A 57,671-nucleotide genomic window follows, 5' to 3' on the forward strand; every position below is an offset into this window, starting at 1 on the left:
TGCGAGAAAATGCGGCTCAAGATCGCACGGTTGCATGAGCGAATAAGCAACATCCGAACAGATTGCCTCCAAAAATGGTCTACCCAGCTGATTCGTGAAAACCAAACGATTATGCTGGAGGACCTAAGCGTAAAAAAACTTATGCATAATAACCCACTTTCCAAATCAATTGGTGAAGTGAGCTGGTCACGATTTTGCACGATGCTAACCTATAAGGCAGCGTGGTACGGACGGAGCATTGTAAGGGTGGGGAAAACATTCCCGTCGAGTCAGCTTTGCTCGGCATGTGGCGAACGCAACTCAGAGGTCAAGGATTTGACGATTCGAGAGTGGGTGTGTCCGGTTTGCGGCACGCGCCATGACCGCGACCACAACGCGGCCCAAAACATTTTGCATGAAGGATTACGCATTCAAGCCTTGGCGTAAGTGCCAAAGCTACAACCGCGGGAACCGCGGGTCTAGCCTGGTCAAACTACCTGCTGTTAGGCAGGCTTACCCAGGAATCCCCCACCTCAAAATGCATGGGCGTTTAGGTGGGGGTAGTTCAAAAGGACTGGATCAGCAGTGGTGAAGACATTGTACATTGGGTAGTTGAGAGAGACCCGAGTGATTTCGAAAAATTTTTGGAATTCCTCTATTCGGAAAACAGCGAGGAGAAACTAACCAATCCTAATTGGGTGCCTCACTCTACCTACTGGCTGTTGAATGAGGAGAATGTTCTTGCAGGCGCTGTAAACATTCGTCACCGCTTGAATCAGAAGCTGCTGAACTGCGGCGGCCATATTGGTTATGGTGTACGTCCCTCCCATAGACGCAAAGGGTATGCGAGCGCTATGTTATTCCAGGCGTTAAATATAACGAAAAAGATGGGCTTGGATATAGTGCTTTTGGTTTGCGATAAAGGCAACATAGGCTCGGAGAAAACTATTTTGAAGAATGGCGGAGTATTTGAATCAGAATTTACTGAGGATGATTGCAATATCGTCAAAAGATTTTGGATTGGATTGGGAGGAAACGTATAAGGTTTTTGATTTGGAGCCAGATATCGTACATATGAAAAAGTTGATTAAGGGAAGGGGATAAGGGACATGTGTATCAAAATCGTGACCGACAGACTGATCATCAGGGACTTCATTCAAGAAGACTGGCAAACCGTCCATACCTATGCTTCAAACCCTTTAGTGGCTCGGTACATGATTTGGGGGCCGAATACGGAAGATGACACAAAGAAATTTATTCAACGTACCATAGAAATGCAAGGACATAACCCTAGGAAAGATTTGGAACTAGCTGTTACTCTGAAGGATAGCGGACAGCTTATCGGGGGTTGTGGCATTCATGTAGAAGGCACCAATGGTGAAATAGGCTATTGTTTTCATCCTAATTATTGGAGGCAGGGGTATGCTTCAGAATCAGCGGCAGCATTACTCAAATTCGGATTTAATGAACTGGGACTGCATCGGATTTTTGCCACTTGCCGACCTGACAATATAGGCTCTTCAATGGTAATGGAGAAAATCGGAATGAAGCGGGAAGGGCATTTACGGGAGCACATGAAGGTTAAGGGTCAATGGAAAGACTCATTCTTATACTCGATTCTTGATCAGGAATTCAGGTCTTCACTGATTTAATGAAGATAGCTCAATATAGGAGTGTCTAACTTTCCTGCCTGAGTGTTGTGAAAATATTGCCGTGGACAAACAAAGACAGTTACAATTTCGATCCGCACCAAATCAGTTTCGCCAATGAAAGCGGCATGAGCGTTCTGGACTTTCAATTTGCCAATACCGTTCGTAAAATTTTCCGTGATCGAACGGCCGCCATGCGAGATCTCGATGTGATGTTGGCAGAAAGCAAAAAAGTTTCTCATAACCTCAACAATCTTGCGACGTTTATCGATAATTGTTTGGTATGTGACGAAAGTGGATTGACAAAAGACGAGATCGTCCATATAATTTAAATTAAGCGCTTACATTAAAAGTTGTTATAATACGATCGCGAAAAGGCCAACCGATCGGTCAAGTAATGGTTATAAAAAAATTAAAGGGCTATGCTTTTTTAATTGCCGGATATGGCTATTAAAAACAACCCCGTTATCCTGTAGTGGATAATTGGGTTGTTTTTGTTTGTAAAAAAAGGGGGCGAATAAATTTTACAGTTCGCAAGATGATCACAGAAATTGAGAGTGGAAATTTATAGAATTGATGAATTTATTGGGAGGTTGTACGAATGAGAAAAATAATGAGAATGTCTACTGCATGGATGTTGTCGCTCGTCATATCGTTGAATATCATCACTCCAGCACGAGCTGTTCCCGATACGGATTATTCGAATAAACAAAACTTTTCAACGGATGTTATCTATCAGGTTGTTACCGACCGCTTTGTTGACGGCAATAGCGCGAACAACCCGACGGGAGCCGCCTATGACAGCTCCTGCACCCAGCTTAAACTGTACTGCGGTGGAGACTGGCAAGGCATTATCAACAAAATTAACGATGGTTACCTGACGGGTATGGGAATCACGGCGCTTTGGATCTCCCAGCCGGTTGAGAATATTACAGCGATATTGAATTATTCCGGCGTTAACAACACTGCTTACCATGGTTACTGGGCGCGAGATTTCAAGAGAACGAACGCGGCTTTCGGAAGCTTTACCGATTTCCAGAACCTGATTGCTGCAGCGCACAGACATAACATTAAAGTCATTATCGACTTTGCGCCGAACCATACATCGCCTGCATCGCAAACGGACTCGACTTTCGGCGAAAACGGCAAGTTGCTCGATAACGGGACTCAACTGGCCGCATACAGCAATGATCCGAATGGCATTTTCCATCATAATGGCGGAACCGATTTTTCCACCATTGAGAATGGCATCTACAAAAACTTGTTCGACTTGGCTGACTTGAATCATAACAACAGCACGATCGACACGTACTTCAAGGATGCGATCAAGCTGTGGCTGGATCTTGGTATTGACGGTATTCGTTGGGACGCGGTAAAACATATGCCTTTCGGCTGGCAGAAAAATATCATGTCTACCGTTAATAACTACAAGTCTGTATTTTCGTTCGGAGAATGGTTCCTCAGCGAGAATGAAGTGGATCCTGCCAACCATTATTTTGCTAACGAAAGCGGCATGAGCCTTCTCGATTTCGAATTTGGGCAAAAGGTTCGCCAAGTATTCCGCAACGGTTCGGATAATATGCAGGGCCTTGACGCCATGATTTCCAGAACAGCTGCTGATTACAATGAAGTTAACGATCAAGTGACATTCATCGACAACCATGATATGGATCGCTTCCATCAAACAGGCGTAAGCGGCCGTAATCTGGAGCAAGCGGTGGCGTTCACATTAACGTCCCGCGGTGTGCCTGCCATCTATTATGGAACAGAGCAGTACATGACAGGTAACGGAGATCCGAACAACCGTGCGAAAATGTCTTCTTTCTCAACAACGACGACAGCATATAATCTGATTAAAACGCTTGCTCCGCTGCGCAAATCGAATCCTGCAATCGCTTACGGAACGACACAGCAAAGATGGATCAATAACAACGTGTATATCTATGAACGCAAATTTGGCAACAATGTCGCTTTAATCGCAATTAACAGAGATCAAACGAATTCCGCAAACATCAGCAACCTGTTTACGGCAATGCCATCCGGCACTTATACGGATGTTCTTGGCGGTTTGCTGAACGGCAACGGCATAACGGTTGGAACAGGCGGAGCCGTCAATACATTTACCCTTGGCGCAGGCGCAGTTGCCGTATGGCAATATACGACTGCAAGCAATACTCCGGCCATCGGTCATGTAGGACCAATGTCGGGTAAAGCAGGCAACACGGTAACGATAGATGGACGCGGTTTTGGCGCGACTAAAGGTACGGTTTACTTCGGAACTACTGCGGTCACTGGCGCTAACATCACATCTTGGGAAGATACACAAATTAAGGTAGTCATTCCGTCTATCTCTGCAGGTAAATACGGCGTTAAGGTCAGAACTGCCGGATCGGTTGACAGTAATGTATACAATAACTATGAGATATTGACCGGCGATCAAGTAACCGTTCGTTTTGTCGTAAACAATGCGTATACCACTATGGGTGAAAGCGTGAATCTGGTGGGCAGCGTCAGCGAAATTGGAAACTGGAATCCTGCTAAAGCCATCGGATCAATGTATAACCAAGTCGTATACCAATACCCATCCTGGTATTATGATGTCAGCGTACCTGCTGGCGCTGCGATTGAATTTAAGTTTATTAAGAAAAGCGGTTCTAACGTAACGTGGGAAGGAGGCTTAAACCACAAATTCACCGCGCCGACTACCGGTACGGCAACAGTGAATGTGAACTGGCAGCCATAATAAAAGCGCAATTCTTTACCGGCTATGCTGTCATGCGATTAATGCGATGCAGTGACAGACTGCGTTATCGTGAACGGAACAATGAATAAGTTAGGCAAAGATAGGGGCTTTTTCAAAGGGTTATAAACCTTAAGGAATAGCCCCTGACGGCATTTATTTATACACGATGCTCTCGAGAGCTGGGGTCTTTTTCATTTATCCAGTCACTCCCTAGCAGAGTGCCTTTTTATTATAGGATGAGTAACGGTTTCTCCTACTTAACTCAGGAAGAAACCGTTTTTTTATGCGTTGTTGACAGCTGCTTTAACGGGGGAGCGGGATGACAGCCGTTCAATAAATTGCGTATCCACGGTAATTTTTGTTTTTACAAGTTTGCCAGACTCGAGAGATTGAATCATTAAATCTACGGCTAAGTGTGCCATACGCTCTTTCTCGACATGAACGGTCGTCAGTTCTGGAGAAACGATTACCGCCTCGGATATATTATCAAACCCGACAACGGATACGTCCTCTGGAACCCGGTAACCAAGCTCGCTTAATGTTTTAACGGCGCTGATGGCGATATAGTCACACTCGCAGAACAAAGCCGTCGGCAGGGGGTTTCCTGCATCCAGATAGGCGGCTAGCTGATTTTTTAATGCTTCTTGAGATGAAAGAATGGTCGGCGCAACCGAAAACACACATGCTTCGTTAACTTCAAGGTTACTTTCGCGCAATGCTGTAGTAAATCCGCGTTTTCTTTCATCGAAATTGTGAATTCTTACTTGCGAGGCAATATAACCGATATTTCGGTGACCGAGTGCACATAAATGTGAACCCGCCTGATAGGCTCCCATCACATTATTTATTTCAACAAAATCGACCGGAAGTGTTTCAAAACAAGTGTCGAGTACGACAAGCGGTGTTGTAAGCTGGACTGCGACAGCTGCGATTTGTAATTGATTCAGGTTTGTTCCGAGCAGAATGACGCCGTCGCTTCGCTTTTCCTCCGCTAAGGCTTTGATGCTTTCCATGAAATTGTCCATCTCGATCGAAGTGAATATGAGCGAGTAACCGTTGGCGCGGCATCTTTCCTCGATGTAATGAATCAGTTCTCGAAAAAAAGGTTGTTGATAATATTGTTCCAAAACGATTCCGGAGTTGGCGAATGCAAGAAAGGTAAGAGATTTCATCGCCTGCTCTGTAACCGTTGCCCTGGACTTTGGCGTGTAGCCGTTTTCTTTAGCAATCTGTAATATTCGTTCGCGAGTTTCGGGACTGATTCCTTGCTTCCCGCTGAAAGCAAACGAAACGGCAGATTTTGAAACCCCCGCAATTTTAGCGATATCCTCCATTTTCACGTGTAAAAGTCCCTCCTCCTGTACAATGTTAGTTTAGTAAGTTTAGTTTACATTGTTAAGAGTGTAGAAGCAAGCGCGAACTGCAATATTACTAAAAATTTAGTTACAAAAACTGAATTTAAGTACTAATTTATATAAATTCATTGACTGCATGCCGTTATAATGTTAAATTTATGTTCAAAGGAACTTTCTAATACGTTAAAAGTTTAGTTTGTTTAGTTCGTTGAAATTTGTTTAGTTAAGTTTTTTAAGTGACCGATAGAGGAGAGGGATTCTGATGAAAAAATTTAAATTAGGATATGCGCCAACGCGCCGTTTTGTATTTAGCGCCGAGGATGCCTTCAAGTACAAAGTGTTGATTAAAGAGAAGGTAGAAAGCTTTGGCATGGATATCGATATCGTTGATCTTGAAGGTATCAACAGTGAAGGTCTGCTTTACGACGACAATATAAATGCTGATTTGATTGCAGATCGTTTTAGACAGGAAAACGTGGATGCGGTCTTCTTTCCTCACTGCAACTTCGGGACGGAGGATACCGTTGCCCGCGTAGGCAAGGCGCTTGGGAAACCAGTCCTCTTATGGGGACCGCGTGATGAATCTCCGCTCGAAGACGGTATGCGGCTGCGCGATACCCAATGCGGATTGTTCGCAACGGGCAAAGTGCTTCGCCGATTTAACGTACCGTTCACATATGTTACGAACAGCCGGGTGGACGATCCCGTATTCGAACGGGGATTTACCAACTTCATTGCGGCGGCGAATGTGGTTAAACAGTTCCGCAGTCTGCGAATTCTGCAGATCGGTCCCCGTCCGTCATCCTTCTGGACCATGATGTGCAACGAAGGCGAGCTGCTGGAACGATTCGGGATCGAAATTCACCCGATTACGCTAGTTGATATCCAGAGAGCTTCGAAACGAATCGAGAATGGGAACAGCTCCGAGCTCGCACTGGCAATCGATTATATTAAAGCAAAGCTGGACTGGTCGGAGGTAACGGAGGCAGATGTTAAACGCATCGCCGCTCTGAAAGTAGCGATGAAGCAGTACGCAATTCAAACAGGCAGCTCTGCAATCGCGATTCAATGCTGGTCATCCCTGCAGGATGCAATGGGAATTATGCCATGCCTGGCGAACGCGATCTTAACCGATGAACAAATCCCGGTCACCTGTGAAACGGATATTCATGGAGCCATCACCTCTGTCATGGTGCAAGCGGCGACGATGAATCAGCATCCTACCTTTTTTGCCGATCTCACTGTCCGGCATCCTGAAAATCCGAACGGCGAGCTGCTGTTCCACTGCGGCAACTTCCCTGTATCGCTTTCGGTGGAAAACAACCCAAAGCTGCGCAAGCACTTCCTGTTTGACGATCACGCTCCAGGTACTCATGAAGGCGAAATCAAAGGCGGCGATATGACGCTGGCACGCTTTGACGGCGATCATGGTGAATATCAGTTGTTCCTCGGCAAAGCCCGCGGCATTGAAGGGCCTTATACCCGCGGTTCTTATGTGTGGGTTGAGGTGAACGATTGGCCGCTGTGGGAAGAAAAATTGGTAAAAGGGCCTTACGTTCATCACTCCGTAGGTATCCATGCCAATGCTATACCCGCTTTGTATGAAGCATGCCATTATATTCCGGGTCTTACACCGGATCCCGTTGATCCGACTGAACGAGAAATACAAGCTTGGCTGCGCGGCGCAGGCCTATAAACAAGGAGGAGTTTAGCAATGGAAACGGCGGCATTGAAAGCGAAAGCGGCACAAATCCGAATGGATCTTCTTCGCATGATCCACGGCGCGAAGACGGGTCATACCGGCGGTTCGCTAAGCAACGCAGACATTCTGACCGCATTGTATTACCGGGTCATGAACATCGATCCGCAAAACCCGAAATGGGAAAAGCGCGACCGGTTTATTGCCAGCAAAGGACATTCCGTAGAATCGTTATGGTGCATACTCGCTGATCTCGGGTTTTTCCCGAAAGAGGAGCTAACGACGTTCAGCCAGTTCGGAACAAGGCTTATCGGTCATCCCAACAACAAAGTAGCAGGCATTGAGATGAATACGGGGGCCCTTGGCCACGGTCTGGCGATTTCTGTAGGCATGGCCTTGGCGTCCAAGCGGGACGCAAGCGGCTACCGGGTTTTCTGCCTGATGGGCGACGGCGAACAAGCTGAAGGGTCGGTATGGGAAGCTGCGATGGCCGGCGCACATTATAAGCTGGACAATTTGGTCGGCATTATCGATCGCAACCGACTGCAAATAAGCGGTTCAACCGAAGACGTAATGGGTCTTGATCCGCTGGAGGATAAGTGGGCTTCGTTCGGCTGGAACGTTGTCTCTATAGACGGAAACGATATGGAATCATTAGTTGAAGCGTTAGATGCCGTACCGTCCATTGCGAATAAACCGACGCTAATTATGGCGAATACGGTCAAAGGCAAAGGCGTCTCTTTTGCAGAAAACGTTCCGCACTGGCATCATCATGTTCCGAGTGACGAACAGCTGGAGATGGCTTTAAGCGAGCTTACGGCTTTGATGGAAAGCCATATTCAGGAAGGGCAGGTGCGATAATTCATGGCTAACAAAATACCAAACCGGCAAGTGATTTGCGATACGCTTCTGGATCTGGCAAAGGGCGACCGCGATATCATGGTGCTCGCCAGCGATTCGCGCGGTTCGGCTGCTATGGCTCCTTTCGCCGATACGTATCCGGAGCAATTCGTTGAGGTGGGCATTGCCGAGCAGAACATTGTCGGCATTTCTGCCGGTCTGGCGCACAGCGGCAAGAAGCCGTTCGTTACTTCGCCTGCCTGCTTCCTAAGCATGCGCAGTATTGAACAGATCAAGGTAGATGTTGCCTATTCCGCAACGAACGTCAAATTGATCGGAATCAGCGGAGGAGTAAGCTATGGCGCACTCGGCATGTCGCATCATTCCGTTCAGGATTTGGCGGTTATGCGGGCTATCCCGGGTCTAGCCGTCGTTCTGCCCGCCGACCGGCATGAAACGAAAAAAATGACCGAAGCGCTTGTGAAGCATGAGGGAGGCGCATATATTCGAATCGGGCGAAACCCCGTAGAGGATGTATATGACTCCGATGATTACGAATTCATTATCGGCAAAGCGGTCACGATGCGCGAAGGATCGGATATCTCGATCATCGCCGCAGGTGAAACGGTGAGGGTCGCGCTTGACGCTGAAGCTGAATTGAAAGAGGCGGGCGTGTCCTGCAGGGTGATCAACATGCATACGATCAAACCTCTTGACAAAGAAGCGATCGTTAAAGCCGCACGCGAAACCGGACGAATCATTACGGTTGAAGAGCACAGCATTCACGGCGGGCTCGGTGCGGCGGTGGCGGAAGTGGTCGTACAGGAGCATCCGGTACCTGTAAAAATTGTCGGCATTCCCGATGAACCGGCTATTGCAGGCAAGACGTCGGAAGTTTTTAATCATTACGGAATCAGCGCTGATAACATCAAGAAGATTGCCCTGGAGATGCTGGGCAGATAAGGACGGCAGACGATGGACAACTATATTTTGGCAATCGATCAAAGCACCTCGGCTACAAAGGCGCTTATTGTTGACCGGAAAGGAATCGTGATCGCTAGAAGCTCGGCGGAGCATAAGCAATGGTATCCAGCTCCCGGCTGGGTCGAGCATGATCCGCTCGAAATTTATAGAAATGTGAAGAAGACCGCGCTTGCCGTTTTGAAGCAAACCGGCATCACCTCCGATCAAATTGCTATCCTTACGATAACGAACCAACGTGAAACGGCCGTCCTGTGGGATCGGCTAAACGGAGAGCCTGTTTATAACGCGATTGTCTGGCAATGCCAACGAACGGCTGAACGTTGCGCGGAGTATATATTTGAAGGGCAAGAAGCGTCTGTCATCGCGAAGACAGGACTCATGCTCGACCCGTATTTTTCCGCTGCCAAATGGGGGTGGATGCTGCACAATGTCGAGGGCGTGCGCGCCAAGCTTGCTGAAGGCAGGCTTCTAGCCGGAACGATCGACAGCTGGCTCATCTGGAAGCTGACGGGCGGCAAGGTACACGCCACCGATTACACGAATGCCAGCAGGACTTCTTTGTTTAATATCCACACTTTAGAGTGGGATGAGGAGATGTGCGCTTTATTCGGCGTCCCGTCCATGCTTCTTCCGGAAGTAAAATATTCCGACGAGGTGTTCGGCTATACAGAAGCCGCAGACTGGCTGAGGGTATCTGTTCCGATCTCAGGCGTTATCGGCGATTCCCAGGCAGCCTTGTTTGGCAACCTGTGCTTGGAAGAGGGGATGGCGAAGGCGACCTACGGCACCGGCACATCCGTTCTGATGAACGTCGGACAAAAGCCGGCCCCTTTAGGTAACGGACTCGTCCAGACCATTGCTTGGGGAAAAGGAAAAGCTGTCACCTATGCGCTCGAAGCGGTCATCCGCACGTCCGGCGACAGCTTAAAATGGATTCGGGACAATTTGGGCTTATTTGAAACCTTTGAGGATATGGATCGTCTGCTGGAGAGCGCACCGGACAATCAGGGCGTCTATCTCGTTCCGGCCTTCGTTGGCCTTGGGGCGCCGTATTGGCAGCCTGACGCAAGGGCGGCAATTACGGGGATGAACCGCGGAACGGGCAAAGCGCATATTATCCGTGCTGCTGTGGAAAGCATCGCCTACCAGGTTCATGACGCGGTAGAGCTGCTGCAGTCCGTCTCGGGCGTTACCCTTGAAGAGCTGCGTGCGGACGGAGGGGCTGCGGATAATGCTTTACTCATGCAGTTCCAATCGGATATATTGAGAAAAAAAGTAGTGAGGGCCGGCGTCGTGGAGCTTTCCGCCATGGGCTCGGTTTATTTGGGCGGTCTGGCGGTTGGCATCTGGGGCTCGACCCGGGAGCTCGAAGCAATCGTTCGGTGCTCCCGCACATATGTCCCGCAAATGGACGAGGCTGAAAGAGACAATTCGTTGGCCGGATGGCACAAAGCGGTGTCCGCTTTGCTGTGCGAGGCCGGCGAGATTCCATCTTCAACGAAATGAATAGATCGAATGAGGATTCTGTGGCAGCTGCCGTAGAATCCTTTTTTTCGTTTTGTTATAGGATTGAAAAATCGATGTGATTGTATTTAGTATTTAAACGTTATGGCCGGTCCGGTCCGCACGTGGAAATTTTATAACGATCCCGCTCACGAGTGGCTGCTAAAGAAAACGAAAGTTTAAATGCGACGGCATTAATGCGATAATGTTTGCCAATCTGACCTCTCTCTGAGCATAATAGAGTATAGAACGAATCGTGTGAGCGAGGAATGTGAATGAAAGCGACGATTTATGATGTAGCTAGAGAAGCGGGGATACAGGATAGTCAATCCATGCGGGATTAAGGAGATATACATGATGAATTTATCGCTTAGCAATGATTGGTCGCGCCAGCTTGAAGCTGAGCTCTCAACGACGTACATGAGGGAGCTAGCGAGCTTTTTACAGCGAAAATATGCGGAGAAGACCGTTTATCCAAGACGGGACGAGATATTTAATGCGCTTCATTATACACCATATGAACAAACGAAGGTTGTCATTTTGGGCCAAGATCCTTATCATGGACCCGGGCAAGCGCATGGTCTTAGCTTCTCCGTGAAGAAGGGAATTAAAGTGCCGCCATCTCTGAAAAACATTTATAAGGAGCTGGAAGAGGATATAGGTTGCCGGATTCCCGATCATGGCTGCTTGGAGTCATGGGCGAAACAGGGCGTTTTGCTGCTCAACACGGTTCTTACCGTCGAGGAGGGAAATGCGAATTCGCATCAAGGCTTGGGGTGGGAACGGTTTACCGATTCAATCATCGAGGCATTGAATAACCGGGGGCAGCCGGTCGTATTTATTCTCTGGGGGAAGCATGCGCAAACAAAAGCTACTAACATTAATGCGGACAAGCATCATGTCATCATTTCGCCGCATCCCAGCCCGTTTGCTGCCCGTAAGGGATTCTTTGGGAGCAAACCATTCTCGCGGACGAATGCCTTCCTGGAGAGCATAGGGAGCGATCCTATTGATTGGAGCATTCCGATGTCGGCCGAATGACCGGGAACGCAGAAAAAAAGGCTTCTCTGCAGCCTGATCGTAAAGATCAGGTCCGCGGAGGAGCCTTCTTGTATTATTCGGCAATGATGCCTGTGCCGACGGATGAATCGCTCGACGATGAAGAAGCGGGCAGCTGCGGCTCGAATGCGGCATCCACATAGGTGGACACTTGAACGTCCGTAATTACCTGCGGGTACATTTTATCGGGATCGGGCATAACGGTCTCTACATGAATAATCGCTTGATCGCCTTCAAATACGATCGACGCGATACGAAGCCCATAACCAGGATGAGGCATTTGGGCGCTAACGGTTACTTTGTTCACTTCAGCGTTAACAGGAGCGACGTTTAATTTAAGCTTATAGGTCGGTTGCTCGGGAAGCGGTGGAATCGGCGTCGTCTCCTTCACGAAGGTAATGGAATCGTATAACCAGCCCGCAGCGACGCTGCGCGTAATCGGCTGCTTCGGATAAAAGTTGTTCGAGCTGTCCAGCGTTGCGATTTTGCTTATGAGAAGCTTCTGGATACTGTCACTATATGCGCTATTTACGTCAGCTTGATCCTTAAATTCGATAAAAATCTTGATAAACGCAAAATCGCCCTTCGTTAGAATAGCCTTAAACAAATGATGGGCGAACTGTTCGCGTGTCATTATGTTATTAGCTTTGATCGTATGCGGAATTTCAAGGTCGTACACGCCAGCGATTACGAAGGCCTGGGAATACCAGGCATCATCCTTAAGATTAGGAAATGAATCGCTCGCTTTCGGTTCTTTAATAAAGCGCATATGGTCAATATTAAGGTCCAGACCTTTCACAATCATAGATACGCCTTCCGCGTAGGTCAGCTTGCCCTTTGGGTTAAACTTATCATGTTTAGGGTTTCCCTGTATTATTCCTTGCTTCTTTAGCTCGGCAATCTTTTGTTCGTTCGCATCGTTTTTAACGTCGTTAAATGCAAAGACGGATTGTCCTAGCGTGAAAAGCATCATCGCAACCAGTGTCATTATTAGTATGGATCTTTTCTTCATAAACTCACCTCTCTTTTAATTTGCTGCAGCACTTACTTGACGCATGCTGAAGACAAATTGTTGCAATTTGGATGAATTTATTATGGCCCAACTAACAGGTAAGGAAAACGAAGAACTAAAACTTCATCAAAAAAATAAAAAAATGAGAATCTAATGTTGACGACGACTTCAATTGCTGATATATTATTAATTGTCGCTAACATGATCTGGTAGCTCAGCTGGGAGAGCACTATCTTGACAGGGTAGGGGTCACAGGTTCGAACCCTGTTCAGATCATACAGAAAAACCCTTGCACAGCAAGGGTTTTTCGCTTGTCTGGGGAATTTTACAGGCTTGATAAATAGCCCAACTAGCCTTCGTGGTCAAGAATTGGTCAAGAATGTATTTTTGGTCAAGCTACAGTTAAAAAATAAGCATAAAAATAGACCGTATCAATGTTCAATGTTGATGCGGTCTTTTCCTATTCAACTTATTCGTTGTCACCAAAAAGCATATTGCCAAAATTCTTTGCGGTTTCCTTTTGCGTACTAGGTCGGCATTAACCATTCGCATGGCGATGAATCGACATTTTATTAAACGTGTTTATCTGAACAACCGCCATCCGTTAACAGATTTTTATTGCTTGATTTTCCACTCATCACCTGAATAAAACATCCATTCCTTTTCTATTTCACGATAATATAATGCTAATATCTTAAACAAAAGGAGTGGTTATCAATGCCATTACGTCAAATTTCAATCTTTAATAAAAGAACGAAGAAAAAGGTAAAGAAAGGTCTCCCCGCCATAAAACAATTGAATGACTTGGCATCAGCTATCAATAATTTATATGATCGTCTCGATACGGACAGCGATTTTGCAAGGGATTGGAGAAATGCCTGCTCTCGATGCAATCGGAGATTTTTGCGCACTTCATTCGGTGAATCGACATTTGACCAGTATCACGGCTTTATTCGTTGTGTTACCCGTTCATTCAGACATCCTGATACCGGACATATAAGAAGATACCGTTGCTGTATTCTGTATTTCTGGGTGGATGATTTCATCGTAAGCTTCAATTTCTGTTATCCGAGAAGACGCCATATTCAATAAAAGTTTTCCTGAAGTTAAACACTCTTCCCATTGCTTTCGTACGGACCTAAATCTTTATAGGACACGCTTTGTAACCTCTGTTCAATATCACTTTGAAGTAGGGCGTCATCCACAAACACAACGTATACACCACTATGTAAAATGTACTCATTCCAACTTCTAAGACCCGTCATCCAGCGATGACGGGTTTTGGTTTGGCGGAAAAACCGCTCCTCTAAACTATCTAAACTATTTAAAAATGAAATCGCTTTCAAAGGAAGGGGCGATTCATGAATCATCTACGTACTATCGGATTGGCCGGAGTTAATTTTGGCGATCATCAGCGGTTTACGCTCAAATGGGCGATCGGCTCAACGCTAGTTATGCTGGTAACGGCTTTGATTATAGGAGTTGTGAACATTTAGAGAACAATTAGAATGTCATTTATGAACAATATGAACAAAATAGAACATCATATAAATTATATATTGTGGATTAAATAGCAATATGTTATACATTAATAAAGGAAAAAATTATCTTTTATTTTGAAAGGAGAACACAATGACTGCAGGACTAGGAATTAGTGGTATGGGGAGAATTGGTAGATTGCTGGTTAGAAAGATTTTATCTGGCGGTACGGGTCAAATCGAATTGAAAGCGATTAATTCCGTCTATCCTGCTGAAACGGTAGCTCATTTGCTAAAGTATGATACGGTGCATGGAACATGGGATGCTGCTATCACTGTAAAGGATGGAATGCTCGTTATTAATGGTCATCCTGTGCAGGTAACTTATCAACGTGAACCTGAAAACATTGGATGGAGTCAGATGGACGTAGACGTTGTGATTGATGCTACGGGCCAGTTTAATCATCGGCAAGGTGCACAGAAACATTTGAAAACCGGGGCATCCACCGTAATCGTCACAGCGCCTGGAACGCAAATGGATCTTACTGTGGTCATGGGAGTCAATGACCATTTGCTTGATTTGTCGCAGCATTCTATCCTTTCAGCGGCTTCCTGTACAACAAACTGCGTTGCACCTTTGCTAAGTATTTTGGATGATTCTTTTCAAGTTAAGAATGGTTGGATGACAACCGTTCACTCCTTTACTTCAGACCAAAATCATTTGGATAATCCGCATAAAGATTTGCGGAGAGCCCGCGCTTGCACGCAATCCATTATTCCGACTACAACAGGCGTAGGGAAGGCGCTTGCGGATGTCCTTCCTCATCTTGCTTCCATTATTGAAGGCATTTCTATCCGTGTACCGGTCCAAGACGTTTCATTAGTTGATCTCACCGTTCAAGTTAAACGTGAAGTTTCTTTGGAAGAGGTTAAATCGGCATTTATAACGGCAGCAAACGGGTCATTATCCCATTATGTCGGATTTACAAAAGAACCTTTAGTATCTTCGGATTTTATAGGGTGCGATAAATCAGCTGTTGTTGATTCCCTTTCTATCATGGTCATGGGAAATCAAATCAAAGTACTTGCTTGGTATGATAACGAATGGGCATACGCTAGCAGAGTTATTGAGCTGGCTCAAACCGTAAGCGAAAGGATGGGGCAAAAATGGCAAACTTCGTTGGCTCTGTAGAATGGGTTCGATCATGTGTAAACAAGGTTCATTATAATCTAGCTGTCCCGAATTTGGTTGAAGCGGCTTTGATGCGCAAGGAAGGAACAATTACTTCAACAGGAGCGTTTCAAGTGACTACGGGGAAATTTACAGGACGTTCACCAAAAGATAAGTTTGTTGTTAAAGAATCCCTTGTTGATCATCATATCGCCTGGGGGAAGGTGAACCAGCCCATATCTCCAGCTCAATTTGAAAAAATTTATGATAAAGTGTTGAATTACATGCATGATCGTGAATTGTATGTATTTGACGGATATGCAGGAGCAGACGGAAATTACCGTCTTCCTATCCGAATAATTAACGAATATGCTTGGCATAATCTGTTCGTTCACCAATTATTTATTCGTCCGACGCAAGAAGAACTTGTTTCTCATCTTCCGGAGTTTACCGTTATTACGGTACCAGGTTTAAAGGCGGATCCGATCGAGGACGGGACGAATTCTGAAACGTTTGTTGTTGTCTCTTTCGAAAGAAAACTAATCTTGATCGGTGGCACAGAATACGCCGGAGAGATGAAAAAATCGATATTTACTGTACTTAATTTCCTCTTGCCGTTTAAAAACGTTTTTCCGATGCACTGCTCAGCGAATGTTGGGGATAAAGGTGATGTAGCGCTCTTTTTTGGTCTTTCGGGCACTGGAAAAACCACACTCTCAGCCGATAATAACCGGCAATTGATAGGGGACGATGAACATGGATGGTCGGATCAGGGAGTTTTTAATTTTGAAGGCGGCTGCTATGCAAAATGTATAGACCTTTCCGTAGACAAGGAACCACAAATTTGGAATGCTATTCAATTCGGAGCTGTCCTGGAGAATGTTGTTCTTGATCCTATAACCCATCTTGCTGATTATAATAATAAGTCTCTGACTGAAAATACGCGTGCAGCGTATCCGGTCAGTAATATACCGAATGCGGTCATTCCTGGTGTGGCTGGACATCCGCAAGTCGTGATTTTTTTAACAGCAGATGCTTTCGGCGTGCTGCCTCCCATATCTAAATTGACAAAAGAACAAGCCATGTATCACTTCTTGTCGGGGTATACGTCGAAATTGGCGGGAACGGAACGCGGGGTGATAGAACCCGAGGCGACATTCTCCGCATGTTTCGGAGCGCCGTTTCTTCCGCTTCAACCAACGTTTTACGCACGGATGTTAGGTGAAAAGATTGAGGAACATGAAGTGAAGGTCTATCTAGTGAATACGGGTTGGACCGGCGGTCCGTTCGGGGTAGGAAAGCGAATGAATTTATCCTATACTCGGGCTATGGTAACGGCTGCCTTGAACGGAACGATAGAGCAGGCAAATTTTTCGGCCGATCCGATTTTTGGGCTCCAAATCCCTGATTTTGTGAAGGATGTGCCAAGCGAAGTTCTATACCCTCGAAATACATGGCAGGATAAAGAGGTATATGAAGAAGCGGCACGGGAACTTTCGGGACGTTTCATACGGAACTTTGAACAATTTACAGATGTGAACGAAGACATCCTGAATGCTGGACCGCAAATTCCGTTTGTTTAGAATCATTTGTTACTTGGACATAATTGATCGCCTCAATGATATATGGTATGATTGTGAGTTTGGGTAGGTTTTTTATAGACAGGAGCTGGGAAAATGATGTATAACAATGAGATCCATAACCATTTTGCAGTAGAAGTTATGAAATTAATTGGAAAGCAGGGTCTGATCCACTTGCAGAATGATACGGACTATAAATTAGTCGTTCAACGTTTTACAGGATTTGAAGCTGCGGAGTTTTATGATGATGAAAAAGATCCGATGATATTCAAAATTTCATTTATCAATGAATCCGGCAGGGAAGACGCCATTGAAATTTGGGACAGCGCGATTGAGAAGCTTGACTTTACGCAGCCGGAAGTGGAAGAAGAGTGGGTAACGGATGGACTCCGGTTTATGTTTGCTGCTCTGAAGGATGATAGCAACGCTATCGAATTTTATGGATTCTAAATGCAAGGCATCGTCTAACAAATCCGATTAGTTTGAAACAATCATAGTCAACAAACGAACCCCAAGAGCTGTTGATCTTGGGGTTCGCGTGTTACATGCGGATATCGATGTTTTGGCCCACGTCCCTAGCTACATTATCGCAAGCTACGATTCGTGAGGAATGTCGCATTTATTTCGGATAAAATGAATTTGGTTTCGAACCCGATTTAACTGCTGCTGCTTCTGCTCGTCGGATTGGCCTGCTTGTGCGGTCTGCTCCAGTTGTTCTAATTCCTGCAATAGGCTTGGTAAATCGGTTGATGCATTGGCGCAGTTATAGTCGATTTCTAGACTTTCGAGCATGTTTGTTCCTCCAATTCCATTGGGTTAGGCCTCAGAATGGTAATTCAATGACCGTTTTATAGTATGATCTGTACGGTTATGGATATACATCTTGAAAACAGATACTAATCAAAAGGGCGGCTGCATACCTATATAGAAAGCGCTCAGGAGGCGGTTTCTGATGGCTGCACAATATGCCTTTTTGGCCATTTGGCTATTAGGAATGTTTGGGATCATTGGGGTTGTTATCGGTGCTGTTGCGAGATTAGTGAGGTATGATACGCTGTCGTATGATGAGCAATTCGTATGGGGGAGGCAGCTCCCCCGCTGATTTCAATTATAAAAAAAAGCTAGAAAGATCCGGCTTTCGCAACCCACCATTGCGAATATGCCGGATTTTTTTGTCGCATCGGTATAGAAATTGTAGTGCTTTGGGCAATATAAATGTTGGCTAAATAATCTTGTTGCTTGAGAGGAGCGAATGAAATGAACGATCTTACTGGCGGGCAAGACACGAGAGAGCAATTCGTGGCGGTGCAAAAAAACGGAGACGGCGATTTGACCGCATTCAAAACAAGTAACGGCCGCGTTCTTGATTACGCGACTGCACTGCAAGAGGTGCAGGCCGGCCATATTGCAGGCGTTAATACCTTTAAGGGCAGAGACGGGGAGGTTTATATCCGCGGCGATGCAGACGGCGATCCGTCGAATAACCTGGATAACCTTCCTATCTTTTAGAACAGATCTTTAGCCTGAGATTAGTTTAGTCCATTATTACGGAAAGGCGCCCTCGACCTAAGGAGCGCCTTTCTTTGCGTTCTTTAAACCTCGTAACGCTCATGCGGCCTAACGATGCGCATATGACCTGTCCGGCCTTCGTAATCCTCGATTGCATCTCCGTAATGCATAAGCCATGTTTTCCTCTGAACAGACTCAGGAAGCGTTAGAAGCTCATCTAAACTGGCATGAACGACTCCCGGCGCTTCGAGCTGGCAGTCGTGAAAGATCGTGCTAATGCCCTGCTCGACGAGCTCCTGCAGCAGTCCGCCGTCAAATCGCATATCGGCTGAGTAAAAGAAGCGCTGGTTAAATAAGAAGGAATAACTTGGTTTGTTCTGAATATGCTTCGTTTGCAGCAGCTTTACATGAAGTCCGGGAGCGAGCGCTATATCTTTATTCGCCTCAAGCGGACGTACGACAAAAAAGTCCTCGAGCTTATTCAGCGTTTCCTGCGTAAGACCGCCCTTAAGCGTATGCTCCCAAAGCGGTTCAATTAGAGTGTCGGCTATGTATAATACCGGCTTTCGGTTATATTTAAACATCATTTGAAACGCGAGCTCTTCCAATCCGCCAACATGGTCCCCATGTATATGGCTGATAAGGACCGCATCCAGTTCGGGAAATGAAAAGCCCATTTGATGCAAAGCTTTTGGCAAAGTTATACCGCAATCTACAAGTAAACGAAAGCCGCCCGTTTCAATTAAGGCATTGTTATTATCGTATTTTTTCGCAAAAGCGCTTCCGGTTCCGACCATTTGAATGTGCATGGCAATCCCTCCTCGTCTTTCCTATATAAATGTACCAAATAATAGGTGCAGATGACAATTGTTGAAGCACATTCGCCCTGATCTACATACAATGCTATAGCGGTACGCTTAGTGGAGGGGATTATGGGATGAGCAAAGGAAAAGGGAAAACGGTTAAGAAAAAAAAACCGGCAAGTGATCGTAAGCACTATTCATACAAACTCGTGCTTTCCGATACTTGCGCAGTTTGTAAAACCCCTTGCACGCGAGGCATGAGCTATTTGGCAAGAATGAAACAGCCGGGGGCGGTTGGTAAGGGCGTTCCATGCATATTGACGAAAACGCTCGGGTAATTTTTTTATTTCCCAGGCAAGCGCAGTATTCAACATGTTTTGACACTCGCAGTCGAATGAAGCGAGGGACAAAAAAATTGTTCAGCAGCGCAACTTTGCATGAAACGGTGAGTATAACCATACATCCACGCAATCGGATGGAGGGTTTACATCTATGAAGTTCAGAAAAGTAGTTATTTTGCTGACGTTGCTTTCGCTATGGGGCGGATCGTTGTTGTTCGCGGACTCTGCAACGCAGAAGGTACGTGTCATTATTAACGGGATTGAGCAGGATGACGGAGGTTTAATTGCGGATAGTAGAACGTATTTGCCTCTTCGCGAGATAGCCTCAACTCTGCAAGCCATAGTCGAATGGGACAATCAGAGTAAACGGGCAACCGTTTATAAGCCTAACGTTCATATGTTCCTCTTCCAAAACAATACGGTATTTGGAAATGTAGACAAAGGCTATCAAGGAAGCTTTAAGGTTTTTGCCCAAATTGATAATTTGAAGACTGATATCGCAGCGGTTAGAGTATCGATCTTCGATCCTGGCGGCAAAGAGAAGGTTATTCAAACGGAAAATGTTAGCCCTAAAAGCGACAATTTCTGGTATGCTACGGATCATATCGACTACAAATTCGAATCCAGCGGAAAATATCCGATTCGCTTCTCCATTAAGCCTAGAGGATCGGATGAGTGGACGGTCGTATCCGAGAAGCTAATTTCCTCTCGTTAGAGCGATTAGTTCCGCAAAGCGCCCCTTTCACAAGAAGGGGCGCTTTGTTTGACCGTAAAAGCGTGTCGTGGTACGATACAATAGTCTGTATATATCAACGAAATGAGGTAATATCATGAGTGAGCATCAGCATGGAGACGATTGCGGCTGTGGGCACGACCACGAGCATGAAGAGCATGTCTTTATCGTAACTGACGATGAGGGCCAGGAACGCGAGATGGTCATGGTTTATACGTTTGAATCCGAAAATAATGTGTACGCGGTTCTGCTGGATCGTAATGATCCGGAAGCGGACGGCGTTATTTTCCGTATTGAAGAAGAAAACGATGAATCGTTCCTGGTTGGCATCGAGGACGATGCCGAGTGGGATCGCGTTACTGCGATCTATGAGGAAATCGCTCGTACAGAGAGCGAAGGTCAATAATTAGCTCCTGTCCATAGAATTAGAAACGGGGAAAAGGATCTGCGAGCATATGCCGCAGATCCTTTTTTTCTGTCCATATCGTTATTTCCGCGGATTATAATATATCGTTCGGCCGTTAAACATCGTAAGCTCTGCCTGAAGCTGCTTAGCCATATATTTGCACAGCTCGTTCGCTTTTGCCTTATCGCCATGCGTAGCTTCGTCCGGAAGCACGACTTGGATGCACGGCACCGTGTTGCCCGCCACACTCATCGTTTCGCCAGGTCCGAAAATGATGTGTTTGTACAGGGGATTTGTACCCTTCAAATAAAACCAACGATCATCCTGCTTGGATTCGAATGTATAAGGAAAGGCTGCTTCTGCGTAATTCCAATCGAGCTGCGAGCCGGTTAGAGCGGTTTGCTCCCGATAATGCATGAGCTTACTCCGCACATCCTCTAACGTTAGCCTCTCGACGGTTGAACCTTGCACGAATTTTATGTAAGCGCTTTGACTCATTGCATCTCACCTCTGTCAACATCATAGCATGCCGGAAATAGGTTTACAATATGTGGCTAAACAGGGGGACGCCATATAAAAAAGCCGTCTACAGCAGACCCTCGGGCTGTGTAACGGCTTGCTTCTTGCTACGATATGGCTGTTTCCTCGACGATAACCTTGACGAATTCAATGCTGCGGTCTTCGGGGCCCTTGACCGGCAAGCCGATCTCGACGTGCTCGACGATATAATTGATATTTTTTTGCGTGATGACCTCACCCGGCAAGAGGATCGGGATGCCCGGCGGATAGACGTAAATAAATTCCGCAATGATACGGCCTGCGGATTCCTTGAACGGAATGGTTTCCGTTTCGCCGTAGAAAGCGTCACGCGGAGAAAGCGAGAGCTGCGGAATATCCGGAATTTTAACGATTAATTCACGCGCTTCGGCGCCTTCATGGAATCGCTCGGAGAGGCCTCGCAGCGCAATTATCAATTTTGACACGGAATCGGACGTATCTCCAGGCGTAACTAAGCACAGAATGTTATACATGTCGCTCATTTCAATTTCTACATTATAGTTATCGCGGAGCCAATTTTCCGTTTCATAGCCGGTTATGCCAAGGTGGCGCACATGGATCGACACTTTGGTAGGATCGTAATCGTAGGTTGCCTCGCCGCCGAGAATATCTTCGCCGAAGCATTGCAGTCCCGGAATTTCATTTATTTGCTGACGGGCTTGATGGGCAAGCTGAATGGCTTGTTCAGCGAGAGCATGTCCATTCAGTGCAAGATTGCGCCTTGACGTATCAAGCGATGCGAGCAGAATATAGGACGTTGAGGTTGTCGTCAGCATGCTGATAACCGTTTGGATGCGGTGCGGGTTCACGCGTCCCTTACGAACGTTTAGCACAGAGCTTTGCGTCATGGAGCCGCCTAGCTTATGTACGCTGGTAGCCGCCATATCGGCGCCTGCTTGCATGGCGGACATGGGCAGCTTCTCGTGGAAATGGATGAGCACGCCATGCGCTTCGTCTACGAGCACCGGGATGTCGTAGCTGTGGACAAGATCGACAATTTCCTTCAAGTTGGCACAAATGCCGAAGTAAGTCGGATTGATGACAAGCACGGCTTTTGCATCCGGATGACGTTCCAGCGCTTTACGTACGGATCGCGTTGTAATGCCGTGATCGATGCCCAGATTGTTGTCGCGCGCAGGCGAGATGAATACGGGTCTGGCTCCGGCAAATATGATTGCTGCCATAATCGATTTGTGAACATTACGCGGTACGATGATTTTGTCGCCTGGTGCGCAAACGGTTAATATCATCGTCATGATGGCGCCGCTCGTTCCTTGCACGGAGAAATACGTATAGTCTGATCCGAAGGCATCTGCTGCAAGCTTCTGCGCTTCTTCGATAACGCCGGTTGGCTGATGCAGGTCATCGAGCGGTGCTATATTGATTAAATCGATTGACAACGCATTATGTCCGATGAATTCGCGAAATTCGGAATCGCTGCCCAATCCTTTTTTATGTCCGGGAATGTGAAACTGAACGGGATCCTGCTCCGCATGTCGGCGAAGCGCGCTGAAGAGCGGGGTTTTGTTATGATCCATCGCTTTCATCCCTGCCTTTCATTAGAGGTTACAAACAAAGTTGAGTATAGCAAATACAGGGTGGATTGCAAGCTTCATTTTTGAGCGAAAGAGAACAAGCTTCATTTGTTCTTCAATTGTTCATACATGTCGCATAAATGATTATGGTAACATAGGTTGGTGGAGGGGTTGCAGCATGAAAGATAAACGCATGATTATTGTAATGGCAATTTTGATGACAACATTTATAGGGTTTGGCATTATCATCCCGGTTATGCCGGAAATTATTCTAGCGACTGATCCGTCTCATGCAGAATTACATACGGGTCGGATGCTTGCTATCTACTCTCTCGTTGCCTTTATCTTGTCTCCGCTCTGGGGAAGCATGTCCGACCGGATCGGAAGAAGACCGATAATATTAGTGGGAGTGTTAGGTTTTGCGGCTAGTTTTCTGTTATTCGGCTTGTCCTCCGGCAATTTGGCGCTCATGTATCTTTCGAGGGTGCTTGGAGGTCTGTTCTCAGGTGCGGTCGCATCGGTGATTGTGGCATATGTGGCGGATATTACGCCGCCCGAGCAGCGTACGAAAGGGATGGGACTCGTCGGGATGTCCATTGGGCTTGGCTTTACGATTGGTCCGGGCTTTGGCGGCATGCTGAGCGTTATATCCCTGGAGACGCCGTTTTTTGCCGCCTCCGCCTTGGCGCTATTAACGTTTGTGCTGGCTGTTGTGAAGCTGAAGGAATCACTTGCGCCCGAGAAGCGGAGATCGATCTCTGAGAAGCGGGTTTCGCGCTGGTCAGCGTTCAGCGGGCCGCTTAAATATTTATACGTGTTGGCTTTTTTCGTTACGTTTACATTGGCGGGTCTGGAGGCTACCTTACAGTTTTTCGGTATTCGCCGCTTTGATGTTACGCCGTTTCAAGTCGGCATTATGTTTTTTGTATGCGGACTAGTCGGAGCGCTTGTGCAAGGAGGATTCGTGCGGCGGCGAATCAAGAAGGGGGATGAGCCGAAATATATTGCGATTGGCCTTGTGATCTCCGCATTAGGATTTTTCCTCCTGCTTGCCGCTCATTCCTTATGGTGGGCAACGCTGTCACTCGCCGTGTTCGGTATAGGAAATTCTTTGATTCGTCCTTGCGTTACCTCACTCATTACGCAGAAGACGACTGTCGGGCAAGGCGTTGCTTCGGGCCTCAGCTCGTCGATGGACAGCCTTGGCCGCGTCGCAGGTCCGCTGCTCGGGTCCTTCTTCTTTACGATCGAGTTAGGGCTCCCATATTTGCTTGGCGGCATATTGTGCTTAGCAGCGCTGCTTTTACTCGTACGATTCAGGCAGCTGGACAAGATCAGCCAGAGGGAAGTTTCCGTCGATCCTGCGAAATAAATTAATATATAAATAAACAAGCCTGTTGTTCATAAGTTGATGAGCAACAGGCTTGTTTTCGTTTAGGGCTTATGGGACGTACCTTGCTGTTGAAACTTAACGATGATTACGCTAATTTTATATAACACCTTGGACAAGATCAGCTTTTGAAATTGTTCTTGAAGATCTGGATGGAAAGGTATGGTTTTCCCCGACTTAGGTCGTAGCCTGCATCAGACTTAGGGCGAGATTAAAATATAGACCTAAGACGTTTTTGCAAATCTTTCCAAACCTCTATGATTAGAAAAGACAAAAACAAGATATCCGTAAAGGGAAAAGGAGTCGGAAACAAATGAGTAAATTAACGGAATGGTCCTTCCGGAATAAGGCCGCTATCATTCTGATTGTCATCATGTCGCTAGTAATGGGGGTAATCAGCTACTTAAGGCTGCCGATGGAGTTTTTGCCGGCCGCTGATAACCCTCAGGTGATGATCACGGCCATTGGACCGGGAAATGACGCGAAATCGATGGAGCAGTTAGTCACAAATCCATTGGAGGAGGCCGTAACGTTCGTCAAGGGCAGAACAGATATGCTCTCGACCTCGGGCGATGGCTATGCGCAGATTAATCTAAATTTTGATTCGAAGACGGATATGAAGGAAGCGAAGGCGGAAATTGAGCGAATCGTAGACCAGGTTCAACTGCCTGCGAATGTGATGAAGCCGTTCGTCGTTCAGTTTAATACATCGATGATTCCTATCGCGTGGGTGACACTGACGTTTGAAGAAGGAATAAGCGAGCAGAAAAAAGAAGCTAAGCTTAAAGAGGTAACGGCAGAGCTTCAAAAGTCAGAGGGCGCCGGACAGGTGAGCGTAACCGGGAAGTCGTCGCCGACGATTACTGTGACACCGCTAACCGAAAAGCTGACAGAAGCAGCCATACCGGTTCAAGCTCTCATGGGCGTACTGCAAGGTCGGGGAGCGTCCGTTGCGCTTGGCGAGCGTACGATAGACGGGGCTGCCGGCAACATTAATATTTATGATCATGTAACGGATTTGGAGACGCTTCGCAAGCTGCCGATTGCAGCGGGCGTGAAGCTTGGCGATGTCGCGGCGGTAGAGCTATCCAAAGACCAGGAAAGCATTAGCCGAATGAACGGCAAAGATGCGATTATGTTCACGGTTTCGAAATCCGCGGAAGCGAACGCCGTGACGGTAGGAAAGGGAATTGAAAAAACGGTCGAGCGGTTAAATGAGGATGTAGAGGGAATCGATGTATCCATCATACTCAGCACTTCCGATTCGGTTGTCTCTTCCGTTAACAGTATGCTTCGCGAAGTGCTGCTGGGCGCTTTGTTCGCTACGATCGTCATTCTGTTGTTCATGCGTAATTTGAAAGCAACGATCATTACGATTGTCTCGATTCCTTTGTCGCTCGGCATTACGTTATATTTGCTGCAGTTATCGGGCGTATCGCTCAATATAATTACACTAGGCGGCGTTGCAGTAGCGGTTGGCCGTCTCGTTGACGATAGTATCGTCGTTATTGAGAACATTTATAGAAGGCTGCAGAAGGAGGATTTTTCAGTCAGGCTTATAATAGATGCGACGAAGGAAGTCGCTTCGGCTATTACATCATCTACGCTTGTTACGGTGGCGGTATTTTTGCCGATGGGGCTGCTTCGAGGATCGTTGCAAGCTTTTCTGCTCCCATTCGCATTAACAGTGGCCTATTCCTTACTTGCTTCCTTATTAGTTGCTCTGACAGTCGTGCCGCTGCTCAGCGCGGTGCTGCTACGCAACACGAAAGAAAAGGAACATCGCGGATCACCAAAGTTCGCAGCGTTCATTCGTTGGAACTTGCAGCATAAATATGTGCCGTTATTGATCGCGTTTTTGTTGTTTGCGGGTTCCATCAGTGCCTATATGTTTATGCCGAAGGGTGCCCTTGATTCCTCCAGCGCTGAAAATATTAACGTATCGCTGCAATATCCGAGCGAGACGCCTGCCGATCAGGTGCTTGAGGCAGGGAAAAAGCTCGAATCGTATTTGACGGCTGACGAAAACGTGGAATGGGTGCTGATGTCGCTTGGCAATAGTGCCGATGCGGCCCAATATGGAGCTGTTTCGTCGCCTACATTAGTTACGTATATAATCGATTTGAAAGAGGGCGTCGATGCCGAGCAGTTCATGGATGACGTGAAGGCGCAGGAGGACAGCTATAACGAGGCGACCATAACGGCTAACGCAACGGATTTGATTATGGGAGGCGGTTCATCGCAAATATATATAGACGTCACCGGCGATGACCCGGAGCAGCTCAGTGAAACCGCTGATCAGCTTATCACGGCTATTAAGCCTATTGAAGGCGTGCTTAGAGTAGAAAGCAACCAAGAGGAGAAGAAACCGGTTTATTCCTTCAACGTCGATCCTACGCTTGCTAAAGGGCAGGAAGTGGCCATACAGCTGCAAAGCGCGCTGAATCCTATGCCTATCGGATCCATTCTTATGGAAAACAGCGATACTCCTGTCGTGCTTCTGCCTATCGTAAATCCCGACTCCGAGGAGGAGTTAAAGCAATTGACGGTTGTTACGGATGCAGGGATCGTTCCGATATCTTCGGTAGCCGAGCTGGTCAAGACGGAAGAGCCGAGCTTGTATTACCACAAGGAAGGCAAAACCTACGTACGGGTGACGGCTAATGCAGAGCCTAGCGAGCTCTCAGTCGTTGGCGATGAAATAACGAAAGTGACCAAAGAGCTTAAGCTGCCGGAAGGCGTCAGCTTAGCTGTCGGGGGCGCATCGACCGATCAGTCCAGCGACTTTGCGGATTTAGGATTAACGGCTCTTATCTCTATCGGTATCGTTTATCTTATTATGGTTCTTACGTTCAAAACGCTGCGCGCGCCGCTCGCCATTATGATTTCCCTGCCGCTTGCCGCTATCGGCGCCGTAACAGGTTTGCTTGTATCCGGTGTGACGCCGGACTTCACGGCCATGTTCGGAGCATTGATGCTGATCGGAATCGTTGTTACGAATGCGATCGTATTAATCGACCGGGTGAAGCAAAATGAGCAAACCATGCCGATTCGCGAAGCATTGATCGAAGCGGCTGCGACACGGATGCGTCCTATTATCATGACCGCAGTGGCAACGGTATCCGCCATGCTGCCGCTTGTATTCGGATCGCATGAATCGGGAAGCATCGTATCGCAAAGCCTTGCGATCGTCGTAATAGGCGGCCTGACTGCCGCCACGCTCCTGACGCTCATTATTGTGCCTTGCGTGTATGAATTGTTGTTCTTCCGAAGGTCACGGAAGCAAAGGCGCGCCGGCGCGACTGCTGCAACCGCAGAAGCTGCTGGCAGCCTTGCTTGATTAATCCGAAATGAAGAGGCTGTACCTAAAAGTCGTTGTTGACCTTTAGGTACAGCCTCACGGCGTTTATTCGTTATACAATGCCATTCGATAAAGGGGCATAAGCGTTTCATAGGCAGAGGAAGCAAATTGCAGCAATGCGTCGCCGTCTAACAGAAGAGCGTCACCGGCTTGAACGTGACGGCCGATAAGCAGCTCGGCTTTCTGCACGTCACGGAAACGGACCAACGCATCCGACCAGTCCTTTCTGGACATATCGCGGACTACGGTGGAATCCTTCTTCATATGATCGAGCGAAAGCACATAATCGTTCGGCACGGCAGCAATCATATCATCAAGCTGATTTATGAAGGCTGTCGCAATCCCTGATTTGTTCGGTACTTCATAGATGAACGCCAGCCATATAAATAAATGGTCATCGAACAGCCCAAGCTGAAAATGCGGATGCGCTTTATAGCCGCGTTTGTTGCTGCAAATCGCGAGCCAGGTGTCCTTAGGCGGGTTGACTTTTCGCCTGGCATGCCTAGCCACGTGCAAATACATTTCATTTCCGGCGTGGACGGCTATGTCAGCGCTTAGCCGTTCGCCGATTGCGCGAAATTTTGGTTGTATTTGATTTTGGATGGCAGCCATCCTCTCCTCAAGTCCTTGCAGTTGAAATACGTCAAAATCAGCTTGCGTAAAGCCGATAATTGCACTTGCTTTCGTCATAGTTGTCATGATAATCATCTCTCCTTGTCGTCCGGTTCATCGGTGCAACATTTTCAAATAAAAAATAGCGATTTGAGTACGGTCCCGAAGCTCGAGCTTGTTTAAAATTTCGGATATATAATTTTTGATCGTGCCTTCGCTCAGGAACAGCGTCGCGGCGATTTCTTTATTGGATTGGCCGTCGGCGATCAAACGGACAATCTGGCTTTCGGTCTGCGTCAGGCCGGTAATGGTTAAGGCTTTGCCGGCATCGCCGCGCGGCGCTTCCAACATTCCTGCCAGCTTGCGGGCGATATCGGGATGAATGAGCATGGAGCCATCATATACCGTCTTGATGCCGCTGATGATGCGGCTCGGCGGAACGTTTTTGAGCAAGTATCCATTCGCCCCGCAGCGTATGGCCTGCGCGATGTAATCGTCATCGTCAAAGGTCGTTAAGATCAGCACGGCTGGCAGGGCATCAAGCGCCCGCAGCAGCTTCGTTCCTTCGACACCGTCGCAGACAGGCATTCGAATATCCATGAGGACGACATCAACCGGCTGCTTTCGCACAAGCTCGGCTGCCTCCATACCATTGCCGCATACGCCGGTTACTTGAATGTCCTTATCCAGGTCCAGGATGACCTGCATGCTTTCTCGAATAAAAGGATCATCGTCCACTATCAGCACTCGTATCATAACCTCGATGTCCTCCACCTCAAAGTGATGTAAATAGCAGCTCAGCTGCCAAGCAGCGGAAGGACCGTTATGACCGTAAACCGATCGTCTATCTTCCATTCCAGACTGCCGCCAATGAGTGCGATGCGCTCTTTCATGCCGCGCAAGCCGAGTCCGGCTTCAATGGGCGCTTCAGGCAAAGCTCCATTATTCGTTACCGATAAAACGACGCTTTCTTCATGGAATTCTAAAATTACTTCAACGACGCTGGCATTTCCATGCCGGACCGCATTCGTAATGGCTTCCTGAGCGTTCTTAAATAAAATAAGCTCCATGCTTGGATAGACTGATCGAGGAATACCGCGAACTTCAAAGCTAACCGCTATTCCAAGCGCGGCTGCGGATTCTTCCACCAGCCGATCGAGCGCATATCGTCTTGTATCGCTTGCATCCGCAGCTGCGAGCCTTCGCACCGTGCGGCGCATGTTTTCCATGCTGTCCTGAAGCTGGTCACGTATTTGCCCTACCATGTCCCGCGCTCGGTGAGTATCCGCATCGAACAAGTGAAGGGCGGCCTCAGACATCATTTTGACCCGAATGAGCCGGTGACCGAGGTCGTCATGGATATCCTTGGCAATTCGGTTGCGTTCCTCGGATTGGGCATGCTGCTCTACCTGTGCGGCATAATCCAGCATGCGGCGCCTGGCGGCGTTCAGCTCCTCATGGCTTGACGCCAAAGCCTCATATAAATCTTCTATTTTGTGATGCTTGTTCTCAAACTCGTTTGCAACATAGAGAATAGCCGCAATCGTGAACCAAAGCACGATTACCGGAATGATGATCTCCGTGTCCTTGCCGTTCAAGCTGGTAAACAGCGCAGCCAGACCCAGCAAGGTCCATGCCAAGCTGACGTTCGGTGCCGGCTTTCTTCGAAAGATAGTCATAAGCGTGGAGAACAAGAGAAGATACAACATTCCTCCATACGAATAGGAAAACCATGCAAAGCTGAGCAGCTCCGCAATCAAAAACAGGTTAGCGAATCGTTGAAATGATGCTCCTGCTTTTACAAGGAGAAGAGCCAGCAGAACATAAGTCGTATATAAGGCGTATGAACCGGCAGCGACGTTTCCGATGTTCATAACAGCTGGTACCGCCACCAGCAGTGCGCGAATCCAGTATAGCAGCTTATTCATAAAGGCGAGGCTCCAGCAATTGAATTTGCTTCATTATAGCATATTCAGCTAGATTTGGACGAGCTTATTTATAATTATTCTAAATTACTACAAGTATAAAAAATGACTTTCGTCACCTCCATAAGGTGACTTTATAGACCTGATAAGCTTCAGCCGTTTGGATACAATTGGTTTATCATTAAGGAACCGAAAGGATGGGCCCATCATGAATCTCGTTTCATTTCATGAGGTTGTCAAGAAATACGACACCTCCATTATCGTAAATCATCTAACCTTTTATATTGGCGAGGGGGAAATTTTCGGCTTGCTTGGCCCCAATGGAGCCGGTAAAAGCACGACGATCAGCATGCTCTCAGGCCTGCTTTCTCCAAGCGCAGGCGACATTACGGTAGACGGTTTTTCGATCAGAAAGCAGCCGCTGGAGGTGAAGAGGAGAATCGGCCTAGTACCGCAGGAGCTAGCGATTTATGAAACGCTGACGGCAAGAGAGAATGTTACTTTTTTCGCCAAGCTGTATGGTCTGCGGGGAAAGCTGCTTCGTGACCGGGTAGAGGAAGCCTTGCAATTCGTCGGCCTATTGGAGAGGGCGAAGGATATGCCGTCTACGTTCTCAGGGGGAATGAAGCGACGCCTTAACATAGCGTGCGCGATCATGCATCGACCTAGACTTATTATTATGGATGAGCCGACCGTCGGCATCGATCCTCAATCGCGGAATCATATTTTGGAATCCGTTAGAGAATTGAATAGACTAGGCTCTACCGTTATTTACACGAGCCATTACATGGAGGAGGTTGACGCCATTTGCTCCAGAATCGGCATTTTAGATCAAGGCAAACTGATCGCATGCGGAACGAAGGAAGAGCTGAAACGGCAAACCGGCCAGGAGGAGAAGCTCATATTCGATATCGATGGCAGGTACGATGCGGCGCTGTTGGAAATGAAGGAGCATCCGGGCGTAAAGCTGGTTGAAGAGCGAGATAATGGCCATTGCTTGGAAGTAACGGTCAAGGAATCCTCATCCATTTTACAGGATTTGTTATTTATTACTCAGAAGCACGGCATAACGCTTAGGAAGCTTTCGCGGATTGAGCCGAATCTCGAATCATTATTCCTGCAAATGACCGGCAGAAGCTTGCGGGATGAATAGGAGGTACTCGGAATGCGGGCTTGTTGGATAACGGTTTATTATGAGCTGTTAAAATATAGTCGTATGCGGTCGGTTCTCATTATTTTGATAGGACTGCCATTACTGCTTATTTTGCTGCTTGGCAGCGCGTTTGATAGAGAGATTAAGCCGGCAAAAGTGGCATTATTCGTTGATGACCAAGGCGAAATGAGGAGCGGCATCGATACGTTCTGGAGCGATGAATCGATTGCCCCCTATATAAAACAGCTTCCCGCAGCATCCGAGAAGGAGGTTCAGGACTTAGTGACGGAAGGTATCGCCGACTACGGCGTATACATTCCATCCGGCTTCTCAAAGCGGCTGCTTGCAGGGGAAGAAGCAACATGGAAAACCTTCTCTGGACGATACGGAGAAAAAAATATGGCGGCAGATGCCGTAATTAACAGCTATATGACGAATTTGAATTTACAGCTGGCGGCAATGGCCACGCTTGGCCCCGATCAAATGGCTGGACGCAGTCAGGCGTCAGGCAGTGTTGAAACTAAAACCTCAGGCATAGTAATCGGCAACCTTGGCACAGAAGAAAATCAGCTGTTTGGGCCAACTAATTCGATGCAATATTATTCGGCAGCCTATTTAATAATGTTCCTCTTGTTCGGAGGTATGTCTGCGGCGATTGCATTGCTTGACCAGAAGGAATCCGGTACGCTTCAGCGCTTATACGGGCTGCCTTCTTCATTCGGTGCCAATGTGTTTGGGATCATCGTCGGTGCAGCCATGCTGGCGGCGCTGCAAGCTCTAGTTATTATATCGTTTACAACGTTTGGATATGGGGTGGATTGGGGCGGTCATTTTTTCTGGATTGCATGGATTTGCCTGCTTACAACAGCGGCCGGATCTGCACTAGCGATTATTATCGCTTCCTTCGCCAAGACGAGAAAAACGATGCAAACCTTGTTTATGATCCTTGTATTCGTGATGACGTTTCTCAGCGGGGGAATGATGGCCGGTATCGAAAATATGATCGGGAATGCAAGCAAGTGGACGATCAATCATTGGGCAAACGTGAGTCTCAGAGCGATTATGAGCGGTTCTGATACAGGAAGCGTTTGGCACGAAATTGGCATTTTAGCAATGATCGCGCTTATTCTTTCTCTATTTGCTGTCCTAAGACTGTCCAAGGTGGTGAAGCAGTATGGCTAGCATTCCTATTGCTGTTCATTTAATAAAGAGGACGATGGGCACGCGCCGCGGTCTAATTATGAACGTCCTTCTGCCCGCACTCCTTTTGTCGGTGATGGCTGGCTTGTTCTCGGGGCTGCAAGGCAATAAAGCGGTTATTGTCATTAACAATACGGATACTGGACTGCTGGGTTCATCTTTAGTAACTTCGCTTGAGAAGGAGACCCAATATGAAGTTAGATTAACGAAGGATATGACGGAGCAAGCGCTCAAAGCGCAGGTTTTGGATGGGGACGCGGATGCTTCGATCCATATTCCGCATGACTATACGCAAAAAATGATAGATGGAGAGCAGTCTAACGCTGTTCTCTATCGAATGGATGAGCAATTGTGGAACGCTTCGTTAGCCGCCATGCTAAATACGGAAGCCGACAAGCTTGCAGCCTCCGTTCGTCTTGTCCAAAACAAGGGCGCTCAAACTGTCGATTCCGATAAGCTGGCTGCGCTGCTCGCAGCGCAAGCATTCCCAAAGGCTGCCGCTGAAAGTGTCGGCATGCGCCTGGGGAATATTGTGTCGAATCCAATGATGATTGGACTGATCCTGATGTTCGTCATGATGCTTCTTAGCCAATCGATCGGACTTGTCATGGAAGACCGAGAGCAAAGAACGATGGCTAGAATGTATACGGCACCGCTTCGCTCGCTTGATATTGCCTTCGGAAATTTCGCAGGCAGTATGATCGTTGCCACCATTCAGCTTGTAATTGTCCTCGGCTTAACTTATTTCGCGTTCGGCTATTCGCCTGGAATCCCTTTCGGTTCCATGCTGATTGTTCTGGAATTTTACCTATTAGCGGCGCTGGGGCTGGTATCTGCCATTGCGGGTCTCGTGAGAAACAGCACACAGCTTTCGCAGATCAATAATTTAATTATTACGCCGACATGCATGATTAGCGGCTGCTTCTTCCCCTTATCCATGCTGCCGGATTTTTTGCAGAGGCTTGCTAATTTTACTCCGCAGAAATGGGCGCTGCAGGCGATCGACCGTTTAGGCGGCGGCGGATCTTTCAGCGACATTGGTCTCCATCTTCTCATCCTATTCCTGTTCGCGGCAGTTATGCTTGCCTTCGGCTCAGCGGTGCTGAGACCAAACAAAACGAGCTGATGGGATGAAGGCCGGGCGTCTGCGGTTTTTCTTGACTTCGGCATCTTTGCATTGTAAATTTGTCAAAAAGTTGAAGACATGTTAAGGGTGGTATCACGAACGCATTCGTCCCTTACGAGTGCGTTCTTTTTGTTTATTATCGGATACCTGACAATGGGGGGACTTTAAAATGAGACAAAGCCAACTATTCGTGCCTACTCTTCGGGAGGCGCCGTCGGAAGCAGAAGCGGCCAGCCATCAATTGATGCTGCGTGCCGGACTTGCCAGACAGCTTGCAGCCGGCATTTATACGTATTTGCCGCTCGGACGGCGTGTTCTGAGGAAGCTCGAACAAATCGTACGCGAAGAAATGGATGATGCCGGTGCTCAGGAGGTGCTTTTGCCCGCCATGCAGCCTGCTGAGCTTTGGCAGCAGTCCAACCGATATGGCGTTTATGGGCCGGAGCTTGTTCGATTGCGCGACCGGCATGACCGGGAGTTTGCGCTTGGCCCGACCCACGAGGAAGTTGTTACTGCGCTAGTTCGCGGGGAGGTAAGCTCATACCGACAGCTGCCAATGACGCTGTATCAGATCCAAACGAAGTTTCGCGATGAGAAGAGGCCGCGTTACGGATTGCTGCGCGGTCGGGAATTTCTTATGAAGGATGCTTATTCGTTCGACCAGGACTGGGACGGCCTTCATCGCAGCTATTTGAGCATGTACGATGCGTATAACCGAATTTTCACGCGCTGCGGGCTTAACTATCGGGCTGTGGAAGCGGATGCCGGCTCCATTGGGGGCGAGGGCGGAACGCATGAGTTTATGGCCTTGGCGGATATTGGCGAGGATACGATCGCGGCGTGCGACAGCTGTCATTACGCGGCTAACCTCGAGAAGGCGGAGCATGGAAGTGAATGGACAGCTTCTGCCGGACAGCCGCCTGGATATGCGGAGTTAGAACGGATTTACACGCCGGGCATTAAGAAAATCGAAAATCTCGTTCAAGCGCTGAATCTTGGCGCGGACAGCTTCATGAAAACATTAATTTACGTTGCCGATGGTCAACCTATTGCGGTTATCGTTCGAGGTGACCATGAAGTCAATGAAATCAAGGTGAAGAATAGGTTATGGCGATGACTGCGGGCATAGCCGGTGCAAATGAAAAGGACTATCATCTTGGGGGAATGAGACCGTCGGTGCATATGACGAACGCACAGACAGGCGATTACCGAAATGCCGTAGCTGGAGACGGCTGTCCACGCTGCGAGCAAGGCCGTTTAACGTTCCACCGCGGTATTGAGGTAGGTCATGTCTTTAAGCTGGGTACAAAATACAGCGAAGCTATGAATGCAAAATTTCTTAATGCGTCAGGTACAGAGCAGCCATTCATTATGGGCTGTTACGGAATTGGCGTATCGCGCATGCTCTCGGCTATTCTAGAGCAGCATTCTGACGGTAACGGAATTATGTGGCCTGCATCGGTCGCGCCGTATCACGTTCATGTAGTCCCCGTATCCGTGAAGGACCAGACGCAGATGGATTTAGCGGAGCATATCGCGGCGCGGCTCCAAGAGGCGGGCGTAGAAGTGCTGCTGGATGACCGCACCGAACGGCCCGGCGTCAAATTCAAGGATTCCGATCTTATCGGTATACCGCTTCGGATTGTCGTCGGTAAGCATGCGTCGGAAGGCCGCGTGGAGTTGAAGTTTAGAAAAGAAGCAGAGGCACGGACGGTTGATTTGGAGGAAGCCATCTCGATCGCATGCGATATGTAAACGAAATAATAGCCGGACTATTATACGGACGAACCGGAAAAGGAAATGTAAATTCCGTTGCTGCCTATTGAAAAATAGGAGCGGAAGGGCGCTGGCTGTCTTCGAATGAAGGCGTTTGCGCCCTTTTTTAACTTTAGTCGCTTATAAGCGTAAAATTAGTCAATAATCCAAGTTGCCATAACATAAGATGGAGTATAAGATAAAGATAAGAACAAATTATCAGACTATTTCGTCAACTACACTGAAGTAAGGGAGGGATTGCCGTGAACAAAAGCCACGAAGTCGAATATTGCAATTTGGAGCTGCGATTTGACCGCCGGCAAATCCAAAATCTCATCCGTGATCTTATTCAGGAAGGGTACTCCTTGTATTGGAGTGAAACGGAGGGGCAGTTCCTCGTATCCATTCGAACTGGCCGCAAGCTCGTAAAGCTTCAATTCCAGCGAATGAAGAACCGTTACAAAATTGTCGGGGATTACATCATTAAAGACGAGAAGCTTTCGGAATTGATTGAAAAGCTGATTAATGACACACGTGGACATGCGGTAGTAAAGCGCATTAAAGATCGTCAAATCGTCATTGAGAGCATTATGTTCGGTGAGATTATACGACTCGTGGAGGTGTCCGGTATGGAACATCGCATTATTTATCAGAAGAAACCTTTCGTTACGATAGAGGAAATGATCAAGGCGTTTCAGTCGAAGCGTGCGGAAGAGCGTGCAATCGTCCTAAGATACGAGCTGGATTATGAGCTATTGATGCTGCATGATGCTTTGCAGGACAATAATGAGGAAGCGGCAGCGGCTTCGAAGGAAAAACTAATGGTACTCCGTACAGAAATGCTGCAGCTAGAGCTTTGATGATGCCGGATTGCCTCTATACGCGAACATGAAACGATCGAATGCTGTGCGAAAGCCTGCAGCCTTTGATCGTTTTTAAGTCGTTTGATAAGGGTGAAGTAACAATTTTTCCAAGCAAACAGTTTTCTTCTTGTCATAAAAAGAGTAAAATAAAACTATTGTGACCAAAAATTATAGATGAAGGATGGAAGAACCTGATGTCAAAACAGCAAATTGGTGTTATCGGATTGGCGGTAATGGGCAAAAATTTAGCCCTTAATATTGAAAGCAGAGGCTTTACGGTTTCGGTATTTAACCGTTCCCGCGAGAAAACGGATGACCTCATACAAGAAACATCCGGCAAAAATCTTGTACCTGCTTATACGATTGAAGAGTTTGTTCAATCGCTTGAAGTGCCGCGCAAAATTTTGATCATGGTTCAAGCGGGAGCGGGAACGGATGCAACGATTGACTCACTCATTCCACACTTGACTGAAGGCGACATTATTATCGATGGCGGCAACGCTTATTTCCCTGACACCGTTCGCCGCAGCAAGGACCTTGAAGCGAAAGGCTTCCGTTTCATCGGTACAGGCGTTTCCGGCGGCGAAGAGGGCGCTTTGAAAGGTCCTTCGATCATGCCTGGCGGCCAAAAATCCGCCTATGAGCTTGTTGAACCGATCCTTACAGCTATTTCCGCGAAAGTAGGCGAAGATGCTTGCTGTACGTATATTGGTCCAGACGGCGCCGGCCACTACGTGAAAATGGTACATAACGGAATTGAGTATGGCGATATGCAGCTGATTTGCGAAGCGTATGATCTGCTCAAAAACGTGCTAAACGTAAGTGCTGAAGAGCTTCATGAAATTTTTTCCGAGTGGAACAAAGGCGAGCTGGACAGCTACCTAATCGAAATCACTAGAGATATTTTCTCGAAATACGATCCGGAAACAGGCAAGCCGATGGTAGACGTTATCCTGGATTCCGCCGGTCAGAAGGGCACTGGCAAATGGACAAGTCAAAGCTCTCTGGATCTTGGCGTTCCGCTTTCCATCATTACGGAATCCGTGTTTACTCGTTTCTTGTCTGCTATGAAAGAAGAGCGCGTAGCTGCGAGCAAGGTGCTTAACGGACCTGCAAAAACACCTTTCCAAGGCGACAGAGCGGCATTTATTGAAGCCGTGCGCAAAGCGCTGTTCGCAAGCAAAATTTGCTCGTACGCGCAAGGCTTCGCGCAAATGCGTGCTGCATCCGAAGAATACAATTGGGATCTTAACTACGGTGAAATCGCGATGATCTTCCGCGGCGGCTGCATTATCCGTGCGCGCTTCCTGCAAAACATAAAGGATGCCTACGACCGTGATCCTAACCTGCGCAACCTGCTGCTGGATTCCTATTTCCAAAACATCGTAGAGTCCTATCAAGGAGCTTGGCGTGAAGTTATAGCCGCTGCAGTTACAAACGGCGTACCGGTTCCAGCTTTCTCAAGCGCGATCGCTTATTTCGACAGCTACCGCACGGAGCGTTTGCCTGCGAACCTGCTTCAAGCGCAGCGCGACTACTTCGGTGCGCATACATTCAAACGCTTGGACAAAGAGGGCAGCTTCCACTTCAACTGGATGCAATCCTAATTTGGACAGCCATTTATCAATCCGGTTCGCTTGAAGTATCTTTGTTCAATCCGAAAGCTGCTTGTCGCAGCCAGTCGCGTAACCGATCGGCCTCTTGATCGCAGTAATGCCTTCGATGGATAAGGGACATGGCCGCTTCGGCAAAAAAATGAAAGTTTTGCATTAAGCGTGGCTGCGACAGATCCATTAACGCTGGATCTTCGTCAGCCACCTTTTTTTTAATAAATTCGAGCATCCAGACCACATCCTCGCGGCAAATGGGATGTTCAGGATCGAGAATGCTTTTAATACGCCTCTGTGTCGGGTGGAGAGCGGACAAATGAAGATCGCTGGTCATCGTTAACGTCACTCCTATCCTTAAATATGCATCCTTATCATCCATACGGCATATGCAACATTTTTATACCCGAGTCTGATAAAAAAATGTTATGATGTTGATGAAAAATGGTTTGGGAACTACGAAAAGGGTGAAACGGTTACGATGGAAAGGCAACAATTAAACAAATTAGTGCTAATCGGTTTTATGGGAACCGGCAAATCAACGGTGAGCATGCTGCTATCGGATAAGCTGGGGTGGAAACGTGTCGACGGAGACGAGGAAATCGAGCGGATTGAGGGCAGACGAATTTCTGATATTTTTGCGTGCGATGGCGAAGCGGCCTTTCGGAAGATTGAGACGAAAGTGCTGGAAGCTCTTTTGTCAGATGAAGAACCTGCAGTCATAGCTACTGGGGGAGGCGCTGTTCTCAGCGAATATAACCGAGAGCTTATGCTGAAGGAATCTTATGTGGTCGCTCTAAAAGCCAGCCCGGACAAAATTATTGCCAGGGTGCTGTCAGATACGGCTCGTCCCTTGCTGCAAGGGGATGCGGCAGAGAGAGTATATGTTTTGCTGGAACAGCGTAAAAACGCTTACGATTTTGCTCATTTTACGGTAGATACGACTATGATGACCGCTGATGAGGTTGTTGCTGCGATAAACGAGAATTGGACGTGTCAGCAATAAACGATGTTTACTACGCGCGATTCGGCTATAGGCCATCGTGCCTGCGTATATTTTATTGTAAAAGGAGATCATACGAACTATGGACGTTTTAGTAACGCCTACGCCAAGACTTGAAGGTGAGCTTCAAGCGCTCTCTTCGAAAAACTATACGACTCGTTATCTATTGGTGGCAGCTCTTGCCGAGGGAACGAGCACGATTTATTATCCTGCACATAGTGAAGATAGTGATGCAATGCGTCGTTGTATCCGTGATTTAGGTGCTATCGTGGAAGAGGATGAAGAGAAAATCGTTATTACAGGCTTTGGCCGTCATCCGAAGCCGGTCGATCAGCTTGATGTTGGAAATGCCGGAGCCGTGCTGCGGTTTCTGATGGCAATCGCTGCTCTTTGCCCGGACATAACGTTCATTAATCGTTATCCGGATTCGCTTGGCAAACGTCCGCATAGTGATTTGATTGATTCCTTAACAGCTATGGGGGTGTCTATTGATCACAATGAAGGCAAACTGCCGATCACAATTCATGGAGGAGCCCCTAAGGGCGGGAAAATTCAAGTGTCAGGAAACATCAGCTCGCAATTTTTGAGCGCGCTGCTGTTTTTGACACCTCTTCTCGAAGAGGAAAGCGAGATTGAAGTTCTGCATGATTTGAAATCGAAGGTCGTTGTAGGTCAAACACTCGAGGTACTGGAGCAAGCTGGCATCGTCATTCATGCGGATGAGGACTACATGCGCTTCCGCGTGCCGGGTCGTCAGAGCTATGCGGCTAAGACCTATTCCGTTCAAGGCGATTACCCTGGCTCAGCAGCTATTCTTGCAGCCGCGGCCGTAACGAATTCGGATGTTTTCGTTCACCGTTTGGAAGAGAAAAGCAAACAAGGGGAACGGGCAGTCGTTGACGTATTGAAGATGATGGAGGTTCCGCTAACGCATGAGAACGGAATCATTCATGTGAAAGGAAACGGCCAGCTGAAAGCGGTAGAATTCGATGGCGATCACGCGACCGATGCGGTACTGGCTATGGTAGCAGCGGCTGTTTTCGCCGAAGGCACTTCCCGGTTCTATAATGTAGAAAATTTGCGCTACAAGGAATGCGACCGTATCACTGATTATTTGAACGAGCTGCGCAAAGCGGGAGCAAACGTAGAAGAGCGCCAGGCAGAAATAATCGTACATGGCCGTCCGGAAGGGGTCGAGGGCGGTGTTGAAATTAATGCGCATTACGATCATCGCGTTATTATGGCCTTAACGGTTGTAGGCTTGCGCGCTAAGAATCCGATCCGTATCCGCGATGCTCATCATGTAGCAAAATCGTACCCGATTTTCTTCGATCATTTGCAGGCGCTTGGTGCGAACGTCGAGTGGCTTGAAAGTTAACAAGAATATAATGATAGGACTGGGGTGTTATGATGGCATTTGAGAATCCTGCGCGCGAGCAAATAAGGGACATTTTACAAAACAGCACTACCGTTGCCGTTGTCGGTTTGTCTGACAATCCGGAACGTGTTTCGTACATGGTATCCGAAGCGATGCAAGCGAAGGGTTATACGATTATTCCCGTCAATCCCAACGCCGAAACGATATTAGGACAAAAAAGCTACGCATCGCTCAAAGACATTCCTGAACCTATTGATATTGTCAATGTGTTCCGCAGAAGCGAGCATACGCCTCCGGTAGCCGAGGAAGCTGTTGCTATTGGTGCAAAAACATTATGGCTGCAGCTTGGCATTGCCAATGAAGAAGCGGCTGCTGTCGCTGCTGAGGGCGGTCTGCATGTCATTATGGACCGGTGTATTAAGGTAGAGGACTCCATCTTGCTGCCTGGCGGAAAATCCAAAACATAACATTTATAAAAAAAGGGTCACTCCTGCACAATAAGAAAGGCTTCAAGAGCGAGTGCCGAACTTGCAATTCGTAGCGGCGGCTTCTTGAAGACTTTATGAATGCATTCCAAGGAGGATACGACGTGAATCAATATTCGCAGCAGTCGGGAAATTACCAAGGTCAACAGGGCTTCCAAAACCAAGTGCCAACAGGCTATGTACAATCGCACTATCAAGGACAGCTCAGTCAACCGACTTTTGGCAGACAAACTAATTCGATTGTTTCGAATCAACCAGGCGGCTATCAAGCGACAAATTCGTATAGCCAAGGAACTCAGCACTTTATTCCGACAAGCTACACTTCCATGTCGCAGCCGACTGGCAATAACTATGCTTACACGTCGCATCAGCCTGTTCAAAGCCATGCGCAATCGCCAGCTGCAGCATTCGGCAATGTTGGCCCGGTAATCGCACATACTGGCTACCAAGCAGGCCAAGACAGACAGCAATCGTTCTATCAGCCTGCAACAGCTCATTTTGGAAATCAGTATGCGCAGCATGCAACTTCCAATTTCGGCGGTTCTATGCAATCCAACATACAAGGCGCTTATGGCCCTACGCCAATGCATTCCTACACGAATTCGCCGCACCCTGTGTATGATGCTACAAATGCATACCAGCAATCGGGTCCAGTCATTTCGCATGTAGGTTGGCAATCAAGCACGACAACGTCTCCGTATTCCGGCAATTCCCGCTAATCCTGTTTTAAAATAAAGAAAAGAATCATCAACATCGGCGGGCCTATCTGGCTCGCCGTTTTACTTTGACAAAATTCGAGTAAACGCTTAACATCGTTATAGATATTAGTGGACAAGGCATTTGCCATGATGCATTATGCAGGAGGTGTGAGATGATCTTCATAGGAAGTCTGCAGCAGCTCGGAAGGGCTTTTATGCTGCCGATGATTATATTGCCGGGAGCGGCTATTTTTCTAAGCTTAAGCAAGCTGCCTTGGGAATTTATTGGCTTACCGGGTATGGAAGGCTACTTGATTGCAGCCAGCGAAACGATATTCACGTTTTTACCTTATATATTTGCACTGGGCATTTCGCTTGGCTTGACAGGGAATGCTTTGTCGGCCGGAATGGCCGCGCTTGTAGGAATGATTATTTACAGCGGCATTACAGCGACATCACAGGTTCCCATTGAGCCAACCGTACTTATAGGTACTTTAATCGGGATTATGTCGGGTGTTAGCCATGAGCGCTTCAAAAACCTGCGGCTTCCTGAATATATTCAGTTTTTTGGAGGGCCCAGGTTCGTCCCGCTGTTCATGAGCGGCGTCACCCTTTTGTTTTCAATTGGGATGATAAAAGCAGCCCCTTACTTGCAGCATATGTTACTCGAATTAGGCGAAATAGTTGCTTCCGGCGGTGGATTTGGTGTGTTTCTATATGGATTCGTTCACCGGATACTGGTCGTTTTCGGCTTGCATCATTTGGTTAGTCACGTGTTTTGGTTTCAGATAGGCGGGTATGAAACGGCTGCAGGCGAAATGGTTTACGGTGATTTGCCTCGCTTTTTTGCTGGAGATCCAAGTGCGGGAGTGTTTATGGCTGGTCTGTATCCGACCATGATGTTTGCTTTGCCGGCAATAGCCTTTGCAATCGTACATGAAGCACGGGAGGACCTAAAGCCGAAGATTCGCAAAACCTTTCTTTATGCGGCACTCGCTTCTTTTTTAACCGGTGTTACAGAGCCTGTCGAATTTGCTTTTTTGTTTGTCGCTCCTTATTTATATGTCGTGCATGCACTATTGTCGGGCATTATTATGTGGGTTACATACGAGCTGGGCATAAAGCATGGATTCTCATTCTCCGCGGGTGCGATCGACTTTGCTATTAACGAGCATTTGGCTACACGAGGCTGGCTTATTATCCCGATTGGCATTGTGGTCGGGCTTATCTATTATTTTTTATTTCGATGGGCTATTCGCCGCTTTCGTATTCCGACACCGGGTCGGGAGGAAGGCTCCCAGCTCGATGAGTGGGCAGGCGATATCCCATATCGGGCTCCGCTTATCCTGCAAGCGATTGGCGGCAAGCAAAACATTGTGCGCATGGAATCTTGTATTACGAGGCTAAGACTTAAGGTATCGAACGAAAAGCTGCTAGATATCAATGCTCTTCGCAATCTGGGCGCAGCCGGCGTAATTAAGCTTGGTGGAGGACATGTACAGGTTGTATTCGGTACTTATTCCGAGCTGATTCGCGAGGAAATGATCAAAACGATCCATCGCGACCAAGCACAGGTGTTATTCCACTCGCCGATGCAAGGCAGAATGATACCACTAGAGGATGTGCCGGATCCGATATTTGCCGGCAAGCTGGTGGGACAAGGCGTAGCTTTCATCCCGGACAGAGGGGAACTCGTTTCTCCTGTCAAAGGCAAGGTAATTCATATTTACCCGACGATGCATGCGATTGGTATTCTCACGCCCGAAGGACTTGAGGTTCTGATGCATATCGGAATCGATACTTCCAAGCTGCAAGGGAAATCGTATTTCAATGCAGTGGTGAAGGAGGGCGACGAGGTAACTCCCGGAATGCTGCTCATACGTTTCGATTTACAGCGGGTACGGAGGGAAAGTAAGTCGCTGGCTACGCCGATGATTATCACAAATTCCGATCTTGTACATTCATGGAGGTACGCACCGTTCAAAGCGGTGAAGAAAGGGCAGTCCTCGGTTATGTCGGTTGTACTTAAAGAGAGAAATGGTGGAGGGGAAACGCAATGATTCAAGGTATAGGAGCGTCAGCAGGCATTGCGATCGGGAGAGCTTTCGTGCTGCCTAACTGGGAGTGGGAGCTGCCGGAGCAAAAAATTGATGTAGCCGATTTTGCCCGTGAATTCGAGCGCGTATACGAGGGAATTCGCACTTCGAAGTCGGAGATCGAACAGATCAAGGACGAGCTTAGAGATGTTGTCGGCTCAGAGGAGACCCATATATTCGATGCGCATCTCGCCATTTTGGACGATCCTGTTTTTATGAATGAAATACAAGGCATTATTCAACGCCAGTATAAGGCGGCTGAGGTTGCAGTAAAGGAAGCGATCGACCATTTCGTAACGATGTTCGATCTGCTCGATGATGAATATATGAAGGAACGCGCGCTTGACATTAAAGATGTAGGCAATCGACTTCTCAAGCATTTGCTGGGCGCTCCGGAAATTAAATTGCCATCGGATACGCAGCCCTTTATTCTGATCGCCAAGGAACTATCCCCGTCACAGCTTGCGCATATTAATCCGCAGCATGTGCTTGGGATTGTTACGCTCGCAGGCAGTACGACTTCCCATTCGGCCATTATGGCACGCGCATTAGGGGTGCCGCTTGTCGTCGGAATCGAGACGAAGCTTGAGGAGCCTATCCAGACGGGACAGACGATTGTTATCGATGGGATCGATGGAACGGTATTTATCGAGCCCGAGCAGCCAGTGATCGTCAGGTATACGGAGCTACATCGCTTACAAGCGGAAGAGAAGAGGAAGCTTCATGGAATTGTTGGGCATCGTCCCGTTACGCCTGACGGCAAGACGCTTGAGCTTGCAGCTAATATCAGCTCCTTCAAGGAGCTTGAAATTGCCTTATCGAGCGGTGCGCATGGGGTTGGATTATTCCGTACCGAATTTTTGTATATGGATCGGAATCGGTTTCCGCTGGAGGAAGAGCAGTTCGAGGTTTATCGCAGTGTAGCGGAGAAGCTTGGCGGTGAACCGCTAGTCATTCGAACGCTTGATGTCGGCGGGGATAAGCAGCTGGATTATTTTGAGCTTCCTGAGGAAGATAACCCGTTTCTCGGGTATAGAGCGATTCGGATCTCTCTCGACCGTCAGGATTTATTCAAAACCCAGCTGCGAGCCATATTGAGGGCAAGCCATTACGGCCAGGTGAAGCTGATGTATCCGCTTATTTCCTCTGTTGAAGAGGTTCGAGCGGCCAATGCCATATTAGATGAAGCAAAACGCGAGCTTGAGGCGGCCGGCCAGCCTTACGATAAAGGGATGAAGATCGGCGTGATGATTGAGGTGCCAGCGGCCGTTATGATTGCCGATATGCTGGCTGAAGAGGTTGATTTTTTCAGTATCGGGACGAATGACCTTGTTCAGTTTACGTTAGCGGTCGATCGGATGAACGATGAGATTTCTCATTTGTATGAGCCTTATCATCCTGCATTGCTGCGTATGCTTAAAATGACTGTTGAAGCGGCTAAGCGAAATGGGATTACAGTCGGTGTTTGCGGTGAGCTTGCAGGCGATTTAAGGGCTTTGCCGCTTTGGCTTAGTCTGGACGTAGATGAGCTTAGTATGTCATCACATTCGATTCTGCAAGTAAAGGAGCGGCTGCTCTGTACTTCGCAGGCAGAAAGCCGAGAGGTTTTTGAGCAGCTGCATGAATGCCGCACGAGCACTGAAATTTTAGCGATTTTGAACGGCTTCCTGGAGCGTATAGACAAAAAAACAGCGAATGGTTAAACCATTCGCTGTTCTAATGCATCTACGAAAGCTTTGGCATAAGGCGGCAGATCTGGCGGGCGACGTGCGGAAATGAGATTTCCGTCGACAACGACTGCTTCATCAAACCAAATCGCACCTGCATTTTCCATATCGTCGCGAATGCCCGGCGTTGATGTCACTTTACGGCCTTCCAAAATTTTGGCAGATATAAGTACCCAGCCGGCATGACAGATTTGACCGATCGGCTTGTCAGCAGCGTCAAGCTCCTGAACCAATTGCAGCACTTTCGGATAACGGCGAAGCTTATCGGGAGCCCACCCTCCCGGCACAAGCAGGCCGATTATGTCTTCGCTGTTCACTTCGTCAAAGGATAGATCCGCAACCGCGGGCACGCCGTATTTTCCGATATGCGTTTTACCTTTCTCCGGTCCCGCGTATAGCACGGTCGCACCTGCTTCGCGGGCGCGGTATACCGGATACCAAAGCTCCAAATCTTCAAATTCGTCGTCAAGCAAGCAGATGACGGTTTTGTTTTGCAATGACAATTGTATTCGCCTCCATCTATTAAATGTCACTATTATTGTACCGAAGGAGAAACCATGAAGCAAACGGATCTTGTATCGAAACGAATTCCTTGTCGGAGATTGCTCCGATTTGTGCCGGCAATAGCGTGGATGGCCGTCATCTATTTGCTATCCTCAAGAACCGGTGATGAAATAAATGCGATTCTCCCATTCTTTCAAAAATTTTTTCCTTTTATGGAGGATTTCAATTGGGGCCACTTTGTATCTTATTTCATTCTCGCCATGACCATAGACTTTGGCATAGGGGCCAGAGCTGACCGCTTTTGGGTAAAGATCGTTATCGTTCTTCTCTGCGGATTGTACGGCGTTACCGATGAATACCATCAATCCTTCGTTGGGGGAAGAATGCCTGACCCGATTGACGTTCGGAACGATATAATCGGAGCGGCGATATGGACTGCAGTTGCGGCCATTTCGCCCATTCGCGCGCTTTGGCGCAAAATCGCATCATAATTTCCTTGTCTATCAAATTGATGATGTTTGGCTCAGTAGTAAAAATTACAAAGCGGCTGTAAGCAGGAGTTTTTGCAAAAAAGGTCGAATAATTTATACATTGTAACTCTGAAAGGAATGTTTAGCGGCAATTGCCGCTATAAGAGGGAGTGGACCATTTTGCAAAAGAGGTGTCATTGTGGTGACATCATGAAGATGAAACTGCGAACAGTTATTTATTCGGGTAAGGTAGAGATCGATAACGTTCCGATTTATTCCTGTCCAACCTGCAATAAGAGCGAAGTATTTCCAGAGGTGAAGCCTGATCTAACCGGACTAATCGCTCAATTGGGCGCCCAGCCCGATAAACAGACGTTTTTATTCAATGAATGTAACGAATGGGCAGATCTGCTAGTGGAGGCGAAGGTTGATAAGCTGAAGACCGATCAGAATGCGGTAGAGAAGCTGATTGGACAGAGAATCAATAAGCTGCTGGATTTATATTTGCTCGCCCGCTCGCTAAATGACGAAGCATGGGTAACCGATATTAATAAGCGGCTTGAACAAATTAGCCGTCGCATCCTTCATACATAATACTCAGATTTGGCTTTTCACCTAACGGATCAGACCTCGGCTAGCGTGAACATTGCGAAAAGTAATATTTTGTCGTATGATTACGTTAATATGCGGCGTACGTAATGTTAAAATCTGAGCTAATGGAGAGAAGCATTGTGACGGTAACCATTTATGATGTAGCAAGAGAAGCAGGAGTATCGATGGCAACGGTTTCCCGGGTTGTCAATAACAATCCGAATGTGAAGCCAGCAACACGGAAGAAGGTTTATGAAGCAATTGAACGGCTCGGATATCGTCCAAATGCGGTAGCACGCGGACTCGCAAGCAAGAAAACAACTACGGTTGGGGTTGTTATTCCCGATATTTCAAATGCCATTTTTGCCGAGGTAGCCCGCGGCATTGAAGATATTGCGAATATGTATCATTATAATATCATTTTGTGCAATGCCGATAAGAAAAAGGACAAGGAAATCCGGGTCATTAACACGCTTCTGGAGAAGCAGGTTGACGGGCTGTTATTCATGGGCGGAGCAGTAACCGAAGAGCATTTGCAGGCTTTCAAGACAGCCAATGTTCCTATTGTGCTATGTGCGACCTCCGATGAAAGCGGACAAATCCCATCTGTTGATATTAATCATGAAGATGCGGCCTTTGACGCTGTCAAAAAAATATTGGAGCAGGGCCACACCCGCATCGCCATGATCAGCGGGACTTTACAGGATCCATCGCTCGGCTATGCGAGATTCCAAGGCTATAAGCGGGCGCTTGAGTCGGCTGGGATTTCCTATGACGAATCTCTCGTTCGAATTGGCAACTATCGTTATGAATCCGGAGCGGATGCGATGAATTACTTTATCGCGCTGGACAAGCGTCCGACGGCTGTTTTTTCGGCAACGGACGAAATGGCGATCGGCGCCATTCACAGCATTCAAGACTCCGGTTTAAAGGTTCCAGACGATATCTCGGTTATAAGCGTTGACAATAGCCGGATGGCATCCATGGTTCGCCCGCAGCTAACTGCCGTAGCGCAGCCCATGTACGACATTGGCGCCGTTTCCATGCGTTTGCTAACCAAGCTGATGAAGAAAGAAAATGTCGAACAATCCAAAGTGGTGCTGCCGCATGAAATGGTGATGCGCCAATCTGTTGGAGGAATATAGAAGAAATGGCTTTTAACAAAATTGGCATTATTGGCGCTATGGCAGAAGAAATTGAATTGCTGCATAAGCATGTGGACGTAGCATCTCAAACGACGAAAGCAGGCATTACCTATTACGAGGGGATGTTACACGGCAAATCGGTAATCTTCTGTAAATCGGGAGTAGGTAAAGTAAATGCTGCGGTATGTACGCAAATCCTGCTGGATTCAGGCGTGGATTGCGTACTGTTCACGGGTGTTGCGGGTGCTGTCGATCCGCAGCTTAATATAGGCGATATCGTTATTTCCACAAGCTGCATGCAGCATGATATGGATTGCTCGCCGCTTGGTTTTGCTAGAGGAACGATACCCTTTCATGCAAGATCGGAGTTTGCAGCGGATGAACGTTTAATAGAGCTTGCCGCGGCAGCGAGCAATCGACTTTTTTCAGGGAATAGCCTCAAAGGTAAGGTGCTGTCGGGAGATCAGTTCATTGCAAGCCGTGAAACAGTGAGACTGCTGCATGAAACGATGCAAGGCGCTTGCGCCGAAATGGAGGGAGCTTCGGTCGCGCAGGTTTGCGACATGAACCAGATTCCGTTTGTTGTCATTCGTTCGATGTCGGATAAGGCTGACGGCTCTGCGCATGTGAATTTTGCTGACTTTACAGTGACAGCCTCTAACCATTCCTATCAAATAATTGATGAGATGGTCAAGCATATGTAAGATGCGTTTTACAAGAAAAGCAACAGCTTCGGTCATTTATCGGAGCTGTTGCTTTTCGTTTCCAGCTGTTTTATGTGCACTCCTATTGATGCTATAAATCTTGTACGACGATTGCTTGTGTTTTTCTATTCTTTTCCGATATTTCGGCACGTCGAGGCATAGGTTCAAAACTGGCTGGATCATCTAGCCAAAATTCCGGGAGCTTGCAGGGGCTATGGGGTGTCCATCGTTCGAGCCAGCTCTCGGGCAATAATAGATCTTCGCCGGCCGCCGCTGCCGCCGCAAGGGGATGATCGATCATCGTTAGCCATACGAGGGACCAGGCTCTTGGCACAACGCGATAAATATCGTAGCCTCCGCCGCCGAGAGCGATCCAGCGCCCGTTCGTATGGGCATGAGCAATCTCGTGGATGATCGCCGGAATTTCAGCATAGATGCGCATACTGCAATGTATGTGGGAGAGCGGATCATTAGCATGCGCGTCGCAGCCGTGCTGGCTGATAATGACATCCGGTTTGTAAGCTGCGATTACTTTGCGGAGGGTGTAATTAAAGCTTTCCAACCATGATTCATCCTCCGTATAAGGCTCGAGCGGTACGTTAAAGCATGCGCCAAAGCCACTGTCTATACCTTTCTCATGTACAAAGCCGGTACCAGGGAACAAGAACTTTCCGGTTTCATGGATGGAATAGGTGCACACGTCAGGATCGTCATAAAATACCCATTGCACGCCGTCTCCGTGATGAACATCGGTATCGATATAAAGCACTTTCGCATCGTAAGTACGACGAATATGCTTGATCGCGACAGCCGCATCGTTATACACACAGAAGCCGGAAGCCCGATCCGGAAAGGCGTGATGCAGTCCGCCAGCCAGGTGATAGGCATGGTCGGCCCGACCCGACATAACGGCTTCAGCCGCTGCGACAGAGCCGCTAACGATTGAGGCCGCTGCCTTATGAATACCGGGGAAGAAAGGCGTATCCTCCGTGTTCAGCCCAAACTGCTGCGCGATGTTGTCCGTTTCATGCGTGGCAGAGCCCTCGCTTAGCTGCTTAACGGCGTTTAAATAGTCTGATCGGTGAACGAGTGTCAGCAGCTTGTCATCCGATAAGGGAAGCGGGGCTTCGATTTGTTCCTCCGACAAGGCTCCTGCGGCTTTAAGCAAATCAATCGTTAATGTAAGGCGGAGCGGATTAAAGGGATGCTCCTCGCCAAACTTATATCCATTAGAATCTGAATGATAGATGAATACAGCATCTGAAGCCATCGCTGTCCTCCTAAACGGTTTTAAGCTTGACATTAGTACATAAAGCGCTGTCTGAAACGGACGCGGTCGAATTGCTCGACGGAGCTTAGCGGGACTTCTTTGCCGATCCGCACCATAAGACAATTCGCGGGATGGGAGCATATTTCGGGATCGTCTGTCGCGAACCAGGTCATGCCGACTGCTTTCATCAGCTTTTCCATCATTTTGCGATAATCCCATACGTTTAGCTTCGTGCCTTCCAAATCCCAATGCCAGTAGTATTCGGTCGTAAAAACGATCATGTTCTCCAGCTGTTCCTCCGCAAACGCAAGCTGAATCATTCGTTTTCCGAGTCCAAAGCCCCGATAGTCATCCGCTACCTCGATCGCTCCGAGCTCGATAAGATCGGTCATGCCGCCGGTGGACCAACGCTCGAGCTCATCCGCATAATGGAACGTAACGTACCCCACGATGATGTCTCCTTCGCGAGCTAAAATAATGCGGCCTTCCTCGAGACCTGCTATTTCAACGAGCGCCTCGTGCTGTTCATGCGGTTTGCGGAAGGCGTCCAGTGCATGATGCATGTTTAAGCCTGTCAGCTTCCCCGGCAGAACAGGGCCTTCAATAATAAGTTCACGGCTGTCGTCTAGAGCGAGCTGATCCCGCTGCAAACGCTTTCGATGTTCCAAGGCCAAGGATGCCCCCCCTTTGCTGCATATGACTGCTCGAACTGTAATGTCTATTACTCTTTATAACAAACATTTGCGAAAATGAAAAGCGTAGTCGAATAGAAAAAGGTTATGCTATAATGGTTGTGGCGGTTCAAAGGCCACTGGAAGCGCAAGCGGATGCCGGTTTGTTTGCCTCGAGTATCGGCTTTGTTATGAAAGCGTATTCCTAGAGTCGGAAAAGAGATGTGATGGGAGAGTGATAGGATGGTCAACTTGCATCAAGAACGTATTCCAGCGACGGCAACAAATCCGAATTTACCGAATTATGAAGCGGCTGCCGCTTCGTTTGATTGGGACCAGATTGAAAGCCAGTTTAGCTGGCACAGCACAGGGAAAGTGAATATGGCTTATGAAGCCATTGACCGCCACGTCGACCAAGGCAAAGGCGGGAAAATCGCGTTATACTACAGCGACAAAGACCGGGATGAATCCTATACATTTGAACAGCTGAGCAAACAATCGAGCCGCTTCGCGAATGTATTACGCAAGCTTGGCATCGCCAAAGGTGATCGGATGTTCATTTTTATGCCGAGAACGCCAGAGCTTTATTTTAGCGCGCTCGGTGCTTGGAAAGTTGGAGCGGTCGTTGGGCCTCTGTTTGAGGCGTTCATGGAAACGGCGGTGAAGGACAGGCTTCAGGATAGCGAAGCGGCAGCGATCGTAACGACTCCCGCATTATTCAAACGGATTAAGCGTGATGAGCTGCCGAATCTAAAGCATATTATCGTGGTTGGCGAAGGCGTCCCGAAGGAAGAGGGAGTCGTCGATTTTGCGGAAGAAATGGCGAAAGCCTCCGATGAAACGGAGATCGAATGGCTGGACCGTGAAGACGGTCTAATCCTGCACTATACGTCAGGCTCTACGGGTAAGCCGAAGGGCGTTTATCATGTGCAAAATGCAATGATTCAGCATCTTTACACCGGACAAATCGTACTTGACTTGAAAGAAGACGATATTTATTGGTGCACGGCGGACCCGGGCTGGGTTACAGGAACGTCATACGGCATTTTCGCTCCATGGCTTAACGGAGCTGCAAACGTCATTCGCGGTGGACGATTCAGTCCCGGTGACTGGTATGGCGTCATCCAGAAATACGGAGTAACGGTATGGTACAGCGCGCCTACGGCGTTCCGCATGCTAATGGGAGCGGGCGACGACGTTTCGAAGCCATTTGACCTATCTAGCCTGCGTCATGTACTTAGCGTAGGCGAACCGCTTAATCCCGAGGTTGTGCGCTGGGGCATGAAGGTATACGGGCAGCGCATTCACGATACGTGGTGGATGACGGAAACCGGAGGCCAACTGATTTGCAACTATCCGAGCATGGATATTAAACCCGGCTCTATGGGCAAGCCGCTGCCTGGCGTAAAGGCTGCAATTATTGACGATAGCGGAAATGAGGTTCCTCCTTATCGGATGGGTAACCTGGCTATCCAAACACCGTGGCCGTCGATGATGCGCAAGATTTGGAATAATCCTTCCAAATATGAAGAATATTTTTATGTGAAGGGCTGGTATGTATCAGGCGACTCGGCCTATATGGATGAGGATGGCTACTTCTGGTTCCAAGGCCGTATCGACGATGTCATTAATACGGCGGGCGAGCGGGTGGGTCCGTTCGAGGTGGAAAGCAAGCTGGTCGAGCATCCTGCAGTTGCAGAGGCCGGAGTAATCGGCAAGCCGGATCCGATGCGGGGCGAAATCATAAAAGCGTTTATTGCGCTGCGCGAAGGATTTGAGCCGTCGGACGAATTGAAGCAGGAGATTTCACAATTCGTGAAGATTGGCTTGTCCGCGCATGCCGCTCCAAGGGAAATCGAATTTAAAGATAAGCTGCCTAAGACGCGCAGCGGCAAAATTATGCGGCGGGTCTTAAAGGCATGGGAGCTGAATTTACCTACCGGCGATTTATCTACAATTGAGGACTAGGCTTAATACGGCGGTATATCGGATTACAGAGAAGAGAGGACGCCTCCTGACGGAGACATCCTCTCTTTCTTTTTCTTTCCGATTCGCAAGCCATACAGTCTAGCGTTGAAATAGCTCGATTCGCTCGCGGTCCGGCCCCTCGACGAAGAAATATTGATAACCGTTCGGCAGCGTTGTAATTCCTTCATCCACGAACGTTACATTCAGCGTCTTCAATCGTTCGAACTCTGCTGCCGCATCAGGAACTGTCACAGCGAAATGATGCACCTTACCTTCGGAAGGAAGGCTATCGTTATAGCCTTGAATTAACTCAAGCTCCGTCTCATCAGAACCACCGAAGCCAAGAAAAGCCAGCTCGATTACTCCATTGGTATGCATGATTCGTCCCTTTAGCTCAAATCCGATTATTTGGGTGTAAAAAGATATGGATGCATCCATATCTTTCACCATTACTCCAACATGATCAAGTCTTTTGTTTACCATCGTAATCGTTCCCTTCTGGAATAAGTAGTTGGATCATGTAATTGACGATAGATCGTTTCTATCAGTTGACTATTAGTATTGCGGATGGACCCGACTCGCCTTTTTCGTTTTCGGATGTCACATAAAATGCACCTGTAACGAGTGGCGAAACATATTCAAAGCTCGTTTCCGAGGTGGATGCGATCCTTGCATATTGTCCGTCATTATTAGCGCTATAATATACATGATATTGCGTAACCTGCTCGGACACGGCGTTCGGTGACCAGCTTAGCCGTACACTGAGCGCAGTTTTCTCGGCCTGTAAGCCTGTCGGTGCTGCAGGAGCGGCTCCTTGCTCATTTCCTTCAGAGCCTGTTCCAAGACCCGGAAGCTCTGGAATAATCGGCGTGTTACCGTATTGGACAAGCTGACTCGGAGCAGATTCTTTGCCGACGATGTCAACTGCCGTTACATAGTAGGTATAGCTCTGCGAGCTTGAGGCATTGATCGCCATTTTTTTGTCCTCGCCTGCCAATATGGATTCACCGGTCTTCTCATAAGCTCCCTGATTAATCGATCTGTAGACGCGGTACCCCACGACATCCTTGGATGCGCTGTCGCCGAAAGTCAAGATGAGCGAGTCACCGCCGGACGAGGAGAGCTTAACGCTGCCAGGAGGCGAGGGTACGGCACCGTCGTCGACGCGAGGATCCGGCTTTGACGGGGCGTCATTCTCCGCATCAGCAGGCAGGAACACGGACATTGCGCGCCGGCTGCCGGCTGGCAGCTTTTCTTGTGCAGCCCGAATTTCATCCATAAGAACATCAATCGGCTTTTTACGTTTGATTACGATTTTTTCTTTGACCATATCGAGCGGAGTAGCAGGATTCGGTACGTAATTGACACCGTCATAAGTAATAATGGCCATCTTTACTAATGTATCGTCTGTTTTTTTAGGTATATCCTTTTTGTTGAACCAATCCGTTACGAGCATGCCCGCTTCCTTCGTCAATTGGCTTGGAAGCATTCCGCTTGCACTCGAAACGGTTGCTTTGATGATGCCGTCCGGCCGCTCGAAGGAATCGGTAACGAACATCTCCGGCTTTGTGTCCGTTAGTTTATTCATGATCAATGCCCAGATCGAACGTGCTCTTGCTTTACCGTTCTCGGACAAGGAATTAATTTGCTCCTCATAGCCCGCCCATACACCTAGAGTGACGTCAGGCGAGAAACCCATGAACCAAACGTCGCCATAGCTTTGCGTCGAACCCGTCTTGCCAGCAATCGGAATCTGGCCGTACTTATCGAATTGCGAGGTCAGTTTATTAGCAGATCCGCTTCTGCTGGAAATAACGGTAGAGAGCATATCTGTCATCAGGAAAGCGCTCTGCTCCGAGAACACTTGCTTCGGCTCCATCTTGTGCTCGTAAACGATCTTGCCGTTCGCGTCTGTAATTTTTTCAATCATAAAGGCATCATTGAAAACGCCCTTGTTCGGAATGGCGCCGTACGCATTCGTAAGCTCCTCAACCGATACGCCTGCGCTAAGTCCGCCTATTACGCCGGTCTGTGCGTATGAATCCTCTGGTACCAGCGTAGTAATGCCCAGTTTCTTCACGAATTCCCATGCATTCTCGATTTTGACTTCTTCATTGAAAATTTTCAAGGCCGGCAAGTTTAAAGATCGGTTTAATGCTTCCCTGGCTGTTACGAGACCGGCAAATTTTCTGTTTACATTCATCGGAATGTGAAAGCCCTTTTGGCCGTCCTTCAGGACGAGCGGGGCATCGTCAATAATGCTGGCCGGTTGAATAATGCCTTGCTCGATGGCAGGCAGATAGGCGGCAATCGTCTTCATTGTCGATCCCGGCTGGCGTGTCATCTGGGTCGCATAGTTTAGCTGCTCTTCATAGAAGTCGCGGCCTTCCAGCATCCCGATAATGGCGCCGGTTTTATGATCAAGCATAACCGCGGCGATCTGCTCGAGTCCTTTCTCCTCGCTGTAAGGCGTGAAGTTTTTTTCATTAGTGCCGATTTCGCGCATGAGCTGATAAATGTCCTTGTCAATCGTCGTATAGACATGATAGCCCCCGCGAAGCAGGTGATCGCGAGCCTCCTCGATCAGAGCAGCGTTTTCCTTCTTCTGCAAGTCTGCTTTCGTCATAGTTGGATCCTGCTGCATGAGCATAATCTCAGCAGCCTGACGTTCCGCTTCAAGCATGAGATACGGGTAGGTCGTGTACGCCTTCTCGCTTGGCTCCGCAAGCGTCTGCCTAATGTCGAATTGGAGCGCTTCGTCATATTCCTGCTGTGTAATGCGGCCTGTCTCGAACATACGCATCAGCACGGTTTGTTGACGGCCAATCGCTAAATCAAAGCCGTCTTGATTGAATTGTCCCTTGCCTGTAAACGCGGTATAGGCGGATGGACGCTGCGGCAAACCTGCCAAGTATGCAGATTGGGCGATATTAAGCTGATTCAAGTCGGTAATGTTGAAAATACCTTTGGCAGCCGCTTTGATGCCGAATAAGTTGTAGCCGGTGGAGCCATTTCCGAACGGAACCTTATTTAAGTAAGCCGTTAAAATTTCTTCTTTCGTTAAATACCTTTCCATGCGAAGGGATAGGAAAATTTCTTTTATTTTACGGCTGTCGGTTTTGTCCAAACTTAGAAATACGCGTCGTGCCAGCTGCTGGGTAAGCGTACTGCCCCCGGTCTGCGTATCCTCGTTGAGCAGTTTCTGCTTAACGGCACGGCCAAGCCCGTTTATATCAATGCCGTTGTGCTCAAAAAAATTGTTGTCTTCGATGCCCAGAACGGCATTGATCACCTGAGGCGGCAGATTATCGTATGTAATAATCATTCGATCCTCAGAGGTGCGAAGCTGCCCGACCAGCGAATCGTCATTAAAGTAAACAAAGCCGGTAATGGCATTCTCTCCGACTTTCTCTTCGATAATGGTACGAGGTCTTACTTCTTCGCCTTTCACGAGCGCGGCAACATAGCCGGTCACTGCGCCTCCGGCAAGCAAACCGATGAAAATACCAAAATAAACCATCCATTTGAACGTAATAAAAGTTATAAATCCGAATGTACGCCATTTGCTTCGTTTCATTGGCGATGGTTGACGTTCTTCTTGCATTCTATAGTCTCCTCCTCCAAATAGCAGACTTATTATATCATAAATCGTCAAAGTAAGCAGGCATTAACCTGATTGACTTCCTATAGACGCATATGGTATAAACACTATAAAGTTTTATCTATACATGGCAATGAAGGGCATGAGTAGACAGCGAATCGTATTTTTCAGAGAGCCGGTGGGCGGGTGTGAACCGGTATGCGCCGCTTGTTGAATTACCGTCTGGAGCTAAGTGGAGGAACAGGTTCGATTATTACGATGACAGACCGCAGGCTTATGGAGCCAGGGGGTCACGTTTCGAAGCCGCAGTAGTCCATTTCGGAGCAGGCCTCCGTTATCAAGCAACGAAGTGAGAGTTGCGCAGCTGTCCCCCGGACAGCAGGCGTGTTCTAACGAGGGTGGTACCGCGAGCTAATCCTTCTCGTCCCTTGGGGCTGGAAGGATTTTTTATGTCTATATAGACGCATACGAGGGAGGAAAAGTTTTATGGTGAAGTGGGAGCAATTGTCGAAGGAGCAGCAATCGGAGGTTGAACGTCAACTAGAAGTCATCCGGCGCGGTGTAGTGGAAATTGTGCCTGAGGATGACTTGAAGCAGAAGATAGCGAATGCTGTCGCAACGGGCACGCCGTTGAAGATCAAGCTGGGACTTGATCCTTCTGCGCCGGATATTCATGTCGGACATACGGTCGTTCTGCACAAGCTCCGTCAATTCCAGGAGCTCGGCCATCAGGTTCAGCTGCTTATTGGCGATTTTACCGGGCGGATCGGCGACCCGACTGGAAAATCGGAAACAAGGAAGCAGCTGACGGAGGAAGATGTGAAGCGAAATGCGGACACGTATCAGAAGCAAATTTACAAAATATTAGATCCGGAGCAGACGCAGCTGTACTACAACTCCGAGTGGCTTGCGCCGCTGAATTTTGCGGACGTCGTTAATCTCGCAGCAAAAGTTACGGTAGCGCGCATGATGGAGCGCGACGACTTCACGAAACGATATACAACAGGATTGCCGATCAGCATTCATGAGTTTTTCTACCCGCTTATGCAGGGTTATGATTCGGTTGCGCTGGAGTCGGATGTAGAGCTCGGCGGTACGGATCAGAAATTTAATTTGCTGATGGGCAGAACGCTTCAGAAGGAATACGGGAAGCCGGCGCAGGTGACGATTACGACGCCTCTTATTGAAGGCCTTGACGGTGTCAACAAAATGAGTAAAAGCTTGGGGAACTACATCGGGATCGATGAGGAGCCTAATCAAATTTACGGTAAGTCCATGTCTATTCCAGACGAGCTTATGTTCAAATACTATGAGCTTGCCACTGACTTAAGCAATGAACAGCTTACCGCTTTAAAGGCCGGACTCGAAGACGGCTCCGTACATCCCAGAGATGCGAAAATGCGGCTTGCAGCCACTTTCGTTCGCATGTAT

53 protein-coding genes, 1 tRNA gene and 2 pseudogenes (1 of these 56 running past the window's edge) are annotated in these 57,671 nt (G+C 47.9%); 41 read left to right on the forward strand and 15 right to left on the reverse strand.

The genetic code is table 11. The annotated features are described in order from the left end of the window. The 5 genes from L1N85_RS00070 to L1N85_RS00090 form a co-directional block, all read left to right on the forward strand. A partial coding sequence (locus L1N85_RS00070) for an RNA-guided endonuclease TnpB family protein (protein WP_235233326.1) occupies positions 1 to 426 on the forward strand: 426 nt, incomplete at its 5' end. A 107-nt stretch (positions 427 to 533) separates the two neighbouring features. Then, a complete protein-coding gene (locus tag L1N85_RS00075; protein WP_235233328.1) occupies positions 534 to 1,022 on the forward strand; it encodes a GNAT family N-acetyltransferase in 489 nt (162 codons plus the stop codon). A 66-nt stretch (positions 1,023 to 1,088) separates the two neighbouring features. Then, positions 1,089 to 1,631, forward strand: a complete 543-nt coding sequence (locus L1N85_RS00080; RefSeq protein ID WP_268818082.1) for a GNAT family N-acetyltransferase — start codon at positions 1,089 to 1,091, stop codon at positions 1,629 to 1,631. A 56-nt stretch (positions 1,632 to 1,687) separates the two neighbouring features. After that, entirely contained in the window at positions 1,688 to 1,960 is a 273-nt protein-coding gene (locus L1N85_RS00085; protein ID WP_235233330.1) for a hypothetical protein, read from the forward strand. Between the two features lie 269 nt (positions 1,961 to 2,229). Next, positions 2,230 to 4,371, forward strand: a complete 2,142-nt coding sequence (locus L1N85_RS00090) for an alpha-amylase family glycosyl hydrolase (RefSeq protein ID WP_235233333.1) — start codon at positions 2,230 to 2,232, stop codon at positions 4,369 to 4,371. 281 nt (positions 4,372 to 4,652) lie between these two features. Here L1N85_RS00090 and L1N85_RS00095 read toward each other — a convergent pair whose 3' ends face one another. Continuing rightward, positions 4,653 to 5,711: a LacI family DNA-binding transcriptional regulator gene (locus L1N85_RS00095; protein WP_235233337.1), complete on the reverse strand. Its 1,059-nt coding sequence runs from the start codon at positions 5,709 to 5,711 to the stop codon at positions 4,653 to 4,655. Between the two features lie 277 nt (positions 5,712 to 5,988). Between L1N85_RS00095 and L1N85_RS00100 the strand changes: the two genes are divergently transcribed. The 6 genes and pseudogenes from L1N85_RS00100 to L1N85_RS00125 all read left to right on the forward strand — a co-directional run bounded on the left by L1N85_RS00100 (position 5,989) and on the right by L1N85_RS00125 (position 11,793). After that, complete coding sequence (locus L1N85_RS00100; RefSeq protein ID WP_235233340.1) at positions 5,989 to 7,422, forward strand: L-fucose/L-arabinose isomerase family protein; 1,434 nt, start codon at positions 5,989 to 5,991, stop codon at positions 7,420 to 7,422. An 18-nt stretch (positions 7,423 to 7,440) separates the two neighbouring features. Next, positions 7,441 to 8,286, forward strand: coding sequence for a transketolase (locus L1N85_RS00105; protein ID WP_235233344.1), 846 nt, complete (start codon positions 7,441 to 7,443; stop codon positions 8,284 to 8,286). 3 nt (positions 8,287 to 8,289) lie between these two features. After that, a complete protein-coding gene (locus tag L1N85_RS00110) occupies positions 8,290 to 9,228 on the forward strand; it encodes a transketolase family protein (protein ID WP_235233346.1) in 939 nt (312 codons plus the stop codon). Positions 9,229 to 9,240: 12 nt separating this feature from the next. Then, positions 9,241 to 10,755 carry a glycerol kinase GlpK gene (glpK, locus tag L1N85_RS00115; protein WP_235233349.1) on the forward strand — a complete coding sequence of 505 codons (1,515 nt, stop codon included), beginning with the start codon at positions 9,241 to 9,243 and terminating at the stop codon, positions 10,753 to 10,755. Positions 10,756 to 10,845: 90 nt separating this feature from the next. Beyond that, positions 10,846 to 10,935: pseudogene (locus tag L1N85_RS00120) on the forward strand (5-deoxy-glucuronate isomerase); the annotation flags it as partial. 174 nt (positions 10,936 to 11,109) lie between these two features. Further along, a complete protein-coding gene (locus tag L1N85_RS00125) occupies positions 11,110 to 11,793 on the forward strand; it encodes a uracil-DNA glycosylase (RefSeq protein WP_235234305.1) in 684 nt (227 codons plus the stop codon). A 73-nt stretch (positions 11,794 to 11,866) separates the two neighbouring features. On the opposite strand, the gene L1N85_RS00130 is transcribed toward L1N85_RS00125, so the two are convergent. Beyond that, positions 11,867 to 12,823 carry an S-layer homology domain-containing protein gene (locus tag L1N85_RS00130; protein WP_235233353.1) on the reverse strand — a complete coding sequence of 319 codons (957 nt, stop codon included), beginning with the start codon at positions 12,821 to 12,823 and terminating at the stop codon, positions 11,867 to 11,869. A gap of 203 nt (positions 12,824 to 13,026) precedes the next feature. On the opposite strand from L1N85_RS00130, the gene L1N85_RS00135 reads away from it, so the two are divergent. From L1N85_RS00135 to L1N85_RS00150, 5 genes are all read left to right on the forward strand, one after another. After that, positions 13,027 to 13,099, forward strand: a tRNA-Val gene (locus tag L1N85_RS00135). 1,085 nt (positions 13,100 to 14,184) lie between these two features. Further along, positions 14,185 to 14,319, forward strand: coding sequence for a hypothetical protein (locus L1N85_RS27025; protein WP_268818085.1), 135 nt, complete (start codon positions 14,185 to 14,187; stop codon positions 14,317 to 14,319). Between the two features lie 136 nt (positions 14,320 to 14,455). Beyond that, positions 14,456 to 15,493, forward strand: a complete 1,038-nt coding sequence (gap, locus tag L1N85_RS00140) for a type I glyceraldehyde-3-phosphate dehydrogenase (protein ID WP_235233356.1) — start codon at positions 14,456 to 14,458, stop codon at positions 15,491 to 15,493. Then, positions 15,469 to 17,055 (forward strand): phosphoenolpyruvate carboxykinase (ATP), encoded by a 1,587-nt coding sequence (gene pckA, locus L1N85_RS00145; protein WP_235233359.1) that lies wholly within the window; start codon positions 15,469 to 15,471, stop codon positions 17,053 to 17,055. The genes gap and pckA overlap by 25 nt, the downstream gene beginning before the upstream one ends. 93 nt (positions 17,056 to 17,148) lie before the next feature. Then, entirely contained in the window at positions 17,149 to 17,502 is a 354-nt protein-coding gene (locus L1N85_RS00150) for a hypothetical protein (protein WP_235233361.1), read from the forward strand. Between the two features lie 144 nt (positions 17,503 to 17,646). Here L1N85_RS00150 and L1N85_RS00155 read toward each other — a convergent pair whose 3' ends face one another. Then, positions 17,647 to 17,844, reverse strand: a complete 198-nt coding sequence (locus L1N85_RS00155; RefSeq protein WP_235233363.1) for a DUF2524 domain-containing protein — start codon at positions 17,842 to 17,844, stop codon at positions 17,647 to 17,649. A 160-nt stretch (positions 17,845 to 18,004) separates the two neighbouring features. On the opposite strand from L1N85_RS00155, the gene L1N85_RS00160 reads away from it, so the two are divergent. After that, a complete protein-coding gene (locus L1N85_RS00160; RefSeq protein WP_235233364.1) occupies positions 18,005 to 18,154 on the forward strand; it encodes a hypothetical protein in 150 nt (49 codons plus the stop codon). Positions 18,155 to 18,309: 155 nt separating this feature from the next. Further along, on the forward strand, positions 18,310 to 18,561 hold the full coding sequence (locus tag L1N85_RS00165) for a DUF3892 domain-containing protein (protein ID WP_235233365.1): 252 nt from the start codon (positions 18,310 to 18,312) through the stop codon (positions 18,559 to 18,561). 83 nt (positions 18,562 to 18,644) lie between these two features. Here L1N85_RS00165 and L1N85_RS00170 read toward each other — a convergent pair whose 3' ends face one another. Beyond that, positions 18,645 to 19,376, reverse strand: coding sequence for an MBL fold metallo-hydrolase (locus tag L1N85_RS00170; RefSeq protein WP_235234306.1), 732 nt, complete (start codon positions 19,374 to 19,376; stop codon positions 18,645 to 18,647). A 122-nt stretch (positions 19,377 to 19,498) separates the two neighbouring features. Here L1N85_RS00170 and L1N85_RS00175 point away from each other — a divergent pair, with 122 nt between their 5' ends. The 3 genes from L1N85_RS00175 to L1N85_RS00185 all read left to right on the forward strand — a co-directional run bounded on the left by L1N85_RS00175 (position 19,499) and on the right by L1N85_RS00185 (position 20,844). After that, positions 19,499 to 19,702, forward strand: coding sequence for a hypothetical protein (locus L1N85_RS00175; protein ID WP_235233366.1), 204 nt, complete (start codon positions 19,499 to 19,501; stop codon positions 19,700 to 19,702). Between the two features lie 154 nt (positions 19,703 to 19,856). After that, a complete protein-coding gene (locus L1N85_RS00180) occupies positions 19,857 to 20,420 on the forward strand; it encodes a stalk domain-containing protein (RefSeq protein WP_235233368.1) in 564 nt (187 codons plus the stop codon). A 115-nt stretch (positions 20,421 to 20,535) separates the two neighbouring features. Next, positions 20,536 to 20,844 (forward strand): DUF1292 domain-containing protein, encoded by a 309-nt coding sequence (locus tag L1N85_RS00185; protein ID WP_235233369.1) that lies wholly within the window; start codon positions 20,536 to 20,538, stop codon positions 20,842 to 20,844. An 81-nt stretch (positions 20,845 to 20,925) separates the two neighbouring features. On the opposite strand, the gene L1N85_RS00190 is transcribed toward L1N85_RS00185, so the two are convergent. Then, positions 20,926 to 21,342 carry a DUF1885 family protein gene (locus L1N85_RS00190; protein ID WP_235233372.1) on the reverse strand — a complete coding sequence of 139 codons (417 nt, stop codon included), beginning with the start codon at positions 21,340 to 21,342 and terminating at the stop codon, positions 20,926 to 20,928. 128 nt (positions 21,343 to 21,470) lie between these two features. Next, entirely contained in the window at positions 21,471 to 22,940 is a 1,470-nt protein-coding gene (locus L1N85_RS00195) for an aminotransferase class I/II-fold pyridoxal phosphate-dependent enzyme (protein WP_235233374.1), read from the reverse strand. Between the two features lie 175 nt (positions 22,941 to 23,115). Here L1N85_RS00195 and L1N85_RS00200 point away from each other — a divergent pair, with 175 nt between their 5' ends. Together L1N85_RS00200 and L1N85_RS00205 are read left to right on the forward strand one after the other, a co-directional pair. Continuing rightward, positions 23,116 to 24,309, forward strand: a complete 1,194-nt coding sequence (locus tag L1N85_RS00200; protein ID WP_235233377.1) for an MFS transporter — start codon at positions 23,116 to 23,118, stop codon at positions 24,307 to 24,309. Between the two features lie 331 nt (positions 24,310 to 24,640). After that, positions 24,641 to 27,667, forward strand: a complete 3,027-nt coding sequence (locus tag L1N85_RS00205; protein WP_235233379.1) for an efflux RND transporter permease subunit — start codon at positions 24,641 to 24,643, stop codon at positions 27,665 to 27,667. A 66-nt stretch (positions 27,668 to 27,733) separates the two neighbouring features. Here L1N85_RS00205 and L1N85_RS00210 read toward each other — a convergent pair whose 3' ends face one another. The 3 genes from L1N85_RS00210 to L1N85_RS00220 are packed head-to-tail and all read right to left on the reverse strand — an operon-like array spanning position 27,734 to position 30,228. Then, on the reverse strand, positions 27,734 to 28,387 hold the full coding sequence (locus tag L1N85_RS00210) for a YktB family protein (RefSeq protein WP_235233383.1): 654 nt from the start codon (positions 28,385 to 28,387) through the stop codon (positions 27,734 to 27,736). Between the two features lie 27 nt (positions 28,388 to 28,414). Then, a complete protein-coding gene (locus L1N85_RS00215; RefSeq protein ID WP_235234307.1) occupies positions 28,415 to 29,056 on the reverse strand; it encodes a response regulator transcription factor in 642 nt (213 codons plus the stop codon). Positions 29,057 to 29,097: 41 nt separating this feature from the next. Continuing rightward, positions 29,098 to 30,228, reverse strand: coding sequence for a sensor histidine kinase (locus L1N85_RS00220; RefSeq protein ID WP_235233387.1), 1,131 nt, complete (start codon positions 30,226 to 30,228; stop codon positions 29,098 to 29,100). 205 nt (positions 30,229 to 30,433) lie between these two features. Between L1N85_RS00220 and L1N85_RS00225 the strand changes: the two genes are divergently transcribed. The 6 genes and pseudogenes from L1N85_RS00225 (at position 30,434) to gndA (ending at position 37,929) form a co-directional block, all read left to right on the forward strand. Then, positions 30,434 to 31,378 carry an ABC transporter ATP-binding protein gene (locus tag L1N85_RS00225; RefSeq protein ID WP_235233392.1) on the forward strand — a complete coding sequence of 315 codons (945 nt, stop codon included), beginning with the start codon at positions 30,434 to 30,436 and terminating at the stop codon, positions 31,376 to 31,378. A gap of 12 nt (positions 31,379 to 31,390) precedes the next feature. Next, the gene (locus L1N85_RS00230; protein ID WP_235233399.1) at positions 31,391 to 32,560 is read left to right on the forward strand and encodes an ABC transporter permease; all 1,170 of its coding nucleotides are present in this window, start codon (positions 31,391 to 31,393) and stop codon (positions 32,558 to 32,560) included. Continuing rightward, complete coding sequence (locus L1N85_RS00235) at positions 32,553 to 33,704, forward strand: ABC transporter permease (RefSeq protein ID WP_235233402.1); 1,152 nt, start codon at positions 32,553 to 32,555, stop codon at positions 33,702 to 33,704. The genes L1N85_RS00230 and L1N85_RS00235 overlap by 8 nt, the downstream gene beginning before the upstream one ends. Before the next feature lie 169 nt (positions 33,705 to 33,873). Beyond that, positions 33,874 to 35,459 (forward strand): annotated as a pseudogene (gene proS, locus L1N85_RS00240) (proline--tRNA ligase). A 263-nt stretch (positions 35,460 to 35,722) separates the two neighbouring features. Further along, a complete protein-coding gene (locus tag L1N85_RS00245; protein WP_235233410.1) occupies positions 35,723 to 36,319 on the forward strand; it encodes a hypothetical protein in 597 nt (198 codons plus the stop codon). A 197-nt stretch (positions 36,320 to 36,516) separates the two neighbouring features. Next, on the forward strand, positions 36,517 to 37,929 hold the full coding sequence (gene gndA, locus L1N85_RS00250; protein WP_235233414.1) for an NADP-dependent phosphogluconate dehydrogenase: 1,413 nt from the start codon (positions 36,517 to 36,519) through the stop codon (positions 37,927 to 37,929). 16 nt (positions 37,930 to 37,945) lie between these two features. Here gndA and L1N85_RS00255 read toward each other — a convergent pair whose 3' ends face one another. Further along, positions 37,946 to 38,266: a hypothetical protein gene (locus L1N85_RS00255; protein WP_235233415.1), complete on the reverse strand. Its 321-nt coding sequence runs from the start codon at positions 38,264 to 38,266 to the stop codon at positions 37,946 to 37,948. A 144-nt stretch (positions 38,267 to 38,410) separates the two neighbouring features. On the opposite strand from L1N85_RS00255, the gene L1N85_RS00260 reads away from it, so the two are divergent. The 6 genes from L1N85_RS00260 (at position 38,411) to ptsP (ending at position 45,292) form a co-directional block, all read left to right on the forward strand. Next, on the forward strand, positions 38,411 to 38,935 hold the full coding sequence (locus L1N85_RS00260) for a shikimate kinase (protein ID WP_235233417.1): 525 nt from the start codon (positions 38,411 to 38,413) through the stop codon (positions 38,933 to 38,935). A 79-nt stretch (positions 38,936 to 39,014) separates the two neighbouring features. After that, positions 39,015 to 40,310 (forward strand): 3-phosphoshikimate 1-carboxyvinyltransferase, encoded by a 1,296-nt coding sequence (gene aroA / locus L1N85_RS00265; RefSeq protein WP_235233426.1) that lies wholly within the window; start codon positions 39,015 to 39,017, stop codon positions 40,308 to 40,310. A gap of 32 nt (positions 40,311 to 40,342) precedes the next feature. Next, entirely contained in the window at positions 40,343 to 40,777 is a 435-nt protein-coding gene (locus tag L1N85_RS00270; protein ID WP_235234308.1) for a CoA-binding protein, read from the forward strand. 122 nt (positions 40,778 to 40,899) lie between these two features. Further along, positions 40,900 to 41,514: a polyadenylate binding domain-containing protein gene (locus L1N85_RS00275; protein ID WP_235233428.1), complete on the forward strand. Its 615-nt coding sequence runs from the start codon at positions 40,900 to 40,902 to the stop codon at positions 41,512 to 41,514. A 152-nt stretch (positions 41,515 to 41,666) separates the two neighbouring features. Further along, positions 41,667 to 43,553 carry a glucose PTS transporter subunit IIA gene (locus L1N85_RS00280; protein ID WP_235233436.1) on the forward strand — a complete coding sequence of 629 codons (1,887 nt, stop codon included), beginning with the start codon at positions 41,667 to 41,669 and terminating at the stop codon, positions 43,551 to 43,553. Beyond that, positions 43,550 to 45,292: a phosphoenolpyruvate--protein phosphotransferase gene (gene ptsP, locus L1N85_RS00285; RefSeq protein ID WP_235233438.1), complete on the forward strand. Its 1,743-nt coding sequence runs from the start codon at positions 43,550 to 43,552 to the stop codon at positions 45,290 to 45,292. Before L1N85_RS00280 ends, ptsP begins: the two co-directional genes overlap by 4 nt. Here ptsP and L1N85_RS00290 read toward each other — a convergent pair. Continuing rightward, positions 45,289 to 45,819 (reverse strand): type 1 glutamine amidotransferase domain-containing protein, encoded by a 531-nt coding sequence (locus L1N85_RS00290; RefSeq protein ID WP_235233439.1) that lies wholly within the window; start codon positions 45,817 to 45,819, stop codon positions 45,289 to 45,291. The two genes, ptsP and L1N85_RS00290, sit on opposite strands and share 4 nt — an antisense overlap. A gap of 54 nt (positions 45,820 to 45,873) precedes the next feature. Between L1N85_RS00290 and L1N85_RS00295 the strand changes: the two genes are divergently transcribed. From L1N85_RS00295 to L1N85_RS00310, 4 genes are all read left to right on the forward strand, one after another. Further along, positions 45,874 to 46,311, forward strand: a complete 438-nt coding sequence (locus L1N85_RS00295; RefSeq protein WP_235233443.1) for a VanZ family protein — start codon at positions 45,874 to 45,876, stop codon at positions 46,309 to 46,311. A 195-nt stretch (positions 46,312 to 46,506) separates the two neighbouring features. Beyond that, the gene (locus tag L1N85_RS00300; RefSeq protein ID WP_328285125.1) at positions 46,507 to 46,884 is read left to right on the forward strand and encodes a hypothetical protein; all 378 of its coding nucleotides are present in this window, start codon (positions 46,507 to 46,509) and stop codon (positions 46,882 to 46,884) included. Between the two features lie 137 nt (positions 46,885 to 47,021). Further along, positions 47,022 to 48,026 (forward strand): catabolite control protein A, encoded by a 1,005-nt coding sequence (gene ccpA / locus L1N85_RS00305; RefSeq protein WP_235233451.1) that lies wholly within the window; start codon positions 47,022 to 47,024, stop codon positions 48,024 to 48,026. Positions 48,027 to 48,031: 5 nt separating this feature from the next. After that, positions 48,032 to 48,730, forward strand: coding sequence for a 5'-methylthioadenosine/adenosylhomocysteine nucleosidase (locus tag L1N85_RS00310; protein ID WP_235233458.1), 699 nt, complete (start codon positions 48,032 to 48,034; stop codon positions 48,728 to 48,730). Positions 48,731 to 48,821: 91 nt separating this feature from the next. Here L1N85_RS00310 and L1N85_RS00315 read toward each other — a convergent pair whose 3' ends face one another. Together L1N85_RS00315 and L1N85_RS00320 are read right to left on the reverse strand one after the other, a co-directional pair. Beyond that, the gene (locus L1N85_RS00315) at positions 48,822 to 50,000 is read right to left on the reverse strand and encodes an acetoin utilization protein AcuC (RefSeq protein ID WP_235233459.1); all 1,179 of its coding nucleotides are present in this window, start codon (positions 49,998 to 50,000) and stop codon (positions 48,822 to 48,824) included. 32 nt (positions 50,001 to 50,032) lie between these two features. Continuing rightward, positions 50,033 to 50,668 carry a GNAT family N-acetyltransferase gene (locus L1N85_RS00320; RefSeq protein WP_235234309.1) on the reverse strand — a complete coding sequence of 212 codons (636 nt, stop codon included), beginning with the start codon at positions 50,666 to 50,668 and terminating at the stop codon, positions 50,033 to 50,035. 246 nt (positions 50,669 to 50,914) lie between these two features. On the opposite strand from L1N85_RS00320, the gene acsA reads away from it, so the two are divergent. Further along, the gene (acsA, locus tag L1N85_RS00325; protein WP_235233464.1) at positions 50,915 to 52,639 is read left to right on the forward strand and encodes an acetate--CoA ligase; all 1,725 of its coding nucleotides are present in this window, start codon (positions 50,915 to 50,917) and stop codon (positions 52,637 to 52,639) included. 99 nt (positions 52,640 to 52,738) lie between these two features. Here acsA and L1N85_RS00330 read toward each other — a convergent pair whose 3' ends face one another. Together L1N85_RS00330 and L1N85_RS00335 are read right to left on the reverse strand one after the other, a co-directional pair. After that, positions 52,739 to 53,122 (reverse strand): VOC family protein, encoded by a 384-nt coding sequence (locus L1N85_RS00330; protein ID WP_235233466.1) that lies wholly within the window; start codon positions 53,120 to 53,122, stop codon positions 52,739 to 52,741. Between the two features lie 61 nt (positions 53,123 to 53,183). Then, the gene (locus L1N85_RS00335; RefSeq protein ID WP_235233472.1) at positions 53,184 to 56,243 is read right to left on the reverse strand and encodes a transglycosylase domain-containing protein; all 3,060 of its coding nucleotides are present in this window, start codon (positions 56,241 to 56,243) and stop codon (positions 53,184 to 53,186) included. Between the two features lie 486 nt (positions 56,244 to 56,729). Between L1N85_RS00335 and tyrS the strand changes: the two genes are divergently transcribed. After that, positions 56,730 to 57,671: the 5' portion of a tyrosine--tRNA ligase gene (gene tyrS / locus L1N85_RS00340; protein ID WP_235234311.1), read on the forward strand. It continues 312 nt past the right edge of the window; the window shows 942 of its 1,254 coding nt (coding positions 1–942); the start codon lies at positions 56,730 to 56,732; its stop codon lies off the right edge, out of view.

Origin of the sequence: Paenibacillus alkaliterrae, from assembly GCF_021532375.1 — a bacterium.
Taxonomy (GTDB): Bacteria; Bacillota; Bacilli; order Paenibacillales; family Paenibacillaceae; genus Pristimantibacillus; species Pristimantibacillus alkaliterrae.

What these genes read in the sequence shown, in the direction of transcription:
- L1N85_RS00260 (WP_235233417.1), top strand. Translation starts at nt 38,411, where the DNA reads ATGGAAAGGCAACAATTAAACAAATTAGTGCTAATCGGTTTTATGGGA.
- L1N85_RS00200 (WP_235233377.1), top strand. Translation starts at nt 23,116, where the DNA reads ATGAAAGATAAACGCATGATTATTGTAATGGCAATTTTGATGACAACA.
- L1N85_RS00280 (WP_235233436.1), top strand. Translation starts at nt 41,667, where the DNA reads ATGATCTTCATAGGAAGTCTGCAGCAGCTCGGAAGGGCTTTTATGCTG.
- L1N85_RS00235 (WP_235233402.1), top strand. Translation starts at nt 32,553, where the DNA reads ATGGCTAGCATTCCTATTGCTGTTCATTTAATAAAGAGGACGATGGGC.
- L1N85_RS00150 (WP_235233361.1), top strand. Translation starts at nt 17,149, where the DNA reads ATGATGTATAACAATGAGATCCATAACCATTTTGCAGTAGAAGTTATG.
- L1N85_RS00335 (WP_235233472.1), bottom strand. Translation starts at nt 56,243, where the DNA reads ATGCAAGAAGAACGTCAACCATCGCCAATGAAACGAAGCAAATGGCGT.
- ptsP (WP_235233438.1), top strand. Translation starts at nt 43,550, where the DNA reads ATGATTCAAGGTATAGGAGCGTCAGCAGGCATTGCGATCGGGAGAGCT.
- pckA (WP_235233359.1), top strand. Translation starts at nt 15,469, where the DNA reads ATGGCAAACTTCGTTGGCTCTGTAGAATGGGTTCGATCATGTGTAAAC.
- L1N85_RS00225 (WP_235233392.1), top strand. Translation starts at nt 30,434, where the DNA reads ATGAATCTCGTTTCATTTCATGAGGTTGTCAAGAAATACGACACCTCC.
- acsA (WP_235233464.1), top strand. Translation starts at nt 50,915, where the DNA reads ATGGTCAACTTGCATCAAGAACGTATTCCAGCGACGGCAACAAATCCG.
- L1N85_RS00130 (WP_235233353.1), bottom strand. Translation starts at nt 12,823, where the DNA reads ATGAAGAAAAGATCCATACTAATAATGACACTGGTTGCGATGATGCTT.
- L1N85_RS00160 (WP_235233364.1), top strand. Translation starts at nt 18,005, where the DNA reads ATGGCTGCACAATATGCCTTTTTGGCCATTTGGCTATTAGGAATGTTT.
- L1N85_RS00190 (WP_235233372.1), bottom strand. Translation starts at nt 21,342, where the DNA reads ATGAGTCAAAGCGCTTACATAAAATTCGTGCAAGGTTCAACCGTCGAG.
- L1N85_RS00255 (WP_235233415.1), bottom strand. Translation starts at nt 38,266, where the DNA reads ATGACCAGCGATCTTCATTTGTCCGCTCTCCACCCGACACAGAGGCGT.
- L1N85_RS00230 (WP_235233399.1), top strand. Translation starts at nt 31,391, where the DNA reads ATGCGGGCTTGTTGGATAACGGTTTATTATGAGCTGTTAAAATATAGT.
- L1N85_RS00180 (WP_235233368.1), top strand. Translation starts at nt 19,857, where the DNA reads ATGAAGTTCAGAAAAGTAGTTATTTTGCTGACGTTGCTTTCGCTATGG.
- L1N85_RS00080 (WP_268818082.1), top strand. Translation starts at nt 1,089, where the DNA reads ATGTGTATCAAAATCGTGACCGACAGACTGATCATCAGGGACTTCATT.
- L1N85_RS00220 (WP_235233387.1), bottom strand. Translation starts at nt 30,228, where the DNA reads ATGAATAAGCTGCTATACTGGATTCGCGCACTGCTGGTGGCGGTACCA.
- glpK (WP_235233349.1), top strand. Translation starts at nt 9,241, where the DNA reads ATGGACAACTATATTTTGGCAATCGATCAAAGCACCTCGGCTACAAAG.
- L1N85_RS00185 (WP_235233369.1), top strand. Translation starts at nt 20,536, where the DNA reads ATGAGTGAGCATCAGCATGGAGACGATTGCGGCTGTGGGCACGACCAC.
- L1N85_RS00300 (WP_328285125.1), top strand. Translation starts at nt 46,507, where the DNA reads ATGAAACTGCGAACAGTTATTTATTCGGGTAAGGTAGAGATCGATAAC.
- gndA (WP_235233414.1), top strand. Translation starts at nt 36,517, where the DNA reads ATGTCAAAACAGCAAATTGGTGTTATCGGATTGGCGGTAATGGGCAAA.
- gap (WP_235233356.1), top strand. Translation starts at nt 14,456, where the DNA reads ATGACTGCAGGACTAGGAATTAGTGGTATGGGGAGAATTGGTAGATTG.
- L1N85_RS00210 (WP_235233383.1), bottom strand. Translation starts at nt 28,387, where the DNA reads ATGACAACTATGACGAAAGCAAGTGCAATTATCGGCTTTACGCAAGCT.
- L1N85_RS00155 (WP_235233363.1), bottom strand. Translation starts at nt 17,844, where the DNA reads ATGCTCGAAAGTCTAGAAATCGACTATAACTGCGCCAATGCATCAACC.
- L1N85_RS00195 (WP_235233374.1), bottom strand. Translation starts at nt 22,940, where the DNA reads ATGGATCATAACAAAACCCCGCTCTTCAGCGCGCTTCGCCGACATGCG.
- L1N85_RS00330 (WP_235233466.1), bottom strand. Translation starts at nt 53,122, where the DNA reads ATGGTAAACAAAAGACTTGATCATGTTGGAGTAATGGTGAAAGATATG.
- L1N85_RS00090 (WP_235233333.1), top strand. Translation starts at nt 2,230, where the DNA reads ATGAGAAAAATAATGAGAATGTCTACTGCATGGATGTTGTCGCTCGTC.
- L1N85_RS00110 (WP_235233346.1), top strand. Translation starts at nt 8,290, where the DNA reads ATGGCTAACAAAATACCAAACCGGCAAGTGATTTGCGATACGCTTCTG.
- L1N85_RS00175 (WP_235233366.1), top strand. Translation starts at nt 19,499, where the DNA reads ATGAGCAAAGGAAAAGGGAAAACGGTTAAGAAAAAAAAACCGGCAAGT.
- L1N85_RS00165 (WP_235233365.1), top strand. Translation starts at nt 18,310, where the DNA reads ATGAACGATCTTACTGGCGGGCAAGACACGAGAGAGCAATTCGTGGCG.
- L1N85_RS00125 (WP_235234305.1), top strand. Translation starts at nt 11,110, where the DNA reads ATGAATTTATCGCTTAGCAATGATTGGTCGCGCCAGCTTGAAGCTGAG.
- L1N85_RS00315 (WP_235233459.1), bottom strand. Translation starts at nt 50,000, where the DNA reads ATGGCTTCAGATGCTGTATTCATCTATCATTCAGATTCTAATGGATAT.
- L1N85_RS00205 (WP_235233379.1), top strand. Translation starts at nt 24,641, where the DNA reads ATGAGTAAATTAACGGAATGGTCCTTCCGGAATAAGGCCGCTATCATT.
- aroA (WP_235233426.1), top strand. Translation starts at nt 39,015, where the DNA reads ATGGACGTTTTAGTAACGCCTACGCCAAGACTTGAAGGTGAGCTTCAA.
- L1N85_RS00215 (WP_235234307.1), bottom strand. Translation starts at nt 29,056, where the DNA reads ATGATACGAGTGCTGATAGTGGACGATGATCCTTTTATTCGAGAAAGC.
- L1N85_RS00105 (WP_235233344.1), top strand. Translation starts at nt 7,441, where the DNA reads ATGGAAACGGCGGCATTGAAAGCGAAAGCGGCACAAATCCGAATGGAT.
- L1N85_RS00310 (WP_235233458.1), top strand. Translation starts at nt 48,032, where the DNA reads ATGGCTTTTAACAAAATTGGCATTATTGGCGCTATGGCAGAAGAAATT.
- L1N85_RS27025 (WP_268818085.1), top strand. Translation starts at nt 14,185, where the DNA reads ATGAATCATCTACGTACTATCGGATTGGCCGGAGTTAATTTTGGCGAT.
- L1N85_RS00270 (WP_235234308.1), top strand. Translation starts at nt 40,343, where the DNA reads ATGGCATTTGAGAATCCTGCGCGCGAGCAAATAAGGGACATTTTACAA.
- L1N85_RS00295 (WP_235233443.1), top strand. Translation starts at nt 45,874, where the DNA reads ATGAAGCAAACGGATCTTGTATCGAAACGAATTCCTTGTCGGAGATTG.
- L1N85_RS00100 (WP_235233340.1), top strand. Translation starts at nt 5,989, where the DNA reads ATGAAAAAATTTAAATTAGGATATGCGCCAACGCGCCGTTTTGTATTT.